The sequence below is a fragment of the Boudabousia liubingyangii genome, from assembly GCF_001907245.1.
Classification (GTDB): domain Bacteria; phylum Actinomycetota; class Actinomycetes; order Actinomycetales; family Actinomycetaceae; genus Boudabousia; species Boudabousia liubingyangii.
The window spans coordinates 1-57671 of the sequence record NZ_MQSU01000003.1 but is presented as its reverse complement, the minus strand read 5'-3'; the positions used below and the strand labels follow the sequence as shown (position 1 = coordinate 57671).

Sequence of the window (57671 nt, the reverse complement as noted above, 5' to 3'; positions counted from 1 at the left end):
CCGCAGCATTTTTTGTCCCTGACATTTGTCATGCCTAAGTCGTGACACCTAAGACTTCTGGACTCTGTGCCAGGCCGGAATACTAGAAGTATGAACACGAAAGCTGAAACTTTAGCCCTGGAAATGCGGGATGTTACTAAGGTCTTCCCCACCAAGAATGGCCCGCTGACGGCGGTCAATCACCTAAACCTTGAGGTGCCTGCCGGCCAGAAGGTAGCCCTGTTGGGTTCCAATGGTGCGGGCAAGTCTACCTCGTTCGAAATGATCCTAGACCTGCTGCCCATGACCAGCGGTCAGATCCGAATCTTTGGCCAGTCCCCTAAGCAAGCCCAAGCACAGCGGCTGATTGGCTCCCTGCTACAGTCCGGCGGCCTGCTGCCCAACTGGACGGTCAAGGAAACCCTGACTGCTCTGGCCGCACTGACCGGTAATGAGTCACGAGTCCCGGACGTGACTAAAGCGGCCGGGATTGAACAGTTCCTGAGCCAGCGGATCCGCAGCTGCTCCGGCGGCCAGATCCAGCGTCTACGCCTAGCTTTGGCCCTGATAAACCAGGGCAAACTGCTAATCCTGGACGAGCCGACCGCCGGCATGGACCCGCACGCCCGCCGCGATTTCTGGCAGCAGATCAACAATGCCAACCAGGATGGCCGGACCGTCATCTACGCAACCCACTTCCTTGACGAGGCCGCCCACTACGCAGACCGCATCCTGGTCATGCACCGGGGCTTGCTACTAGCAGACGGAACCCACCAAGAGTTACTGTCCCAGACCGGTACCAAAACCCTAGAAGAGGCCTTCTTTGCCCTAACCGACCGGGCTGAAGAGCACCTGAAAAACCAGGCGGAAAAGCAGTTAACAGAGGTAGAAGGCAAACCAGCCGAAACCCAAACTTCAGCCGCCAGCCTGCCCGCGGAAGGAACCCAAAATGCTTAAATACTTCCTCACTGAACTAAAACACCAACTACTCAACCCGGCCGCCATTTTCTTCGTCGTGATCATGCCCATCTCCATGTTCTTGATCTTTGGCGGTCAGGCAGAACTATCCGAAAAACTACCCTCTGGGGTTAATATTTCTGGGCTAATCGCCATCCAAATGGGCTTCTACGGGGCGATCCTAGCTTCCAGCCAAGCCGGGGCCGATATTGGCCAGATGCGCGAATCCGGCTGGCTACGCACCCTGCACCTAAACGGCATGAACGATAGTCGCTACACTCTGATACGCCTAGCCCTAAGCTACGCGGTAGTCGTCCCCCAGCTAGTGCTGCTCTACACCGTTGCTGCCTTCACCTTCGCTGATATGCCCCTTAAAATCTGGGCGTACAGTGCCGTCATGACCATCCTGCTTGGTGGCCTATACGCGGGCGTTGGTCAGATCTTCGGCGCTTTCCTACCCGCCAATGCCGCCAACGGCCTAGCCAGCGGCTTCGTGGTCCTAGGATCCTTCCTTTCAGACATGTTCATGCCCCTGACGGGCACCATGTACAAAGTCGGCCAGTTCATGCCCTTCTTTGGCACTAAAACCCTAGTGGCGTGGCAAGCCACCCAAGGCAAGGGCACCCTGGGCAATGAGCTAAACCTGACCTACCTGACCCTCAATGTGGTCATTTGGCTAGGGATTATCACCTTCCTGTCCTGGTGGACGCTCCGCTTCACCCGGACTCGCAGCTAAGCCCACCGTAAGATAGGCCTAGAGAAAGGAAGCGTGATGGATCGGAAGAGTACCCTAGCTGGCGCCGCGCCCTGGCACGCCCAAGAAACGGCACCGACCCACCCCCTGCAGGTCGAAGAGCAACTCGAACCCGCATCCATCCGCCAGGTCCGCCGACGTAACCGCTACATTGGGTATTTCTTCTCCAGCGTTTGGCTAGTTTTCATTATTTTTCCGCTCTATTTTGCGATCAATAGTTCCCAGACTGGCTGGCGCTACCCAACGCTGATCATCCTGGTCTTAGCCATCGCCCCAGTGTTCCTTTACGTGTCCTTCCGGCTCAATATTTTCAACCCCAACCGCCCGGAAAACTCCACGCAGCAAGCCTGGGTTGCGGCACTAATAATGCTAGTTATTTTGCTGCTGCAGGTTTGGGTTAGTGGCCAGTGGGACTTTTTCGCTAGCGCCTCATTCATTATGGGGGCAATGCTCTATTCGCTCCCCGTTAAACAGGCGATCTTAGTTAACACTTCGATCATTGCCTTCACGGCCGCAATCGGCTACTACTTCCAGAACTTAGCCCTGTTATTTAACGGCCTAGGTGCCATCATCTGGGTAACGTTCGCGTTGATTGGGCGGATTGACCAAGAGAATCGTGAGAAGGCGGTCCGCTATGAAAGGCAGCGGCTACTGGCCCAGCAGCGGGAGCATATTGCCCAAGACGTGCATGACCTGCTGGGGCACTCACTGACTGCCATCGCGTTAAAAGCCCAGGTCTTGCAGCACCTGACGGATAACCCGCAGGCTCAGGCCGAGGCCGCTGAGATCGCCACCCTAGCACGCGAGGGTTTACAGCAGGTCAGGTTGACCGTTTCTGGCTTAAAGGACCCCAACTTGGCGGGGGAACTTACCCGCGTTAAGGCCCTACTGGGGAAGGCCGGCATTGACGTGCAGGTGACCGGGGATCCGGATACTATCCCGCAGGCGCTTCAGACTCCCCTAGCTTGGGTATTGCGGGAAGCCAGTACGAATGCGATTCGTTATTCGCAGGCGTCAAAGGTGCGGATCGAACTGGGTCCAGAGCGGCTAGTGTTTGCTGATGATGGCATCGGTTTAGAGGGCTCTAGCCGTCTGGCTGCCAGGAGGGAAACTGGGGCGGCGGAAACTGGGGCGGCAGAAAACGGAGTAGCGGGCGACTCAAACCTAGCCTCCGTTAGCGAACCCTCGCAGCTGGGCCAGCAGGGGCACGGCTTGGCGGGCATGCGTCAACGTTTAGCTGATGTGGATGGTGACTTGCAGGTATCCTCAGAACTGAACCAGGGTGTTACCCTGACCGCTACTTGGCCGGGTGCCAAAGCGCCCTCGGCAGATAAGCGACAGACCAAAACCAACCGGTGACCGGTCCGGCCCCTGAAGAAGGAAGTAATCGTGAGCATTCGAGTGCTACTGGCAGATGACCAAGCGATGGTCCTTGATGCCCTGGCGGTCCTGCTTGGCCTGGAGGCTGATATTGAGGTGGTCGCGAAGGTCCCTAGGGGGGATCAGGTAGCCCAGGCGGTGGAAGAATCCCAGCCAGATGTGTGCCTACTTGATATTGAAATGCCCGGCAAGACGGGGATCGAGGTAGTTGCAGACCTAGCTGCCAGCCATCCGGAAATCCCCTGCGCACTGGTGACCACTTTTGGTCGGCCCGGGTATTTGCAGCGGGCGCTAGCGGCCGGGGCGAAGGGGTTTTTGGTGAAGGATACTCCGGCTGCTGAACTGGCGGCTGCGGTCCGCAAGATCCATCAGGGCCAGAAGGTGATCGACCCGGATCTGGCGGTTGAATCCATGTCCACTGGCCCCAGCCCGCTGACGGAACGGGAGGCGGAAGTATTGCGAGCGGCCCTGTCGGGCGCGTCGATCGAGGACCTGGCCGGGCAGCTATTCCTGTCCCCCGGTACGGTTAGGAACCATATTTCTTCGGCCATTGCGAAGACACACACGAATACTAGGATGGAGGCCGCGCTGGCGGCCCAGCAGGCCGGCTGGCTCTAGAACGAGAATCACGGGCAAAAATCTAGCGGAAGATCTAGAGGAACTAGGGTCTAAAGGAGCTAGGATCTAGGGGAAAAATCTAAAGGTCGAAAGCGGTAATGGCGGTGTCTCCGCTATCTAGCACGGGGCATTCAGGCGCCAGTTTCTGGCCCCCACCGCCGGTAGCAAAAGTGACCTGCTCACCGTTCTTGGCGGTCTTTCCATACATCACTAGGTTGCCGTCCACAATGTGCGGGTCGCCATCAGAGTTCAAAGACACCTGCCGGTACCCACCTTTCCGATCAAAGCCAGGGTCGGGTTCTTGGTACAGGTAAACGCAGCGCCCACGGATCTCTAGGCGGCCATCAATTGCCGCCATTAGGTGCTCCGGACCGCCGGGGAAGACACCATAGGGAACGACCTTCTCTACCCCTGTTTTGTTAGTGTCCGCGGGGGTCTTAGCTGGGTCAGATGAACCAGCGCTAGGGGTAGGGTCCCCCGGGGCTTTCGGGGTTTCCTTAAAATCACAGGCACCCAAACTTAGGGTTAACCCAGCTGCCGCAACTAAAGCCGCCAAGGCCCGGAAATGACGCCTCGACTGGTCGGTACTTGAATCTACCCGTCTCATTTCTGCTTCCTTTCAGATCAGCAAGCAATCTACCATTCCAGTAGGCATTCGCGGTTCCAACTCTGGAACCAGGTTGCCCTGGGCGAGGACGCTTTACTTCACTTTAGCAGTTTTGCGGTAGCCCCATTCGACTAAGAAACAAAAAGCAATAATCCCGGCAGAGACCATCACGCCCACAAAGTTCTGCTGCCACTGCTGGCCCACCAAAATCACGGTTGCGACCGCGCAAAGGACCGCCCCGGCTAGGGTGATCACCCGGTTAGCGTCCACGTCCTTCGCTTTCCGGAAGGCCGCTAGGTTCACGATCCCGAAGATCAGTAGGAAGCCCACCGAACCGGCCGTAGAGATGCTCTCCAGCTGCAGGACGTTAACCACCAGCAGGGTCAGCAGGGCGGTCAAACCCACGCCCACGGGCTGGTGCAGCCACTTATCCGTAAAGTAGGCGGGAAGTTCTTGGTCCTCGGCGACCTCGTAATTGACCTGCCCACCCCCGTAAATGGAGGCGTTAATGGCACTGAAAGTAGAAATCAGGGCCGCAATGGTGATGATCGTAAAGCCCGCCTGCCCCAGCATGGGTCGCGCAGCCTCGGCCAAAACGTAGTCCTGCGCGGACTTGATCTTTTCAAAGGGTAGGGAGCCCACGGTCACCACGGCGATCGTAATGTACAGGGCAATCACGAAAATGACCGACCCGTAGTAGGCGCGCGGGACGTTCCGCTGTGGGTCCTTGATGTCCGGGCTGGCGTTCGCGATCAGTTCGAAACCCTCGTAGGCCACGAAGATGACCATGCCGCCGGCGAAGAGTTTCACCGGGGATTCCCAGTGTTCCATGGACAGTTGGCTCAGGTTGGGGTTGCCGAATAGGCCGTAAACGCCCAGCACAATAAAGCCCAGTAGGATCACCAGTTTGATCGCGACCGCCCAGGATTCAATCCGGCCGACCACCGCGATCGAATAGTAGTTAATGACGGTCGCAATCACGATGATCAGTGAGGCGTAAATGTGGAAGTCCGCGGTGCGGTTCCCGGTAATGCTGAACAGGTTCGGGGCGTAAGAGCCGAAGGCGGAAGCGTACAGGGACAGCATGATGATGTAGCACAGCCACAGCATATTGTTCATGGCCCCAGAGAAGATCCCCCGACCAAAACCTTGGTTAATGAACTTAACTGTGCCGCCCCGGTCCGGGTACTTCAGGGACATCTTCGTATAGCTATAGGCAGTCAGTAGGGTGACTAGGCCCGCGAAGGCGAAAGCTACCGGGGTGCCACCCTTCGCTAGGGAAACAGCTAGGCCTAGGACTGCGAAAATTCCGCCGCCCACCATGCCGCCAATGCCAATGGACATGGCTTCTAGCAGGCTGATCTGGTCTCTCTTTTCTCCACTCTTCATGCTTCGAGTCTAGTCCTATTCCATAGCTGGCACGCGCGGGACGAGGAGGGTATATACGCGTTAAGCGACGAGGAGCGGCTCCACTGTGGTTTCAAGGACAGTCCTAAGCGGGCGGCCTACCACCTAGACGACAAAAGGGTGCCACCCGCCCGAAGGCAGGTGGCACCCCAGTGCTATTGACTAGCTACTTAGAGCAGTTTCCTTTCGGTCCGGCTCAGGGTAGGTAGTAGGTGGCGTTAGGTAGCTTCACGGCGGTCTCAGCGAAACCACCCTTCAGGTCAGAGAACTGATCGCCGAAGTTACCCACGATGGTATAGCCCAGATCGTTTTCGACGTGTGCTCGGGTACCAGACTTGAAAGAGATGGTGGAGCACTTGCCCTTCTTCGCAATATCAGCTGCGCAGAAGCTATCTAGGTACTTGGGGAAGGTGTGCGGCTTGGTGAAGTACAGGTCCGCGGTGAAGAGCGGCTTACCGTCAGCATCCACGTAGCCGGCAGCAGCTAGGTTAGCTACCGAATAAGCAGCCTGGTCTTCATGGCGACCGGTTAGGCCTACCACCTGGCAGCCAGCTTCCTTCACGGACTTCACGTATTCGACCATGGCGGGCGAGGCGGGCAGGTAGTTAACCTTCTTGCCGTCCAGTTGAGCCTGTGAACCGTACTGGTAGGGTGCCGGGAACTTCAGTTCGCCCTCGAAGGGGGCCTTAGCGAAGAAGAAGGCATCCTGTAGGGCCGGGGTGAAAGCGAAGCTCATCCCGTAGTCTTCCATGTCGTAGGTGAACAGGGTGGTGTCATCAGAATCGAAGACCACGGCGGGCTTGAGGCCCTTAGCCTTTGCCGCACGGCAAGAGTTCAGGACTTCCTGGCCCTTAGTGGCGGTAATCTGCTTCATCTGCTGGATGTAGTTGGAGCTTTCCTTATCGGCAATGCCGGTGGGGACCTTCAGGTCACGGTTACCGCCACCGTTGTAGTAGTTGCGGATATTGGCCTTAACGACGTCCATGTTCGGTAGCTGGTCGCCCTGTACGCCCGGGGCGCGGCCGGAAGAACCATCCGGAGCAACGCTGGGGTAGGTCACCTGGGCGGGAGCCATACCTTCGGCACGGTTCTTAGCTTCCCAACCGGCTAGCGGGTGATCACCAGTGTAGGTGGGTTCAGCCTTCGCCTGGAAGACGCGGTCCGGTAGGTAGTAGGCGGGGTTCGGCAGCTTGTAGGTGTGGTCGGCGCGACCACCCTGCAGGTCGGACCACTGGTCACCGAAGGAGCCCACAATGCGGTAGCCCTGATCCATTAGGTGCTGGCGGGTACCGGCCTTGTATTCCACGGTCTGGCACTTGGTGCCGCGGGTGGTGCAGAAGCCCAGTCCATCCTTGCCGAGGTCGTACTGGGGCTGGCCGGCTTCCTCACCGTAGCCCTGGATTAGCTTGCCGGAGTTGGTGAAGTAGTTGGCCTTGGTGAATAGCGGCTGGCCGGCAGCGTCCACGTAACCGGCACGCTTGAGGTTCTCAACCGAGTAGTCAGCCTGGTTAGCGGAGCGACCGGTCAGACCGAAGATGGTGCAGCCGTTTTCCTTGGCGGCCTTAACGACCTTGATCATGCCCGGGGTGGCCGGCATGTAGTTGGGGCCGCCTTCCGGGTTGGTGAAGTCGTAGGTGCGACCGGAGGCGTCAGTGGCGGTCTTGCCATCGAAGTAGGCCTGCTGCTTGGCGGGGGTGAAAGCGTAGTTGATAGCTTCCTCGAAGTTAATGCCGTACAGGGTGGTGTCGTCGGAGTCGAAGACGGCGGCGGGCTTTTCACCCTTGGCGACGGCGGCCTTACAGTTGGCGGCTACCTCGGCAGCCCACTTATCAGATAGTTTGGCCATCTGCTGGGCGTAGGGGGAGTTTTCTAGGTCGCTGGTGTGGGTCTTCTTGTCGTAGCCGTAGTAGGCGCGGACGGTGGCCTTGGCGATATCCCAGTTCACGATCTTGGTGCCATCCTTGGCGTCCAAGCCGCGGTCAGAGACGGTGAACTTGACGTTCGGACCTAGGTCGGCGCCGGCCTGACGTTCTACCTGCGGGTTACGCTGAACTTGGGTAGTTGCGCTGGCAGTGCGGTCATCCACATGGGCTAGGACCTGGTAGGTGCCCGGTAGCATGTCGGCAGCTAGGTCTAGGTGCGCCACCAAAGCGCCATTCTGCTGAGCCTTGACGGTGACGGCAACCGAGGGGTCAACGGCTAGGTAAACCATAACCTGGTCGCCAGCCTTGACGCCGTTGATGGTGACCGGTAGCTGCTGGCCACGTAGCACGGTGGCGGGGGTGGCCACGGTGAGGGCCGGGCCCTCAGGGGCGGTAGCTTCCGGGGTCTTGGTTTCCGGGGTTGAGGCTTCGGGGGTTGAGGCTTCGGGGGTTGAGGCTTCGGGGGTCTTGCCTGCTGCCGGAGGGGCAGCTACCTCGCCCGGCTTCGGTGCCGGCTTGGCGTGATCGCGAGAAGCATCGTAGTGGTAGCCTGCCGGGCAGGATTTCTGGGCCACATTGTCGTTTGCTTCTGCGGAAGGCAGGTTGGTCATGCCTAGGGGCAGTAGCAGTAGGGCAGCCGCGGCGGCGCGGCCGGCACGACGGTGTCCAGAGACAAAAAATGCGCCCACCAGCAATAGTGTGAACGCTAAGGTAAATAGGAAAATCCCGCTGGCACCAGTGTGGGCCAGGTCCGGGACGCAATATTCTGGGATCATTTGTACTCCAGTTCAGGATTTAGCTGTAGAAAACTACCCAAACACTATAACTCAAGCAGAGCAAAAATAGTCAGCTAGAGCACAAATCTAACCAGCTAAATTGTCACTAAGTTAGCTCCCGAACATTTACTTGAGAATAGCTTCCACTAACGGCGGTGCTTTGCGCCTTCCTTACCTGAACGCTTGCGAGGTGGGAATAGTACCAACCAGATGAACCAAATAGAGAGGATAATCGGGATAATCATCCAGTTTTGCCAAACCGAATACTGCACTTCCTGCAGTTCCTTAGTTTCCTGCTGGCTGATGGGCTGACGATCCGCATGCACCAATAGGCGGTGCGTATTGATCCCATAGGGCGTACAGGTAATCAGGGTGACCATGTCACGTCCGTTTTGGACGTTCAAGCTCTTAGTGTCGGTAGGGATAACAACTTCGGTCGAGGTCACCTGATACTTCAGGGTTTCACCCGCGACGTTGATAAAAATATCGTCGCCCTTCTGAAGCTTTGGCAAGTTATCAAACATCGTGGCCGTACCTAGGCCAGAGTGCGCGGTGATTACCGAATGGGTATTAATCCCACCGACCGGCAGGGAGGAACCGAACAGGTGCCCCGCCCCCTTTGAGAGCGTCTCATCGTCCGTCCCGTGATAGATAGGAAGATTTACTTCAATCTTGGGGATCACCACCGAGGCCATAATCCCGTCGAAGTTCAGGTAGGTCAGGTAGTCCTGGTAGAGCTTCGTATTGGGTGCAACCTTCTCAAGGAAGGGGTCCAGAATGGGTCCGGAAACCAGCTGGTCATTGTAGCTCTTTGCGCGCTCGATAAACTCTTTACGCTGCTCAGGAGAATAGACGCTCTTATTGAGTTCCTGGACTTTTTGGGCAGCGACCAGCTGTGACTGGTTCATAATCAGGGTTGCCACCACGGGGTACGCCATGACAACTACACCTAGAATCACACAAAGGATCGCAGCCACGTTAATCCAAAATCCGGATTTTTTCTTTGCCGAGGACGCGTCGCTTTCCGCTATCTGTTCCGTCCCCTTTTCGGGTACAGGTTTTTCAGCAAGGTCTAGGGAGGCCTCAGAGACCGGTCGAAATTGTGGTTTCAAGGAAATCAGTTACTCGTGATATCACCCGAAGGCGATTACGTCAGTCTCAGAAATCCCAGTCATCATCGGTGGTGTCTTCGACATCGCCCATGACGTAGCTGGAGCCGGAACCAGAGAAGAAGTCGTGGTTCTCATCCGCGTTCGGGGACAGGGAAGCCAAGATCGCCGGGGACACGTCAGTGGCATCTGCCGGGAACATGGCCTCGTAACCTAGGTTCATCAGGGCCTTGTTGGCGTTGTAGCGCAGGAACTTCTTAACGTCCTCGGTTAGGCCTAGCGGGTCGTAGAGGTCTTCAGTGTACTGTTCTTCGTTTTCGTACAGTTCGAACATCAGGTCGAAGGTGTAATCCTTGAGTTCCTGCTGACGTTCGGGGGTCTGCTCAGCCAAGCCCAGCTGGTACTTGTAGCCAATGTAGTAGCCGTGTACGGCCTCGTCACGAATAATCAGACGGATCAAGTCCGCGGTGTTGGTGAGCTTCGCGTGGGAAGACCAGTACATGGGGGCGTAGAAGCCGGAGTAGAACAGGAAGGATTCCAGCATGGTGGACGCGACCTTGCGCTTTAGCGGGTCATCACCGTCGTAGTAGGACTTGATGATGTGGGCCTTGTTCTGCAGGGCCTCGTTTTCTTCTGACCAGCGGAAGGAATCGTTGATTTCCTGGGTGGATAGCAGGGTGGAGAAGATGGAAGAGTAGGACTTGGCGTGCACGGATTCCATGAACGCAATATTGGTGAGGACGGCTTCCTCGTGCGGGGTGCGAGCGTCGGGGATCAGGCTGATCGCGCCGACGGTACCCTGCAGGGTGTCCAGTAGGGTCAGGCCGGTGAAGACGCGGTTGGTCATCTGCTTTTCGGCCTCGTTTAGGGTCTTCCAGGAGGGGATGTCGTTCGACAACGGCACCTTTTCGGGCAGCCAGAAGTTACCGGTTAGACGGTCCCAAACTTCTAGGTCTTTATCGTCGAGGATGCGGTTCCAGTTGATTGCCTGCACCGGGCCGTGTTCGAAGTTCATGCTGCTGTCCTTGAGGTCATTTCCCGATTCTGCCCGTTTTTGGGGGTCAGGTGCCGGGTTGATTACGACTTACCGTGCCCATTGTATCGCAGCTGGGCCGCGAGTTGGTCCGTTCCGATGCCCGCTGCTCGTGCAGATGCTAACAGTGCCTGAATTTGCATCTGTAGGTGGTCGGGCAAGTCCTGAGGAACCTCGGTTTCCGTCTTTTCGCTTGGGGTGGCAACGGTTTGCTGGTTTTCCGAGGGGGCCTCGATCGTCCCCGCGGTAGCTGCGGCTTCCCATTCGGCTAGGGGCAGGTGCGGGGTGACTTCGCAGGTGAAGCTGCCGCGGCGGCCTCGGGTTTCGATGAGCCCGGCGGCTTCTAGGTCGCGGTAGGCCCGGGCTACCGTCCCGGCCGCTAGTTCCAGCTGGGTGGCTAGGGAGCGGACGGTCGGCAGTTTGGTTCCCGGTTTGAGTTGCCCACTGCGAATCTGGCGGGCCAGTTGGACCCGGATTTGACTGTAGGGTGGCTCGGGACTACCGATTAGTAGCTCAATCATCGCGACGATCCCATTCGTCTAGTTCATCTTCGGGGGCACGCCCATAGTCGACGCTGGCTACCGGGCCGGCGGCTTCACCGCGGGCTAGGAGCGAGAAGACGGAGCGTTCTGATTCGGCGGCGCGACGGGTTTGTTCATCGTCGATTTCGGCTAGGTCAGCGCTGGTGGGCCAGATGGTGCCGCCACGGACGGAGCGGAAGAGCATCCAGGTTAGGAAGGCAACTACCGGGGCGCCGAAGCCTAGGATCTGGACGGCCAGCTTGAGGCGGGAGGCTTCCCCTAGTCCCTGGATGATAGCGGTTTGGAAGACCAGGGCCGCGCTCCCCCACAGGAAGGCGATGGTCCAGAAGGTGATGCGGGTGGAGCTGGACCAGCGGGCGGCCTCGTCACCCTTTTCGTTGAGGGAAAGTAGGGCCGGGCGTAGGGAGATATTGCGTTGCGCAAAAACGTAGGTGCCTAGTGAGATCAGGAGGGCAACAGCGGCGGTGATGACCGAAATGGTGACCACGTGTGCCGCCTTGGTGCCACGGGAGACGTCCCAAGCCCAGTAGAGGCTACCTAGTACAACTAGTACCGATAGGCCTAGTAGGACTCGGACGGGGGCGGGTACGAAGCGGCCCCACTTGGGGGTTTCTAGGTTGGCGCCCCGCTTAAGGCCGGCGGTGTGGTTGCGGTACAGCGTTTCGAACAGCAGCAGGTCAGCGATTAGGTAGCAGGCGATTCCCATGGGCAGAACGGTGATTGCCATCCACCAGGAGTTGGGATCCATATCGCCGGTTTCTAGGTCCATCCCGACCATGGTCTGACCCATCAGCATTAAGGCGGCGCCAATGACTACGGCGTAGGGGGCAATGAGGGCGGCGGTGGCGCTGCGGACCTGGTAGCTGATGGGCATGGCACCGCGGATGACTCGGTGGATTCCCAACCAGGCTAGGAAGATAACGATCGGGAAGGCTAGGCCTAGGGAGCCGATGGTGTCGAAGATGGCTCCAAGGGTACTTTCACTCATTTTGGTCTCCAGTTTGGGCCGGGTGGCCACGGTTTAAGGTTGAGGTTATGGGCCCTCAACTGTTTGTATCAAAAGTTTAGTACAAAGTTTGTTTTGTGCGCAAGTGATATTGATACAAACTTTGTGTTTGCGGACACATATTTCCGCGAATGGCCGAAATCCTTCACATCTATTTGGCACTCCGCCAACTCCTCTTTACCCTTATAGGGTGACTGAAGTCGAAATCACCACTCCGCGCGGAGTGGCCCTCTCTGGAACACTCACGGAACCCGTCGATGCGAAAGGCTCCGTGGTGGTTTTTGCGCACTCATTTTTGGGTGACCGGCACTCCAGTGGCCGCTTCGACCGCCTAGCTGGCGCCTACCGGGCCGCCGGTTACGCCACCATGCGTTTCGACTTCTCTGGTTGCGGGCTTTCCGGCGACGACGCCATCACCACCGCCCACCAAGTCGAAGACCTACGCTCAGTCTGCGCATGGCTCGCAGACCGCGGCTACGCCAACCAGATCATCCACGCCCACTCTTTCGGTGCCGTCACCGCCCTCAAGGCCCGGCCCTCCCAGGCTAAGACCATGATCCTCACCTCCCCGGTGACCGGCCCCATGCTCTTTGACTGGTCCCAGATTTTCTCTCCCGAACAGTTAGACGAACTGGAAGCTCACGGCGCCACCCGCATCCCCGATGATGGTCCGGGCCCCCGTGAATGGTTCGTCATCACCCGGGAAACCCTACTGGACCTGTCCCTGAACAAGTCCGATGAACTACTCACCGACCTGCCCTACCCCCTACTGATCGTCTTTGACGCTGACGACCTAGAGGTCGATATTGTGGAGCAGGCCCAAGAGAACTTCACCATCCTCCCGGCTGGTTCACGCATCCACATTGCTCACGAAGCCCAATTCTCTGACCCTGATCAGACCGAAGTTTTGGTTGATATTTCGGTCCGCTGGGCCACCGCCCGCGTTAACCCCCGCATGGCTTCCCGCGTGGCTAAACCGGAGTCCAGCGTTGCCTGAAGGTAAGTCTGCGGATCAGCCCCTGCAGATTACTTACCCACCACAACTTCCGGTTACTCAACGTAAGGATGAGATCGCCCAGCTGATCCGCGACCACCAAGTAGTGGTCCTAAGTGGCGAAACCGGCTCCGGTAAAACCACCCAGCTGCCCAAAATCTGCCTCGACCTAGGTAGGGGCACCAAGGGCATGATCGGGCATACGCAGCCTCGTCGAATTGCCGCGCGCGCCGTCGCCGACCGCATTGCCCACGAACTGCACTGCCAACTGGGCGAACTAGTGGGCTACCAGGTGCGCTTCACCGACCAGGTCAGCGAACAAACCCGCGTCAAACTCATGACCGACGGTATTATGCTGGCCGAAATCCAGGGCGATCCCCTGCTCAAGCGCTACGACACGATCATCATTGACGAGGCCCACGAACGCTCCCTCAACATTGACTTCCTACTGGGCTACCTAGCGCGCCTACTGCCCATGCGCCCGGACCTGAAACTGATCATCACGTCCGCGACCATTGACTCTGAGCGCTTCGCCGAACACTTTAAAGACCAAGACGGTAATCCGGCCCCGATCATTGAGGTTTCCGGCCGCACCTACCCGGTGGAAATCCGCTACCGTCCCCTGGTTCCCGACTTTGATACCCCTGATCAGGGTACCGGCCACGCTCACGGCACTGGCAACCCTCCAAACGCAGGCCGCCACGATAGCCAGGGCACGTCCTCGTCCGGGAAAAAGCCAGGCCGCAAACGTGGCGGGGTCACGGTAGAAGCCGAAGCGGACCTGATGCAGGGAATTATTGACGCCTGCGAGGAACTCTTCGTGGACGGACCCGGTGACATCTTGGTCTTCCTGGCCGGCGAGCGCGATATTCGCGACGCGGATCAGGCCCTCAAGGACCACCTGGGTAACCGCTACCTGAACCCGAATCAGCCCCTACCAAAGGGCGTGCGCCCCGACGCGGTAGAGGTGCTGCCCCTGTACGCTCGCCTATCCGCGGCTGAGCAGTCCAGGGTCTTCGCCCCGCACCAGTTCCGCCGGATCGTCCTGGCGACGAACGTGGCTGAAACCTCCCTGACCGTGCCGGGAATCCGCTACGTGGTAGACCCCGGTTTGGCCCGTATTTCCAGGTATTCCCCACGCACTAAGGTTCAGCGTCTGCCCATTGAACCGGTCAGTCAGGCCAGCGCGAATCAGCGCTCAGGCCGCTGTGGTCGCGTGGCTGACGGTATTGCGATCCGCCTTTACAGTGAGGATGATTTCGACTCTCGGCCCGAGTTCACCGAACCCGAAATCCTGCGCACCTCTCTAGCTTCGGTAATCCTGCAGATGTCCGCCCTGGGTTTGGGCGATGTTGCCGACTTCCCCTTCGTGGACCCACCAGATGGGCGCGCGGTCCGCTCCGGCGTGCAGCAGTTGCTGGAAATTGGGGCACTAACTGAGGACGCGAAGAAGTCCCTGCGCCTGACGAAGGTGGGCCGGTCGCTGGCTCGCCTACCCATTGATCCGCGTCTAGGCCGCGTCCTATTGGAGGCCCAGAAGCTGGGTTGTGCCTCTGAAGTGGGCGTGATTGTGGCGGCCCTGTCCATTCAGGATATTCGTGAGCGCCCCGCTGAACATCAGGGGGCCGCAGATGAGGCTCATGCGCGTTTTACCGACCCGAAGTCGGACTTTATTACCTACTTGAACCTGTGGCGTTATGTGCGCACGCTGGCCCGCGACCTGTCCGGTTCGGCCTTCCGGCGCACGGTCCGGGCCGAGTTCCTGCACTACCTGCGGATTCGCGAGTGGCAGGACGTGTACGCACAGCTGCGTCAGTTGGCTAAGCCGCTGGGGATTCACTTGCAGCGTTTGGAGATTCCCACGACGAAGCAGGTCGCGGAAGAGGCCGCTGCCGGCGGGATTCCTAACGCCACTGCCCGCGCCTGCGTGAACCTGACGCGCGCGGCTACCACCACCGATTCGGACCTGATTCACCGGGCCCTGCTGGTGGGCTTCCTGTCTAACTTGGGTAACTGGTCGGAAAAGACTAAGGATTACGAGGGCGCTCGCGGCGTTCACTTCAATATTTGGCCCGGTTCGGGGCTGGCTAAGGGACGCACCGACTGGGTGATGGCCGCTGAGCTGGTTGAGACTTCGCGCCTGTTTGCCCGGACGATAGCGCGCATTGATGTGGACTGGGTGGAGCCGGTGGCTTCGCACCTGGTTAAGCGCGTCTATTCTGAGCCGTTCTGGTCGCGTCGCCATGGGGCGGCCATGGTCAAAGAGAAGGTCATGCTCTATGGGATGACCCTGTTGGCGGACCGGATTGTGCCGCTGGCTCGACTGGGTAAGTCGGTGACGCTGGGCGATGTGAATGCGGCCCAGTTGGCCCGGGAAATGTTTATTCGTCATGCCCTGGTGGAGGGTGATTGGCGGACTTTCCATAAGTTCTTTAAGCGGAATGAAGAGGCGGTTGCGGCCGCCCAGGCGCAGGCAGAGAAACTGCGTGATCCGGGCGCTTTGGCCACGGATGAGGAACGTTTTGAGTTCTTTAATGGGGTGCTGCCGGCCAATATTACGGGCAGCGTGAACTTTGACCGCTGGTGGCGGGATCAGAAGTCTAAGACCCCGCGCCTGTTGGATTACCCGGAGGATTTCCTGCTGGTTGCCCAGGGGGCAGATGAGGCCTTCCCGGATACGTGGCAGCAGGGTGATCTGACCTTGCCTTTGAGCTATGAGTTCTTGCCCGGCCGCTCGGCCGATGGCGTGACGGTTCGTGTCCCGCTGGAGGTTTTGGGTCGCCTTGAGGATCGTGGTTTTGAGTGGCTGGTTCCGGGCTTGTTCCCGGAACTTTTGGAGCAGACGATTCGGGCCTTGCCGAAGCCGGTTCGTCGCCTGCTGGTGCCGGCCCCGCAGGGTGCGCAGCGTTTGCTGCCACTGGTGGCTCCTGCCGGCCCGTTCCCGGTGGAGCTGATTCCGGGTTGGGCAGAGCTGACCGCTTCCCCGGCCCAGAGCACGAATACTGCAAATATTTCCGAGGGTGCAGCTTCAGGTACCCCCGAGGGTGCAGCTTCCGCGGACTCACCTTCCCCGGACTCACCTTCCGCGGACCGTTCTTCCGCTGGCACGAATGAACCTAAGGCTTCCTCAGGCAACGCCAAGGCTGCGACCGAACTGGATCCCATGGCTGCTTCCCTGGCCCGTCTTGCTTCCGCAGACCACGTGCGTATCAAGGACCCGCAGGCGCTAAAGAAGCTTCAGACCCAGAACGCTCAGCGTACCAGTGCAGCAGCACAGCAGGACCAGGTTGAGCACCCGCAAAGTGGTCCGCTCCCCTACCGGAAGGCCTTTACCCAGGCGGTAAAGCGCCTTGTGGATGCCGAGGTCACCAAGGATGACTGGAAGTTGGTGGAGCGCAAACTACCACCGCACCTGCGTCCTCGTTTCCAGGTTTATGCCTCTGATGGGCGCGTTTTGGGGACCGGCCCAGACCTGAAGAAGCTCCAAAAGGACTTGGCGAAGGAAGGCTCGCGGGCGGTCCGTTCGGCGGTGAAGGGTGCGGTTGCGCAGGCCCTTGAGCAGGCGCAGCGTGGCCAGGGTGCCAGCAAGTCTGGTGACGCAAAGGGCTCCGCTAAGGGATCCGCAACGGGCTCCGTGCCAGCCTCAGGCAATACTGGGGCGGCTACCTCGCCGGACTCACCACAACCCCCGAAGCAGATTCAGACCCGCGGTAAGGGTGGTTTCTCAGTGACCGGCTACCCGGGCCTGACCCTGAAGGTTGAGCCAGCCACGGATCCTAAGCGTCTTTATCCGACGGTGGAGGTGCAGGTGCACGCGAATGCGGCTGTACGTGATCACCATCAGGCGCGGGCGGTAGTGGCTCAGGTTTTGGAGCAGGTGAAGTTGGCTGATGGGCGGATTTCTTCTCGTTGGGGTGCCGCGCAGGCGCTCGCTTTGGGGTCGGCTAAGTATGCGTCCTCGTCGGCGATGATCGCTGACCTGCAGTGGGCGGCGGCCGAGGGCCTTGCCATGCGGTTCGCGGATTTGGCTTCTGGCCGTCCGGGTGGCCTGGCGCAGGTGACGGATTCGGCGGCTTTGGGCAAGCTGGTGGAGCTGGTGCGTCCTAAGTTCGAGGATGAGGTTTACGCCCTTGCGCAGGCGGCTGCGGCAGCGTTGCGCGAGTATGCGACGCTGGATAAGACGATTCGTTCCGTGCGGGCCATGTCTTTGGCGCAGGTGGCCACGGAGGTTCGCGCACACGCAACCGCTCTATTGGCGGGGAACTTTATTTCCCGGACGGGTGCGGCTCACTTACCGCATTTGGCTAGGTATTTGCAGGCGGACCGGATGCGGCTCGAGGGCGCAGAGTCAGATCTTCCGCGCGATCAACGTTTGGCATGGGAGTACCAGCAGGCGGCGGACTTAGTGGCTGAGGCGCAAGAACAGGCGGATCAGTTGCCGGCCGGGGCGGAAGGTTTTGCGGCGCAAGCGCACGCTAAGCAGGGCTTTTGGCTTTTGCAGGAGTTCCGGGTTTCCCTGTTTGCGCAGTCTTTGGGGACCGCGCAGAAGGTGTCTTTGAAGCGGATTCGTTCGACCCTCTCCAACTAAGGTGGCCCAGAGAAGTCGCCCAGTAAGCTGACCAGAGGGATTGGCTTGCGTATTTGACTCTCAGGCCGGCATGGAGTCGTAGACCGGCTTCTTGGCGGTGGGCAGGATGAAAGTCAGAGCCGTTAGGGAGGCCCCTAGGTATCCCAGCAGGACCACCAAGCCTAGGCCTAGGTTAGCTCCTTGACCACTTTCGAACTGGCCTCCTACGAGGTCGAATACTAGGCCACCTACGCAGAGCAGCGTAAAGATTGCCAAGATTCCTAAACGTAGTTTTAGATTGCGGTCTTGCATCCACGCTAGGACCCCGAAAATCAGCATGCTCGCAGCCAGTGCCATGACTACCACTTTGCCGATAAGGAAGTAAAAGGAATCTCGCTCTTCACTTAGCGTGATCCAGTCGTAGGCGAAGAAGCCAATCCCGATTAGACCTAGGACGGCCATCGAGAGTTTGTAGGTAAATGATTTTGAGCTGTAGTCCGGCATGGTGTCTCCTTTGAGATTGGAAATATTTTGGGAAGTCTAAAGTTGAATTTAGAGCGGATCCGCCTGGTTCTTTGCTTTCATTGGCGCAAACCAGAAGAAGATAAAGAAAATCGCTTGGATTATTAGCCCCCAGCCGGTGTAATACAACATGGGTAGGGCCGCATACCCAGAGGGGCTCTTTGATTGGAGTAATCCCATTGCCACAACCAGCGTCACGAATAGTAGCCCGTTAAAGCCCAGCACTAGATAGGGACGGATATCGTTGGGGTCGACCTTACGAGCAGCGAAAAATCCCCAGACCATTAAGGCGCCAAAGACAAATATGTTCAGTGCTATAACTCCCATCAACGCTCCGCTCATCAGCATCGACCAAGAAAACAACAGCTGCAGGATCCCAACCGACCCTAATAAGACGCGGCTAAATCCACTTTGACAAAGTATTGAATTCCCATTGAGAAGAATTTCCTCATCATCGTCATCGACAGGTTCAATCAGGGGATCATTCAGGGGTTCATTCAGGGGTTCATCGTGACCGGAAAAATCATGGTCATCATTTTCGTAGTTCTGGGGGTCCATTCAGGCCTCCTTTGGTAACTCTCTTTAAAAAAGCATACCAAAATAGTTACCCAGGACACAGTACCCTAAAAATACCCCCAGGTCCGACCACCCTATTTCAGTGCTCGTCCTTGGTAACGGTGATCAGGAACGGCAGGGCTACGAACAGGGCCCCACCAATGCAGTTGCCCAGTAGCACGAAGGTCAGATTATAGAGCGCACCCCAAACGGTCACGCCCGGAACCCCGTGGAAAAGACCCAGGGAAAGGGTGGTCATATTGGCCACTACGTGCTCAAAACCAGAGGTGACGAACAGGGCCATACACCAGGCCATGAGGATCATCTTGGCAACCTCGTTCTGGGCGCGAGACTGAGCCCAAACGGCAGTACAAACTAGGACGTTGCAGAGGATGCCGCGGCAGATCAGGGCAATCCAAGTCTTGTGGGTCTTCGCGGCGGCCACGGTGGCCACCATCTGGTAGACCGCCCCGTGCGCCATGGCTCCCGAGCCCAAAACCACTACGCCCAGCAGCATGGAACCCAGCAGGTTACCCAGCACCATCAACACGAAGGCACGCAGGGCAGACCCGGCAGTGATTTCTTTCTTCGCCAAGCCGATTGGCAGGATCATCATGGCACTAGTGACCAGTTCTGAACCGGCAAAGATCACCAGGATTAGACCGATCCCGAAGACTGCCCCACCCACGAAGGGACCCCAGGGGTTATGCACGGCATTTAACGGTCCGGCGGCGGTGAACATGAAGACGTCAGCCACGCCAATATAGAGGCCCGCTAGCATGGCGGCAGCCAGGTAACGGACCGGGTGGGAAGAGCTATCTGCTTTATGGTGTGCGCCCTCGATCTGGGCAGCCATATTGTCAGTTAAAGAAATCACGGCTCAAAGCGTAGTCCTATTCCCGTCCCTACGCTAGTCCAGATAGGCAATTAGTTCATTAACTGACTAACACTATGGGCAATCTGTCTCCCAGCGGGACAAAGTCGGAAAGTCAGGGGTGGTTCCCGAGTGATAGAATCGGCACCGTTAGGCTGAATTCTTCCCAACCTAGGTGGTAACCCGCATGACCCAGTCTGTTTCCCAGCCCGCATTCACTGATCTAGCTGCCGTAGAGCCGCCCCTCCCCCTAGGCCCCATGGATGGCCGCTACCGGGCACAGGCTGCTCCCCTCATCAACTACCTGTCCGAGGCCGCCCTGAACCGCGCCCGCCTCCAGGTCGAGGTCGAATGGTTGATCTTCCTGCTAAACAACCAGGTCCTACCCGGCGCCCCCACCCTTTCAGATGACGAGGTCGCCTACCTGCGTTCCGCCGTTACCGACTTTGGGGCCCGGCAGATTTCCCGCCTAGCTGAGATTGAAGCAGAGACCCGCCACGACGTGAAGGCCGTCGAATATCTGCTCAAGGAGCACTTGAAGGCCGCCCCGCAGACTCTAGGTGAGGGTACTAAACTGCCTGAACTTAACGAGGTCGTGCACATCTTCTGCACTTCTGAAGACATTAACAACCTGGCTTATGCCCTGAATGTGCAGGGTGCTGTCCAGCAGGTTTGGCTACCCACTGCCCGTGCCCTACAGCAGCAGCTGGCACAGTTGGCGCAGGATAATGCGGATGTGCCCATGTTGGCCCGGACTCACGGTCAGGCCGCCACTCCGGTGACCTTGGGTAAGGAACTGGCCGTTCTGGCTCACCGTATTGGCCGCCAGCTCAAGCGCATTGAGGCCACCGAATACCTGGGCAAGATTAATGGGGCCACCGGTACTTTTGCCGCCCACTACGTCTCTGTCCCCCAGGCTGACTGGCCCACCCTAGCCCGCGAGTTCGTGGAGCACTTGGGCCTGACCTGGAACCCGCTGACCACCCAGATTGAATCCCACGACTGGCAGGCCGAACTGTATTCGGACGTGGCCCGCACGAACCGGATCCTGCACAACTTGGCCACCGACGTGTGGACCTACATTTCGCTGGGTTACTTCAAGCAGAACCTAGCCGCGCAGGGTTCCACCGGTTCTTCCACCATGCCGCACAAGGTCAACCCGATCCGTTTTGAGAACGCGGAAGCTAACCTTGAGGTTTCTTGCGCGCTACTGGACGTGCTGGCCAGTACCCTGGTGACTTCGCGTCTGCAGCGCGACCTGACCGATTCTTCTATGCAGCGTAATATTTCGGTTGCTTTTGCCCACTCCATGTTGGCTTTGGATAACCTGTCCCGCGGCTTGGCCGGTTTGGATGTGGACGCGGACCGTATGGCCGTGGACCTAGACCACAACTGGGAGGTCCTGGGTGAGGCTATTCAGCAGGCAATGCGTACCGCCGCGATCGCGGGCGTGCAGGGCCTAGAAAACCCGTACGAACGCTTGAAGGAACTGACCCGAGGCCGCCGCGTGGACGCCCAAGGTATGCGCGACTTTATTGGCACCCTCGGCTTGCCCGAGGAAGTCGAAGCTCGCCTTCTGGTCCTAACCCCCGCCACCTACACCGGTTTGGCGAAGGAACTCCTCTCCTTCTTGAAAGCGTAATCTTTTCCACTAAATCAGTGATGCGCTCTGGACATCATATCGGATTGTCCTATACTTAAATTAATAGTTCGGCCCGGCTCAGTTTTACTGAGTACGGGCTGGATTTCTATTTAGGGAGAACCGGACTTGGGTAACTTAAAACGCGCAACCACGTTCGCAGAACAGCTAGCCATCTTACGAGAACGCGGCATGGAAGTCGATGAGCAGCTGGCTGAACAATGGCTTAAAAATGTGAGTTACTATCGGCTTTCCGGATACTGGTACGGGAACCGTATGCTCGAGCCCAACTACAGCCCCAAGAACCCGAAGCGTTTAGACACTTTTAAGCCCGGTACCACATTCGAAGAAATCGTAAAACTATACGAGTTTGACAGAAAACTTCGAACCCTCATCCATGACGGAATGGAAAGAATCGAAGTTACTTTACGGGCGCGAATAGGTGAACTTCTCATCCACAAGGGTCCGCTTTCGTATCAAGATCCGAACCTCTTCCGTGAATCCTTTGATCATGAATCATGGCTAAAAACTACCCGGGGTCGAGTTGAACGAGCTAAACAACGCAGCGCTGCAATAAAACACTACGATGAACATTACGATGATTATCCTTTTTGGGTTCTAGCCGATGTTTTAGACTTCTCTGACCTATCGCAGCTCTACGATGGCCTTCTACTGGAGGATCAACGATTCATCTCTGAAGGTTTAGGCCTAAAAGTGAATCCTGAAAAACTTATGTCTTCCACAAAAAAGAGTTATTACCGTCAAGATCCACTGGCTCGCTGGTGCGAGCAATTTACCGTCGTTCGTAATACTTGTGCCCACCATTCACGCTTATGGAATCGACACTTTACTCCGGCATCCACTAATGCATTTCGAACTATCCCAAGCCTCGACTCGCTTCCTAGAAGCCAGAGTGAACGACTATACGGAACACTCCTTATGATGGCATTCATTCTAAAATCAGTATCGCCTGGAAGTAGCTGGATAAAGAAAGTTATTTCTTTAGTCGAAAATGAATTCTCGGTTTCACCCAGACGAAATACAGTCGAGATGGGTTTCCCGGAAATTTGAAACAGAGCTTTCTTAATCTTGCTTAAAACAGCAAGCTACTATCCGCTCGAAGCACGATTTAATAACAGTTCCTCTAGTCCAACATATCGGGAGTGACCTTGCATTCCTTCCCGATCAACATGGGGGCAATCAGGCGCGGTTCGCCGCGTTCTTCCGCCTCATTAGAGGCCTGGCGTAGCTCCTGCAGGGAGTTAACGACGCGCTCACGGATCATCCACGGGTCTAGGGTGTTTAGGTAGATGCGAGTACCGCCCTCGAAGCCCGCTAGGGTCGAAATACGCCACTTCAGCAGGATGCGCCAGCGCATGCCCACCTTGTTGGCTTTACCGGGCGGGCAGTGGTACCACTCTTCGTTACAGGGCACCTCCGCGCCGGTCGCGGCGTGCATGGCGTGTAGTAGGTCGGAAACGGAGCGCACTTCCTCGTCCGTGTATTCCCAGGGTTCCTTCGCGGGACCCAGGGGCCAAACCGCGACGGTGGGGAAACGGTGACCGAAACCGGCCAGGGCGACCGCGTGCTCGTTCTGTGCCAACACTAGTCCGCGCGAGGCCGCATACCGCAGGATTTGCTTGTAAATATGCGGGTTTTTGCGTAGTCGGGCCAGTTCGGCATCGATCTGGACGGAACGCTCATCGATTGCTACCAGCTGCTTGTGTAGGTGGTCAAAAGAGGCGCCGGCGGGCTTGAGCCAGTTCTGGAAGGTGGCCACGTACTTCACGTGCTTATCCAGCTGGTACAGGTCCTTCATCGCGTCAATGGTGAAGCGAATGTACTGGTGGTGCTCTTCCGGGGTAAGCGTCCCAGAGGATGCCAACTGCGTATCGTTAGTGGCGTTATCGACGTAGTGGCGACGCGCAATAATCACATCGTGACCACCACAGAAGTAAGAGTAAGCCTGTGACAGGATCTCTGGTTCAGAAAGGGATTCGATCTTTTCTTCGCTCACGCCCGAGGCACGCATGCGGGTGGTGACAATCTGGACGACGTGGTCAAAACCCGCGGGGGACGAAATGTATTCGGCCATGCGGCGGCGTTGGGCTTCTGAGGGTTCGTGGCCATAGCCCTGTGCCCAGTAGGCGTAAGAGACGATCTCGAACAGGTTGGGGACGCGGCGGAATTCGGCGCGCGTCCGGTTGACCTCGTCGGGGCGGACCTCGTCGATTTGGCGCCAAGCGACCTCGCCCAGAGCGCTAACGTCACGGACTAGACGGGACTTTTCCGGGGGCGTATCTAGGTAGCGGGCATCGCAGAAGGCGCAGGTGTGAGAGTTTGCGCCGGGCCCTAGGGGTTGCGGGTTGGTGGCCGGGACTGACAGGGGGCGGTGACCCCGCCCGGGGACGGTCCAAACCTGGGTACCAGATAGGGGGTTACGCTGTTTTAGCGTGCCATCTGGCATGCGCACAATGACATCATCGTCAAAGGGCGGGATAGTTTCTTCATTATTCACGGGTCTACCCCAGTCGGTGACTAGCTAACGCGCGGAGCTGACTGGAAGCTCTTTGCGATGGTCCCTCCTTGGGAAAGTCGAACCATAAGCGGAATGCTCTGGCCCAACAAACGGTCGAGGTCCTTGGTTAGCATATCAATCCTACGATATGCAGCAGCGGGTGAAGCGCCGGTGTTTAGGCGAACGCGCAGTAGCAAACCATTCTTGCGCTTCACCATCCAAGAAGAAACATTCACGCTATTGATGGTGGGCTCAGACTGGAGCTTGTCCTGCACGTACTGTTCAATGAACTTAGTGGTTAGGGTGGTTGAACCACTGGTGCCGCCCGAACCGTCCAGGGCCGGGCTGGAGAAGCTTAGCGTGTGCTTGGTTTTACCGCCGGACTGGCCGAAGATGGTAGCCAGGGAAACGATAATGGCAATGATCAACAGGGCAAAGACGCCCACGTGGATCCATGAGAGTTCAGAGCCGGGGATCCTAGAGTGATCCAGGCCTTCCTTGAGCAGGTCTAGGCCCTGAGTTCCGTATTTTTCCCACTGAGTGTTGAATGCAGGCCAAAGCTGGGTGAGGGATAGGCCCACCCCGATGACTAGCATTAGCAGTCCGGTAAAGAAAGCGAGGATGCGGTTCCAGGCGCGTGGATAGTGACGCATCAGGACTCCTTCTCAGGGGTAATCAGGTTGAGCTTGGTTTTCACCTTGGGCAGGAGTTCCATCTGCGCAACCGTTTCTTTAAGAGTTTGTTGCAGTAGTTCCCGATCCAGTTCACGGCCCGCGTGCGGGGTGACCGTGGCGATCACGTGGGTGCGATCCACACTGGTGGAAACCTGTCCCTGGCCTAGGCCGGCAGCATTGCGTAGGGCGGCGGAAACAGCCGAGGCAATGACCTGGTCATCGACAATCACGGCGGCACGCTTCGCGTCCATGCGGTGACGTCCTAGGGAGCCGGGAGCTAGAGCTTTAATGAGGAAGATGATGCCTAAGATCGCACCGGCGATCCCACCTACCGCCAGCCAAGGGTAGATGACCCGGCGGCCAATGACGGGAATGTCGTTGAGCATTTTTTCGGGCGTTGCCAAGAGCGGCTGGTAGCCCAGGGTAGCTAGCGTTAATTCAATCAGTAGGTAAACGCTGCCGGCCAGTAGTAGCAGGCTAATAACTACCGCAGTAAATGCTCGCGAAGAGTGCGTCGCGCGACGGGAAATGTAACCAACGTGGGGTCCTTCCGTGGCGTTACGGGACTCTTGGGGATTGTCGACCTTAGGATTTTGGGTCATTATTCGACACGATTCCTCTGCGTGGGAGTGACTTCTTTTTCATGCGGGTGGTAGATAGAAGCCACTGTCAGATCTAGTGTTCCAACTTCAGCACCTAGCAGGTGGGTTAGGCGCGGCTGCAGGGCAGCACGCTTCGTGGTTAGTACGGTCACCAGATCGGTACCCGAAGCTAGGGCTTTATCTGGCAGGGCCGTAGTTACCCGCACATGTAGGGGTGCTTCATCTTGTTGCATTGAGACGCTGACCGCGGCGGTGGGCACTTCAAAGGCCTCTGCGGTGGCAGCACGCACGGTGTTGTTCATGGCGCGTGCTGCCACTGAGGTGTGTCCAGGTAAACGGTTAGCGTCAGTTTTGGCGCTAGTGTCCATCTTTATCAGAATGACGTGGTCTGTACGTTACCGGTTAGTGCGCGCCAGGCAGCCTTGAAATCAAGGGTGCCTTCTAGGTGGCGTCCAGCTAGGTAACCGATCGCAGCAAACAAACCAATCAGCAGTGACCACCAGTGGAAGACCACAATGACCACGCCGATGATGGCGCCTAAAATCGCTAGTTCCGTAGACTTTCTCACTTGACTCGAGGCTCCTCAGTCTTCTTTTCTTCAGGCTTGGGGGCCGGTGCGGGAGCTTCGGCAGCCTTCTTTTCTTCTTCCTTGTCAACGCCGGGGACGTGAACGTCGGTGACGTCAATGTTGACCTCAACGACCTCTAGGCCCACCATGTTTTCCACGTTGGTGAGGACGGAACGGCGAACAGCTTCGGCAACCTCGTGAATCGGGTAGGGGTATTCGACGATTAGGGTTAGGTCGATAGCGGCCTGCTTCTGGCCGACCTCAACGGAAACACCCTGGGTAACGTTGCGGGAAGCACCGAAGGCTTCACGGGCAGCGCCCAGTGCGCGAGAGAAACCGCCACCAACAGCGTAAACGCCGTCAACTTCAGCCATTGCTAGGCCAGCAACCTTAGCAACTACCTGATCAGCGATGGTGGTGGTGCCACGGTTGTTTGCATCCGCGGGAGCGTCCTTGACCGCAACAGCCTTTACGGGTTCGGGTCGGTTCTTGGGTTCTGCCATGTTGTTCTCCTTAACGAGTTCCGCCGGGGTGGGGGCGGGGGTGGTTTTTACTGGGTTAGCAGCAGTTTTCTTGGTGGTTGCCATTAGTGTGGCCTCCTTCGCTTTTGTTATACAGTTTTTGCGGACGGGACTAAAGGTCTATTAGGGGTGATTTCGCTAGCGGCCAAGGAAATTCGCTTCGTCAGGATGCGAACCGGTCCGGCCCTCTTCGCCCTTGTCCAAGCTATTCAAAGCGTCAACCGCAGCCTGATCCAATTCGAAGTCGAAAATCTGCAGGTTTTCCTGCATCCGCTGCGGGCTGGTGGTCTTCGGGAAGATGACATCACCACGCTCTAGCGCCCACCGCAAGACGACCTGTGCGGGCGTACGTTCTAGTCGTTCAGCCTGCGCCACGACCAGTTCATCACTGACAATATCGCCCCGGGAAAGTGGCGCCCAGGCTTCCACCACAATTCCCAGCTTTCGGCAGTACTCACGCAGGGCATCCTCACGGAAATACGGGTGTACCTGAATCTGGTTCACGTGCGGGACAAAATCGGTGGCGTCAATAATGCGTTCAAGATGGTGAGCCTCAAAGTTAGAAACGCCAATCGCTTTCGCGCGGCCGCTCTTGAAAATCTCCACCATGGCCTGCCAAGTCCGGTCATAGCGACCGTCATACAACTTAGGAACCGGCCAGTGAATCAAGAACAGATCCACGTAATCCAAGCCCATGTCGTCTAGGGACTTATCGAAGGCGCGGTGCGCGTCCTCGGGCTCATGGAAGTCGTTATTGAGCTTGGTGGTGACGAATAGGTCCGCCCGTTTTACGCCCGCATCCATGGCTTCATGTAGGGCGGCAGCTACCTGTGCCTCATTGTGGTACATCTGGGCAGTGTCAATATGACGGTAGCCAAGCTGCAGGGCAGAACGAACCAGGTCGGTGGCCTGCTCTGGCGGGACCTTGTAGGTGCCATAACCAAACTGGGGGATTTTGGCGCCCGTAGCAAGTGTTAGCTCCGGGATTTTGGCAGCGGCAGGGTCGTTCTCAAAGAAACTTTTTGCGGTCTCACTCACAGTCATAACAAAACCATAACACAGAAAAGTAGGTCCTACGAACTAAGGCCAGCTCATCTTCACAGTAGCCGCAAGCCTAAGCTTTCAAGCCAAAAACCTGCGCCTACTTACCCTTTACCACGGCAATCACCGCAGACTCACCCTGATCGTTTCGGGCCCACATGCGCACCCGGTCCCCCGGACGCAAAGCCACCCCAGTAAGACTAATTTCTTCCTCCAACTCGGTACCCATCATGCGACCGTCCCATGCGCCATGGAACAGCGGATAGAAAGCACTGGTTCCCGCCCGGGAAAGCTCCAAACCAAAATCAGTACCGGCCGTCCCCGTCAGCTTAAACGGTAACTGTTGATGCTCAGCCTCTGACATTTCCGCAATCACCTCGGGCAGTTCTAACTTCGGGGCCTGGAAAGTTTCTAGGCGCGAGAACGTCTTTACCGGATACTGCCAGCTGTGCCCATCCTTGGTGGTCACGCGAACTCGGAATACCTTTACCGTATCCACGGGCAGCTTAGTAAAGCCGGGGTGGTCAAGCGGCAAGGGTTTAAAGGTGATTGTCGGGTAGCCAAAACGATTGGCAGCCAGCGGGTTAACCGGGGTTTCAGACTGCAGTGGAAGCTTATGCGCCTCACCGTTGAAGGTGTTTTCTTCCCAGACCTCCACCTTCGCGTCCACAAACAGGCTGGGATTTTGATCGCGTACGGACAGGGACCAGCGGCCCGGATCAGTCCGCTCAAATCCCGGGACGTCTAAAGCTCCCGGCATCAGTTTGGCGGGCACATACCCCGCAGCCGGCCAGGCGATCTGCGGCGGAGCGGACCTGAGGTTCTCAAACTGGTGCGTTTCCCCCGGGTAGGCCGCGCGGGCCGCCTCAGAGAGTTGTTGATCATCGGTTTCGCGGACCTGCGTCAGCGCATTCACGCTAGAAGAAATCACGAACCCATAGCCCAGGTTGTCTTTGGGGAACTGGTAGCCGCTAATCTTGGAAACCTGCTCAACCTCGCCCGTATTTAGCAGTGCCAGCACCGAAACAGCAGTCTTATCTAGGGTCGGGTCCAGCATGTCGATCCGGTGTCCGACATTCTCATTATTCTTCCCGTCATCATCAAGGAAGTTGATTAGTTCGTAGCTGACGCGGGGCAGGTTCTCGCGGCTCTTTTGGTTCACCAGGGGCATGACATTGCTACTGCCCGCTAGTAGCCGGTAGTTGATATCAGCCCGGTAGGTGGCTTTGGCACCACCCACAGTCCGACACTTGAAATCCTTGGCGGGCACTAGGCCGTGGCTGATCTTCAAAGAGCGCGCTAGGGAAATTCCGCCTTCACTCAGGTCTTTCCACGCGGGGTGATTTGCCGCTAGGGCGGTGATGGGCTTAAGCCCCACCAGCCGGCGTGAGTCATTCCAGGTGTTAATAAAGGAGTCAAGGTCTTGCGGTTGCGTAACCGGAGCTTCGGGGCATTCTCCCGCATTCGTAAGCAGCGTCTGGATGGGCGTGGCGTACTGTTCGATACGCTGGGCGATCTCTTGGGCTTGCCGGGCGTCAACATGGGCGGGTACTAGGATTTCTCCATCCGAGGTCGCTCCCGGGGTTCCCATGGTTCGGCCGCCCACATTCTTGGAGCTGCTGGGCATTGGGGGTAGTTGTCCCGCCCCAACCAGGCTACTTAGGTCAGGCCACAGGTTTTGGTTCCCTAGGATTAGCGCGGCCACTAAAGCCACCCCTAGGGCTGCGCGGCGTAGGTTTCGATGGTGTCGACGTCGACGCAGATAGACCTCGATGGGATTTTCGTAGGACCCGCGGTAAAACTTGGGGTCCGCCGGTGGCGGCATGCTCATGGGCGCCAGTCAGGGTCACAGGCCGGGGCCCCTAGACGGTCAAAGACCTCATGGGGGTAGGCGATCTCGGCTTCAAAATCTAGGTCTTTACTGGTCACCAGCGGGGCTTGCGGATCATTGGAACGGACCTGCAGGTCAATGGCGGCCGGGCCGGTTTGGGCCTGATCCCAGACGGTTTTCAGGACCTGCTCGGCCAGTGCTTTCAAGTTAGGATCCTGCGGGTCTAGGTCAGTTTGGACCTGGGCTTGGATCCGGTAGGTGGTCATGGTGCGGCGGGTTAGGACGGCTACGTCCACGACCCCGGGTAGGCCCATGATTTTTTGTTCCAGCTTATTTTTGGCGTCACTTTGGGTGCGTGAGTTTAGGCGGAAGACCGCCGCCGAGGCCGCGGCCCCCAAGGCTGCGGCACCCCAGACTAGAGGGTTTTTCCATCCCGGCCCGTCACTGGGTTTTCCGTGAAAGCGTGAGTTATAGGGTTTCATTTTCTTAGACCTTTTTTCGGGGAGATGGCGGGTAGGTTCTTTTTGGGGAGGACGTGCTGGGCAACCTCGTAAAGGATGGTTGTAACGGGCTCTTCCGGTTCGGGCAGCATGGTCATGAGTTCTAGGACCGCGCGACCGGTCCGGTCTAGGGGCTGTCCCCCGCGCGCCGCGTCGGTGATTTTTTGGCGCGTGCGAGCCTCAAGGATTTTCACGGTTTCTAGGTAGGTACCGGTGGAGTGCGCATAGTAGAGCGGATTCGACTGGGGTTTTTCCAATTCACGGATGACGCGAATGCGGTCGTCAATGAACTCGGTGGGGACCCCGTCCATCCAGGGGATCATGTCTTGGGTGTGCTCAAGGCTGACGTTCCAAACATCCTCGGGGAGCTTTATGGAGCGCGAGGGCGAACCGATGGTTAAGACGTGGGTGACGTTGATGGCACAGCTCGGGTCGGCGGCCATGGCGTGCGCGGTGACGCCACCTTGGGAGTGGCCAATCATTAGGACGCGTTCAGCTTGGCGTTCTTCGGGGCGGATGCCGGCCTCGTTGAAGGCTTTGATCATGGCGTGTTCGACGCCGGCGCGGGCGGCTGAACGCAGGCCCAACATTTCCCGGACGTTAGATTCGGTATCGGCCGGGTTAGCCATGGTGATAGGAGCCATGTGGTCAGTGCCGGGCACGATCACGATCCAGCGGCGGCGGGCCCCCTCGCCAACTTTGACAACCTTAACAACCATACCGGCGCCGGAAGACCAGTAGAGGTCGTCAATATCGGCGATCCCGTCTGCCAGGGTTTGGGGCGGGTCTAGGCGGCGCATTTCAAAGTTCACCGGCATGGGGGAAGGGACCCGGCCTTCAAGGAGGATCGGGTTCTTAGGCTCCCCCATTTTCCCTAGGGGATGCTCAGGATTGTTGGTGTCTGCCCACAGTCCGTCCTTGCGGGGGTCATCGAAGGTATTAGTACGCACGAACGGGGGAACGAACTTTACGGGCAGGAACTCCCCGTCTACGCAGATTTTGCGGACTTCTACTTTGCCCCCTCGGAAATAACCAAGGGCGGTGGCGACCAGCAGGTAGGCCTTCATGAAACTGCGGTACCCGGTGCTGGGGACGGCTTCTTTGATCTCTTGGAGGCGCTGGCGTTTTTGCCGGTTGGTGATGTTACCTTCCAGCAGGTTAATGATTTCTTTGACGGTCCAGGCCCCTAGGCCGGCGGCGCGGGAAATACTGTGGACCACGGTTTCGTAGAGCCAGGGTCGGTCAAAGAAGAACTCTTGCATGTCTTCGATGCCTTCGGCCCAGCGTTCGTCAGCGCGGGTGCCAATGGCTTCGGACCAGCTCTTGGGCAGGATGGGGATCACGGAGACGGTGGATTCGGCGACGGAGGCACCTAGTCGCGCCCCGATCCCTAGGATGGGTGGCAAGCTCTTGGCTTTTTCTTGGTATTCCGGTAGTCGCGCTAGGCGGCTGGTGACGGAGCGGAAGGTGCGTTCAGAGAGGCTCTGTTTGGGCCAGGGGGTCCAGCCAATGTCGCGGGTTTCTTTGATTTCTCTGGCCACTTGTCACCTCCTGCCGGGTTATCATGCTCGTTTTCGTGGGCCGCGTGGGATTCGTCGTTGAATCCTAGGATTTACTGGTTTGGGTTTAGTTTTGATTTAGCTTTAGGTTTTTATTCTAACGCGGGTAGTCATTTTTCTTTAGGTGTTGGTTAGATTACATTCCAGCTTTCCCCTAGGGTGAAACCCCTATTTTCTGTTCCATGCGCGCGTTAATCTAAAAAACGAGTTGTTTTATCCGGCTCTCAAATGGGAGCGGGAACTGATTTTTGGGGAGTATTAAAATGGCCGATTTCGATCGCACCGTGGAACTAGATGTTACTGGCATGACCTGCTCTCACTGCGTGGCTCACGTACGTGAAGAACTGGCTGAAATTCCGGGCGTTGCCAATGTTGATGTCATTCTTCGTAAGGAAACCCCTTCACTTGTGACTGTCGTGGTCACGGAGCCCGTTTCCGATGACCTGTTGAAGGCTGCGGTTGATGAAGCTGGTTACGAGGTAGCCGCGATTCGTCGCGACGCCTGAGCTTCAGTTCGCGTTTACCCCGTTTCTGGGAAGAGTTTAAGTTTCCCGGGATAGTTACGTAGTCCGGGGTTAGTTATTCTTTTTGCCCGACTTTGCTTGGGAAGGCCAGTGCTGACCTGAGTGAGTCGGGCGTATTTTTTGAGTTTTTTGGTGGTTGCTAATGCATGAACAGTCTTTAAAGCCGCGTTTGATCGTCTCCCTAGTATTGGGCATTCCGGTCATGTTGCTGTCAATGATCCCCGCTTGGCAGTTCTGGGGCTGGCAGTGGGTGGTGGCCGCACTGGCCCTACCGGTGGTGACATGGTGTGCTTGGCCTTTCCATAAGCCGGCTTTTAAGAACCTGCGCCATGGGGCATTCACCATGGATACGCTGGTTTCTTTGGGTGTTTTAGCGGCCACGCTTTGGTCTTTCTGGGCCCTGTTCTTTGGCGGTGCGGGCCAGCTGGGCATGCGTATGTCCATGTCCTTCTTCCCGCGTCATAATACGGATGCTCACGCCCATATTTATTTCGAGGGCGCCACGATGGTGGTCGCTTTCTTGCTGGCTGGTCGCTATGCGGAGGGTCGGGCTCGTCGCCAGGCGGCGGGCGCTTTGCGGGCCCTGCTGGATTTGGGGGCGAAGACCGCGACCCTGCTGGAGGTGGATGCTTCCGGGCGTGAGTCTGAGCGCGTGATTCCGGCTTCTGAACTGCAGGTGGGTGACGTTTTTGTGGTCCGCCCGGGTGAGAAGGTCGCCACCGATGGCGTGATTGTGCGTGGTACTTCTGCGATTGACGCTTCCCTGCTTACTGGCGAGTCCGTCCCGGTCGAGGTCGCTCAGGGCGATCAGGTTACCGGCGCGACTTTGAATACTTCTGGCGTTTTGCGGGTGGAGGCTACCCGGGTTGGTTCTGAGACTACTTTGGCTCAGATTGGCCGCATGGTTGAGCAGGCTCAGGCTGGTAAGGCTCCGGTGCAGCGTCTGGCCGATAAGGTGGCGGGCGTTTTTGTGCCGGTCGTTATGGGGTTGTCCCTGTTGACGCTGATCCTGTGGCTGGTCTTTGGTTCTAGCGTTCAGGGCGCTTTCACTGCGGCGGTTTCGGTGCTGGTGATTGCTTGCCCGTGTGCGCTGGGTTTGGCTACCCCGATGGCCCTGTTGGTGGGTTCTGGTCGTGCCGCCCAGTTGGGTATTTTGTTGCGCGGCCCGGAGGTGCTGGAGGCTGCCCATAATCTGGATACGATCGTTTTGGATAAGACGGGCACGGTGACTTCCGGTGAGATGTCGGTCCGTCAGGCTTACCCTTTGGCTCAGGTTTCTGAGGCTGAGTTGTTGGCAGCGGCGGCTTTTGCTGAGGGCCCGTCTGAGCACCCGATTGCGAAGGCGATTTCGCAGTCTTCGTCTGTGCCCGCTGATTTTGGCCAGGTTGCTGATTTTGTGAACCTGCCGGGTCGGGGCGTGTTTACGGTTTCGGATTCGGGTCGCGCTTTCTTTGCGGGTCGCCCGGAGTGGATTGCCACTTTGACGGGCGTGCCGGCTTCTCAGTTGACTCCGGCCGAGGCCGTGGATGCCACTTTGGTGGCGGTAGCTTCCGCTAACTTAGCGGACCTTGGCTTGACTGCGGGTACTGCCGCTTCGGTTAACACTGAGGCGGACGATGCCACCGATAAAGCTGGTGACGAGGTTGACGCTGTGGACTTTAAGCCCGCTACCCAGTTGGTAAAACTGGACGTGCAGGGTATGACTTGCGCTTCCTGTGTGGGTCGCGTGGAAAAGAAACTGGGTAAGCTGCCGGGCGTCAGCGCGGTAGTCAACCTAGCAACTAACTCTGCTGAGGTTCATGCTCCGGCAGACCTAGATCCGCAGGTTTTGCAGGATACGGTCATTAAGGCCGGCTATGAGGCAAAGGTATTGTCTTCCGCTCTGGAGGGTGGCGCTCAGGCGGCCACTCAGGGCAACCAGGCAAACGCAACGTCAAGCGTTCAAGCCCAGTCAGCCGGTAATGCCAATTCTGCCGGTACTTCCCAGCCGGGTGCCACTACCCCGCTTTCTCAGGTTGACGTAGAACAGATCTTAAACCTCGAAAATAAAGCCCAGGCGCTGGGTACTATCGCGGTCGCGGATACGGTTAAGGCGTCCTCGGCCCAGGCTATTAAACAGTTCAAGGAACTGGGTATGGAACCGATCCTGCTGACCGGTGACAACCAGTCCGTGGCCGACGCGGTAGCAAAGCAGGTGGGCATTGAGCGGGTTATCGCGCAGGTCCTACCGGCTGATAAGCAGCAGCAGGTGAAGGCTCTGCAGGATCAGGGCCGCGTGGTGGCCATGGTTGGTGACGGTGTTAATGACGCGGGCGCGCTGGCTCAGGCTGGTAACCGTGGTCTTGGGATGGCCATGGGTTCGGGTACTGACGTGGCCATGGAAGCTGCCGACGTAACCCTGGTGCGTTCGGACCTGACCTCTGTGGGCGCTGCAGTGCGTATTTCCCGTGCCACGCTGCGGAATATTAAGCAGAACCTGGGTTGGGCATTTGGCTATAACCTGATTGCCATTCCGCTAGCGATGCTGGGTTGGATGAACCCGATGATTGCGGGCGCCTGCATGGCGTTCTCTTCCGTCGCCGTAGTTTTGAACTCCCTGCGTCTGCGTTCGCTGGAGCGGGACGCTAAGTAGTCTTTGCCGCGTTTTTCGCCAGCCCCTTGGGCAAAACCTTCTAGCCCAAACTTTTCAGCCCAAACTTTTTAGCCCAAATCTTGGGCGGGTCCCTTTGGTGGGCGACGCAGGATGCGGCCCAACTGACTGGGGCGGGAGAGCATCACCATGTGGGTAGAGCGCGGTAGCCCGTGCACTACCACCAGGGAATCGGGGCCCGGCTGATCAACGCTTTGCTGCCGCAGGGCCTTAGCGCGATCCCGCCACCAGGCACTCCACCAGCGCTGCACCAGCCCGATGGGGATGCTGCTGCCAATGGCAATGATGGGTTCTACCCGCGCGGGTAGGGGTCGTTCTTGCAGCTGGGATAAACGTACGGCCCAGATGGTGTCAGAGAAAAACTCTTCAGCGGCCTGCATGGCCACTTCCGGGTGGGACAGTGCGGCCGCTAGTTCTTTGGCTTCCTGCCCGTGATGACCGCGAGTGAGCGTCGCGATGCGCAGCACCTGCGCGAACAGGGGACGTAGGGGCTTGCTGGTGGCCACCTTGGCTGCCAGAACCAGAACCTTTGAAGTGCCCTTGGCTAGGGCTTCACTGACGGGCAGTTGCGTGTAGGCGCCCCGGCGGACACCCAGCGGGATAGTCCCGTCAATCATGACTAGGCGGCCTACCAGTTCGGGGTAGAGGCGGGCGGCACCCTCGGCCAAGAGTGAGCCGGTAGAGTGACCGACTAGGGTCACGGGGCCACCTTTTTCTACTTCGGCCGCCATGACGCGACGGATCGCTTCGATTTCTTGTTCCCAATCGGCACGCTGTTTCGGTACCTGGGGTATTTCGGTACCGTTAGCTGCTTCTTGGTCCCGGTCCGCAGGCGCCGGGTTCGGGATCCCCGTCAAAACGGAACGGGGCACAATCACGGTGCGGCGCTTACCGGATAGGCGGTCCAGCAGGGGTTTCCATTCGCGCGGTAGGACCGAAAGGCCGCCTACTAGGACAATTGTGGGCGCAGCCTCGGGGGTAGCCTCGGGGGTAGCCTTGGGCGCAACCTCGGGGGTTATTTCTAGGGCACCTTCGGGATTATCTTCGGCGGCCCTGACGGATGCGGCCTTAGCCATTTTGGGCCTCTCCTTGCGGGCGCTGACTTTCAAGGTCTCCCACTAAGCCTTGGCTTCCAGCCTCCCCTTGCGGGCGCCTGTGATGAGCCCGCGCTTTGGTTAGCAGCGGGTAAGGGTAAACGACCAGCAGTAGGCTCCACATTAGGGCCCCGACGATCTGGGAATACCCCATAGGAACCTGCGGGAAAACTGAGGTAATACTGGCCCAGATGATCCCCAACAGGGTCAAAACTGTAACCACCTGCTGGAAGCGGCCCAGTTCCTTAAAGCCCCAAAGTAGCCCCGCCAGGGCCACAAACATGCCGATCTGCGCGATCGCAGAGGTCCCCGCGTGCATGAAGTCCGTAAACGGTAGGGAGAGGTCTAGGTCGGCTCGACGGCAACCCTGATCTAGGGCGACCGTGCACGATAGGGGCCAGAATGCGGCTCCGATGGTGCCCACCCCGAAGGCGATCAGTCCACCGGCTGCCAGCTTGGCACCCTTCAGGTAGGCGCCTAGCTCAACGTCTTGACAGTGTTTTTGTGCCTGAGGTTGCGCCAGCCAGTTTTCGTAGGCGGCCTGCGCCTGGTCACCATCCACAGCCGCCATTGATTTTAGATAGTTCCCTGCGGTCTGGGAGGTGCGGATAATGGTGATCAACAGAATCCCGGCCAATAGCACCGACACCCCCACCATCGCGTCAGCTAGGCGGAATAGGTAACCGGTGGGCCTAGTGTTCGCGGCCAGGTCAGAGAGGAAAGTCCGGTCGTGGTGCAGGACTTGTGGGTCCAGCCAAATGGCTAGAATCCAGGTGCAGTTCAGCAGGGCCGCTAGCACCAAAAGCAGACGGATCTGTCGGTTGGCCGGTGCTGCTGCGCGTCTCATTTCATTCCCCTGCTTTTACCCGGTTCTTAGTGCCTCAATAGTGCCCAGCTGGTTCTAGCTTTTCGCTTACTCGGGGTTAGCGGAGGATTCCGGCGCCCCAATGGCGGTCTTTTGCTGTTTGCTCTTCCGCCAGCTCTGGTAGCCCTTGATGATGATCGGGAGGACGGAAACGAAGATGATCAGCATGGCCAGCAACTCAATATTGTTGCGAATGAAGGCCACGCCACCTAGCTGCGAACCTAGGAAGGTCAGGCCCATACCCCAAGCGGCCGCCCCGATCACGTTCCAGCGGATGAAGTGAGAGTAGCCGTACTTGGCGATGCCGGCGGCTAGTGGCACGTAGGTGCGTACGATCGGCACGAAGCGGGCCAGCACTAGGGCGGGGCCACCGTGCTTATCGAAGAAGGCCTCGGCCGAATGCAAGTATTCGGTCTTTAGGACGCGCGCGTCGTCTTTGAAGAAGCGTCGCCCAAATTTATACCCCAGGAAGTAGCCCATTTGGTCGCCTAGGAAGGCGGCCACGAACACGGCTAGCATCAGCCACCACAGGTTCAGGCCCAGCTGAATGTGCAGTAGGCCGGCGGTGAAGATTAGCGAGTCACCGGGTAGGAAGGGGAATAGGACGCCGGATTCAATGAAGACCATCAGGCAGGTGATGGCCAGCATCCAGGGGCCTAGCGCTAACAGTAGTTCGTCTACGTTGCGGAAGTAGTGCATGATGTCGCCAATCCAGCTGGTGGGCTGGGCGGCAAGCAGTGCAATCTGGGTGAAAAGTGAATCTAGCATCGCCTGCAACTATATCAGTGCTAAAGCCCGCTATGCTGGAAGGGTGAACAAGGTTATAAAGGACGGTCTGCTGGTGGGTGCCGGTGGCTTCTTGGGGACGATTCTGCGCGAGGGCGCGCACACCCTAGTCCACCAGCTGACGGCCCCCGCGCTTTCCGCGACGCCCCTTTACCTGTTGACCGTAAATACGCTAGGCGCCCTAGTTTTGGGGTTCCTGGTGGGTTCTGCGACTCGTTTTTCGGCCCGCACGCGCACGATTTTTGGCACCGGCATGTGTGGTTCTTTTACGACCTATGGTTCTTTAGCGACCATGATGCTATTGCCCGCCAAGTCCGGGGGCACTCACGGACTGTGGGTTTTTTACCTGCTGTGGGCGGCAGTGATCCTGGTGGTCGGTTTCGCGGCAGCCTTTGCGGGCTGGCGTCTGGGAGCGGCCCGGCAAGAACGCCTGGGGGCCATGACTGAGGCGCAGGAAGTGGAAGAGCTTGAAGAGTTTGTGGAAGACCCCTACACGGAAGGGGATCAGCAGTGAATCCCTTCGTTTACATTATTCTGCTGGGTCTGGCCGGCTCGGTGGGTGCGATGCTGCGTTTCAGCTTGGATCTTTCGGTTCGTACCCTGATTTCCCGCTCTCCCCGACTAGGTGAGGTGCCCGGGTCGATGACCATGGGTATTTATACGGTTAACGTGTTGGGTTCCTTTATTTCGGGAATGGTGTTCGCGTCCTCGGCCGGGTGGGGTTGGATTTGGGCGCCTCTGGTGGGTGCGGCACTTTCTGGGTTTACGACTTTTTCGACCGCGATGGTTGATGCCCTGTCTTTGGCGCTTGATCGTCGACGAGGGCGCGCCCTGGCACTTTGGGCCTCGCAGTTTGTGTTGGCGGTGGCCGCGGCCTTCTTGGGGTACTGGGTGGTCTAGCTTGGGTTGCTGGGTGGCCTAGCTTGGGTTGCTGGGTGGCCTAGCTTGAGGCGCTGGGTGGCCTGATAGGTCCCAATTTTGTGGCTCACCTTTATGACGGGGGTCATATTCCCATTTTTCTTGTGTATTCCCCTATCCGCTTGAGGTGAAATACACGGGAAAACCCCTTACTGGGCCCATAGTCCCTAGGATAAACTGGCGCAATGACTATTTCGAAATCTAATGTTCCTCGACCGGAAGCACCGCGCTGGCTGATGCCCACCCTTGTTGGTGTCCTGTTGATCCTAGTTGCCGCGATCTCCTTCTTTGTTGGTCGCGCTACGGCCCCCACAACGGCCGCACCTGCCCCCGCCCCGGCCACTACTGCGCCGGCCGGCCAGGCAACTGCTGAAGAACAGCCTCCGGCAGAAGAAGAAAACACGCCTCCGCAGAAGGCCGCACCGATTGAAGATGCTAAGACTCGCGAACTAGCCATGTCTCTACCTCGTCGCCAAGAGGGCGATCCCTTGGCCCTAGGCCCCGTGGATGCCCCCGTGGTGTTCAGCATGTGGGAAGACTTCGCCTGCCCCATGTGTACTCGTTTCGAGCTGGACTCCTTCGACCAGATCCGCAAGTACGCGGAAGAAGGCAAGATCCGCATCGAATGGAACGACCTGTCCATCTTCGCTTCCAACTACCACTCTGACCTTGGTGCCCGCGGTGCTCGCGCGGCCGCCCGTCAGGGTAAGTTCTGGGAGTTTGTCCGTGCCGCCTACCATTCAGCCGGTGAGGGCAACCACCCCACTTACGATGACGGCATCGTCATGAACATTGCGAAGGAAGCTGGCGTTCCGGACCTTGAAAAGTTCAAGACTGACTACAACGACCCGAAGATTGCCGAGGCCGTAAAGGCCGACTCCGATAAGGCCATGCAGATGGGCATTACCGGTACTCCGGCATTCATCGTGAACGACGCCTTTATTTCTGGCGCCTACCCCACCCCGTACTTCATTAACACCATTGAGGATCGCCTCAAGGCCGCTAAGAAGTAAGCAACTTTTCGCCGGTAGGGCGGCAGTTTAACCTGGGCCCTACCGGTTTAGTTTGTCCAATCGTACTTTTCCTCTACACAGATAAGGCTTTAGGTTTTGACTCCTAATCTGACTATTGCGTTCGTGGGCGGGCTGTTGACGCTCTTCGCCCCCTGCGCTGCCCTCATGCTTCCCGGCTTCCTGGCGTATGCCGCGGCCGGCCCCCGCGGGCTACTGGTTCGCTCCGGGATTTTTACCCTCGGTTTGATCGTGGCCCTGGCCCCGCTGGGCTTCCTCATGGGTTCGCTAGGTATTTTCCTGCGTGAACACCAGGGCACCCTAACCCGGGTGGTGGCCGTGCTGGTCATCATCATGGGCCTGTGGCAGGCTTTCGCCCTGCCCATCCCCCACTTTGGGCGTAAAAAGACCGCCCGCGCTTCAGCAGCCCCCACGGGCTCCCTAGGTTCCGCCAAAAACAGTGGTAAGGCCGCTAAGAACGGCCAGGTAGGCCTAGTTTCTGGCGTTTCCCTAGGTGCTACTGCGATCCCGCGGGCCAGCGCTAAGAAGGACGCGGCTGCCCTAGGCGGTACCAGCACTCGTGCTACCGCGGCGGGCCGCGCAAAAACGGAAGTTGGTGTGGGTACGCAGACCGCGTCCTCGGCGGCTAATACGGCCTCGGCTTCCCGCGTGAACCCCTTGGCGATCTTCAGCCTGGGTGTGGGTTATGGCCTGGCGGGCGTGGGTTGTTCTACCCCGATCCTGGGTGCCATGTTGGGCATGTCCGGTTTGGGCGGCTCCCCCATGGCGGGCGGTTTCATGATGATCGCTTACGGCCTGGGTATGGCTACCCCGATCGTGATCCTGTCGCTACTTTGGGAATCCTTGGACCTGGGTTCGAAGGGCTTCTTGAAGCCTAAGCCCATGAAGGTGCTGGGCCGCTGGACCACTAAGGGTGCGTTCTTCTCTGGCATCCTGTTCGTGATCCTGGGTGTGGTTTTGTTCTTCACCTACGGTCATAACTTCCTGCCTCAGATCATGTCTGAGGGGACTCAGCTGGAGATTGAAACTAAGGTGATGGCTGCTTTGGCGGGCGTTCCTAGTTTCCTCTTTGTGTTGCTGGCTGTGGTGATGTTTGCCCTGCTTTGGGCTTGGCAGCGTTACTACCGCAAGTGAGTTTCTGGGAGGATGACCAGTTCGCCGTCCGGTAGTTCTAGGACGCGAATGGGCCATTCATAAACTTCAGATAGACGATCGCTCTGGAGGACCTCTTTGGGGGTCCCCAGGGCGATTATTTTGCCTTCTGACAGTAGGCACAGTTGGTCGCAGTAGGCGGCCGCTAGTTGTAGGTCGTGCATGACGGCCACAACCGCGGCCCCTTGGGCGGCTAGGTTCCGGCAGCTTTGCATGGTGCGCTGCTGGTGGGAAATGTCTAAGGCGGCGGTGGGCTCGTCCAGGAAGACGATGGGGGTGTCTTGGGCTAGGACGCGCGCTAGGGTGACGCGGGCTTGTTCACCGCCGGATAGGTGGGTGATGTCCCGTTCGGCTAGGTGGGTGACCTCAGTTTCGGCCATGGCCCGGTCGATTAGGGTTTCGTTGAGGGCGGCTTTTTCGGTGTTTTCCCAGCAGTTTCGGCCCATGGCGACAATGTCGCGGGCCAGGTAGGCGAAGGGGAATTCGGATTTTTGGGGCATGACGGCCCGCTGCCGAGCCAGTTCTTTTTGCGGGTAGCTAGCTAGCGGTTTTTGGTTCAGCAGAACCTGGCCAGAGGTGGCGTTGAGGTCCCGGCACAGGACCCCTAGGAGGGTGGATTTTCCGGCCCCGTTGGGTCCCAGTAGGCCCAGGACTTGCCCGGCTTTGATTTCTAGGTCTAGGCCGGCCAGAATTTCTTTGTCCCCGTAGGCGAAGCGTAGGTTTTGGGCGCTGAGGCTGGGTTTCGGCTGCGGACTTGTTTCCGAGGCGGTCAGGCCCAGTTCCGAGGCTGCTTTACTTTCCTTCATTTTGCCTTTCCTTATTTCTGGTGGGCCAGGCCGCGTCGCAGCAGGATGAAGAAGGTGGGGCCACCGACCAGCGCGGTGAAGATCCCGATGGGTAGGTCCGCGAAGGGGATCAGGTTGCGGGAGACCAGGTCCGCCAGGGTGATCAGCAGGGCCCCACCCAGTAGGGCGGCGGGAATCAGGTAGCGGTTGGCGGGGCCAATGATTAGACGCATTAGGTGCGGAACGATTAGGCCCACGAAGCCAATCACGCCCGCATAGGCGACTGCGGCGGCTGCCAGTAGGGCGGAAAGGGTAATCGCGCAGATGCGGATTAGCCCCACGTTGATGCCTAGGTGTCCGGCGGCCCGGTCCCCTAGGGCTAGTAGGTCTAGTTGGCGGCTAATCAGCTGTGCCCAGATCAGTCCCAGTAGGACGATCACGCCTACGGCCATGACGTGGGTCCAGGAGGCCCCGGCCAGGGAGCCGAGCTGCCAGAAGACAATCTGGTCCCGCGCGGTTGAGGGGGCCATGTAGGTGGCTACGGCAGTCAGCGCACTGGCTACCGCGGTGACCGCAATACCGGTTAGCACCAGGGTGACCACTTGGGCTTGCCCGCCGGAGCGGGATAGCACGTACACCAGCAGGGCCGCCCCAAGGCCGGTCGCGAAGGCACTGAGGGGGACAGCAAAACCGGCTAGGGCCATGGGGTAGGTGACGATCGCGAAGGATGCCCCTAGGGCCGCACCGGAGGAAACACCCACGATGCCCGGTTCAGCCAGTGGGTTTGAAAAGACGGCCTGCATGACCGCGCCCGAGGTCGCCAAAGCGGCCCCCACCAGCAGCCCTAGGGCGATCCGGGGGAAGCGAATATTCCACAGGATATTGCTGGCCATGGGGTCACCCGGGCCGGCCCCTAAACCTAGGGGTTTGCCCAGGGCGGCCAGCACGTCCGGGATGGAAACGTAGTACTGGCCTAGCGCAGCAGAGGCAATCACGGCCAGCACCAGCAGGATGATCAGCAGGGTGAAGGTGACCCGGCGGGCCCGGTGTCGACGGGCCAGACCGTTATTCGCAGCGGTGGCTTTTTGGGTGCGCACGGCCTTGCCTTCGCGGGGGCTTTTAGTTTCGGCACCCACGGCCTTGCCTTCGCCAGCGTTTTTGGTATCGACGCGCATCACTTCACGCCGTAGAGGGCCCGGGCCACCAACTCCAGCACCTGGCCACTTTGCGGCCCAAAGGATAGGGAGATCCCATCCGGGATGGAGATCAGGCGAGTCTTCTGCCCGGCAATCGTCTGCTTAACTCCGGGTCGGGACATGAATCCATCTAGGTCCCCGGTGGAGTGCAGGCCATCTTTCATTACGAAGATGACTTCCGGGTTTAGTTTCACTAGGGCTTCAGGGTTGGCGGGTGAGACGGTTTTAATGCCGTTTTCCCCGGCCACGTCTTTCGCGCTGACACCCTGTAGTAGTTCGGTGGCGCCATCCTCGGAACCCAGAATAAAGAAGATTCCGGCCTTGCCGCGCACGTATAGGAAGGCCCCGCGCATGGGTTCTTTGGGTGCCCAGTTGGCGATTTTGGCCTTCGCGGCGGCGACTTCTTGGTCGGTGCGTTGCGCTAGGGCCTCACCGGCGGCGGGCACGCCCAACACTTGGGCGACGGTTTTGATCAGTTGCCCGTTGGTTTCTAGGTGCCGGACGGGGTCGACCATGTAGACGGGGATGCCCGCGGCGGCCAGCTGCTGTATGGCTTCGGGCGGGCCAATGGTGCGGTCGGCAATGATCAGGGTGGGTTTGAGGTTCAGGACGGCTTCAACGTTGAGGTTGTGTCCGTTTTGGGTGACGATGGGCAGGTCGGCGAGTTGTTTTTCGACCGATGAGATGGTCCGTCCGACTAGGTTTTTCCCATATCCTAGGCTGATTACGGTCCGGCTGAGCGTCCCGTAAATGTCCAGCGCTAGGATGCGGCTGGTGTCTTTGATGGTGATGTCATTGCCGTTGAAGTCTTTGAGGGTGACGGGCAGTTTTTGCGGGTAGTTCCCGGCGATGGGCGTGGGGTCTGGTAGTTCGGGTACTTCACTGACGCCGGTTAGGGCGCGCGGGTCGGGTGCGGGCGTGCCGTCATTTTGGGCCGAGGCCGCTTCCCCACTTTTCCCACCTGCTTCAGCTGTTCCGTTTGCTGGGGTTTGGGCACTGCCGACGCTAGTACTTTGGCTGCTGGTGGGCGCGGCTTCACCTTGGCTATTTTTGGCCCCTACCCCGCAGGCGCTTAGGGACAGACTGCCGGCTAGGGCGAGGGCGAGCAGGGTGCGGCGGTAGCGTTTGCCTTGGGTACTGGAGGGAGTGTTGAAGTGTTTGGTTCTCATGGCGGTTTTCTGTCAGTGAGTACTGGTTTTAGTCAGTGGATCCGAGGCGGTCTGGAGGCTTTGTTGGGTTGTAGTTGGTGCTGTGGGTTTTTGGGTTCAGAAGGTTTGGTGCGGGGGTGACCTGGGGTGAGGTCTGGGGTCACCCCCGCGGGGTCACTCGGGGCTCGCAGTAATGGAAGGGGAACTTTGAGCCCCGAGTGTGCTTTTGGTGCCGGCCATTATCAGGGCCGGACCTTTGTGGTGCCGTCCGTTAGCAGGTGCGGCGTTTGCGGCTGACCGCGGCTAGCATCAGGCCGGCTAGGCCTAGCAGCATGGAGCTGCCTAGTAGGCCCCCGTCGGGTCCGGTCTTGGCTAGGCCATCTTGTGCACCGCCACCGTTGCTGGTGACTACCTGTCCGCCGGCGGTGTATTCCTTGAGGTTTCCGTCCTTGTCGCAGATGGACCCGGCAGCTAGGGTGGCGTTGCCACTGAGGTTGTCGAGTTTTTCACCTGGCTGGTAGAAACCGGCGAAGGCCTTGGCGCCTTCTGCGGTCAGGTTGACGGAGGCGGAGCTCAGGTTGAGCTTGCCGCCCTTGGCGTTGACACTGCTCAGGCTGACATTGGCCAGTAGGACGCGACCGTAGTCGGTGCCTTTACCCTGCATGTCGTTAGAGAAGACGGTGGCGTAGAGCTGTCCGCTTCGTCCGTTGATGACCAGGGTGGGGTTGGCGATCTTCAGGTTGAGGATGCCGCCGTGTCCGTTGAAGTGGACGGTGCCGGAGTAGCGGATCTGTCCCTTCCCGGTTTGGGAGTTGTAGATGCCGCTAGCGACGGGGAAGTTGAAGGCACTGCCGGTCCAGGTGGCGCCGCCACCCAGGTCCCATCCACCCTTGGCTAGGCCACGAATGTAGGTGGTGAAGGATTGGCGGACGCCCCAGTTTAGGCTGCCGCTGGTGATGCGGTACTGGTTGGGGTCGGCCTGACAGACCTTCTTTTCCGCGGCCTTTTCGGGCGCCTTGACTAGCTGGTCGCTTAGGTTCCCATTTCCGGCCGAGGGCGCTGCGGGGCTTCCCGGAAGCACACCCGGGACATTCGGCAGACCCGGTACGTTCGGCTGGGCCGGTACGTTGGGCTGCTGGGGGACCTTGGGCTTGGTCGGTGCGGGCGGGACGTCGAAGTCTAGATCGTCACCGGTTCCAGCGCCGGGCTGGACGCCAGGTTCAGTACCGGGCTGGGTGCCTTCTACGGTGCCCTCAGTGGTGCCGGGCTTTGGAACCGCGGGGGCTTCCGGGGTGCCGGGCTGCTGGGGTTCTTCAACGACGACGTCGTGGCAGACCTGCTTGGGGGCCGCCTGGGTGGTGGCGGTTAGCGGGTCTAGTCCTTCTCCGGTCTGGTAGAAGCCAGCGAAGGCTTTGGCGCCGTCTTCGGTCAGGGTGACGGTGGCCCCGGTTAGGGTCAGGCCGTTCTTACCGTTTTCGGGTTTCGCTAGTTTCACGGCGGCCAGGTCGACGCGGCCGTAGTTGGTGTTTTTACCCTCGAGGCTGTTGGAGGCTACCTCGGCGCTGAGCATCGCGTCGGTGCCTTTAAAGCGTAGGGTGGGGTTGGCTAGGCGGACGTCTAGGATGCCGCCGTGGCCGGTGAAGTGGACGGAGCCGCGGTAGGTGATCTGACCGGCGTGCTTTTCCACATTGTAGGTGCCACCGGTGGTGGGGAAGACGAAGTCTTTCCCGTTGTAGGTGGCGCCGTCGGCTAGTTCCCACTTGCCTTTAGCTAGGCCGGTTAGGTACTTGCGGAAGGAGGCGCGTAGGCCCCAGTTAAGGTTGCCGCCCTTGAGGTCAAACTGCGTTGACGAGGGCGCGCAGACTCGCTTCGTTACCTTCTTAGTTTCCGGGGCAACCGGGGCCGGCTTTACCGGCTTCGGGTTGGCAGGTGCAACCGGTTGTGGATCTGCCGGCTTGGTCGGCTGCGGGCCCGCAGGCGCCACCGGCTTGGTGGGCGCGGGGACCTTAGGGGCTTCCGGAGTCTTCACTACCGGAACCTTGGGGGCCTCCACCGTCTTTTCCGGGGTCTTCACGGTTTCAGCCACGGGGGCCTTCACGGCGAAGGACACGTTAGCCATTCGTAGGCCGGTCCGGTAAGCGAAGATGAAGATGTCGCGCATCTGGGAGGTCAGGTAGCTGGCCGAGTTATCGACCGCTAGGTCCTCACCGCGCTCCCCTAGCGGCTTGGTAATGGTCACTGCGGGGAAGTAGGTGCCTTCGGTTTCGGGCTGGCCTTCACCGTTGTAGAACCACTGCTTGAACCACAGGACAGCCTTGCCGTCCTTGTCGATGCGGACCTGCGGGTCAGAGAAGGTCATGTAGAGGATCTTGTTGTAGGCCTCGAAGTGGATGCGGCCCTGGTACTGGATGACCTTGGAGCCGTCCTTCTTATCTTCCACGATGCGGCCATTGTGGAAGGTGTAGCCGTTACGGTCTAGGGTGACGCCTTCGCTGAGCTTGCCGCCCCCAATGTAGGAGCGCCAGGAGGCCTTGATACCCCAGTAGAGGTCGCCGGCGGGGGCGGCGGCAATGTCACCGTCGTTCCACTTGGCGTTTTCTTCCTCGACACTGATCTGCTTGGGCGGCGGGACCTCGTCCACGACCGGCTTCGGGGCGGCCGGGGTGCGCACGGCGTAGTGGGTCATCCACGGTAGCTGGCCACAGTTCTTAGCCAGGTTCCAAACTTCCTTGTAGTACTCAACCGGCTGCTTGCCACCAGCTTTCAGGTAGCGGCCGTCGCGGTCGTACAGGTCGTAACGGAAGGATAGCTTCGGTAGTTCGGTATCGGGTGAGATCCCGGGAACCTGCAGAGCGGCCTCGGGCTTCATGGTGACGGTGCCGTTTTCCAGGCGTAGGGCCTCGATGAAGCCGGAAGCGTCTACGTAAACGGGGCCGGTGACGGTACCGAAGAGTACAGTTTGTGCGCTCTTGCCGTCAGCGGCGAAGGTCAGGTAGAGGTCCGCGTGGGTCTGGTCTTTGATGACTAGGCGCGGGTTCTTGATTTCGTAGCGAACCTGGTTGCCTTCTTTGAACTGCACGCCACCTTCCCAGGTTAGGGAGAGGTTGTTGCCCTGAACTTCGGGGATCAGGTTGCGGTTTAGGTTCACGGAGTTACCAGCCGGGTAGCCGCCCTGGACGTACATCTTGTAGCCCTTTTCTTTTGCGTACTTGGCGAATAGCTGGTTGATGGCCCAATCGAAGGAGGTTTCGGCTAGGCCGGGTTCGTCTACGCGGACGTCTTGTTTGGCCGGGCAGACATGTTCGGCGGGCTGAGCGGGCTTGGCCGGGTTGCTTGCGTCGCCGGGTTTGCTGTTTTCATTTCCGGGAGCTGGCTGCGGGTCGGCTTGGCCGGGTTGGTCGCCTTCCCCTTCGTCATTGCCGGCTTCGCCGCCTGCGGTGCCGCCGTTGTCGCCGCCGTTTTCAGTTCCGGGGGTGGTGCCGGTTTCGGGGGCGGTGGGCTTTTCCTTGGTGGGTTCGGCTTTGGGGGCGGGCTGGTAGTTGATCCGAGTGCGCGTATCGGCGCTGCGGTCGGACTTACCTTGGCCGTGTGCCTTGGTGGTGAGGACGTTGTAGTTTACGCCTTCCTTGTACTTGGGGACGAACATTTTGACTTCGAAGCTGCCGTCCTTACCCATGGCGACGCCCTGGGCAAAGCTTTGGCCTACTGCGGCCATCTTTGAGGGGTAGACCCAGATGGTGGAACGGGATTGCGTGAAGTCTTCTTCCCCGTCAGCGCCCACGAACTCGTTGGAGTGTCCGTAGAACTCGGGGATTTTGTCGTTGGCGATGGCAACGTAGATGCCGGTTCCGGAGTCAGAGAAGCCGGAGCCTTTGATGGTGACGTTGCCGCCTTCGCGGGGGGCGGGGGTGACAGTGATGGTCGGGGTGGTAGCTGCTGAGGCGCTTGCGACCGGTCCGCTTACCAGCATGGTAAGGGTCAGGGCGAAGCTCAACAGAAGCGCGCTAAAAGACCGTTTAGCCAGTCTCAAAGTGTCACTTCCTTTCGGGTGTAGTGTCATAATAAAAACAGCACGAGTTAGGGTAACCTTAATCACCACAATTATGCAAGCCCTAAAAATAGCGACAAACCGTCACTTAAAGACGTATCACCACTCTTTGTTATTAAAAATAGTTAGGATAACCTACCCTAATAAAGCCTCTAATTTGGCGATCTTTCTGACACTTTCCGCGATTTTCTTGGATAGTTATTTGTCCCACACTGGGCTAAAATGGTTTGCATAACCTATCTGCCCACACCCATCAAAAAGGACGCCTAAATGCGCGCATTACGTAAAACTCATGACGGCCCGGGACTCGAACTTTGCGAAATCCCCGAACCTACCCCCGGCTTTGCCGAAGTTAAGATCCGCGTCCTACGCACGGGCCTGTGCGGCACGGACCTACACCTCCTAGGTTGGGATGATTGGGCACGCACCCAATTCACTCCCCCCATGACTACCGGCCACGAGTTCTACGGTGAGATTGTGGAACTGGGTCCGGGCGTCCCAGAGGGTGAAGGCCGCGACGAACTAAAGGTCGGCCAGCGCGTCTCCGTTGAGGGCCACATCGTTTGTGGTCGCTGCCGTAACTGCCGTAGTGGCCGCCGCCAAATGTGTATCCGTTCCCGCGGCATTGGCGTGAACCGTGACGGCGCTTTCGCCGACTACGTGGTAGTCCCCCACACCAACGTGTGGAAGCAAAATGATGCGATTGACCCTGACCTTGGCGCCCTCTTTGACCCCTTCGGCAATGCGGTCCACACCTGCCAGCAGGTGGACATGTCGGGCGTGGACGTGCTGATTACCGGCGCCGGCCCGATTGGGGTAATGGCTACGGCGATCGCCCGCCACTCTGGTGCCCGCTACGTGGTCGTCACTGACTTGAATGATGACCGCTTGGCCATGGCTAAGAATGTGGGTGCGGACCGGGTCGTGAACGTGGGTAAGGAAACCCTGCGCGACACCATGAATGAGCTGGATATTTATGAAGGCTTTGAGGTGGGCATTGAAATGTCTGGTGCCCCCGCAGCCCTGAACATGATGGTGGATCACTGTAACTTCGGTGGCACGATCGCCATGTTGGGTCTGCCGAAGAATGAGTTCGCCATTGACTTCTCTAAGGTCATCACCCACATGTTGACCATTAAGGGCGTTTATGGGCGCGAAATGTTTGAGACTTGGTACCGGGCAGCTTTCATGCTGCAGTCGTCTGAGGCCATGCGTGATGCGGTGCGTTCTGTGATTACGCACCATTACAAGGCTGAGGATTGGCAGGAAGCTTTTGATACGGCCGCTTCCGGTCAGGCCGGCAAGGTTTTGATTAGCTGGGAGGATTAATTTTCATGTTTGACGCTACTTCTTACGAGGCCGAACTTCAGGCCATCCAGGATGCGGGCCTGTACAAGCGCGAGCGCGTCCTGACCACTTCACAGTCGGCCCATATTGCCACTGAGGCGGGCGGTAAGTCTTTGAACTTCTGCGCCAATAACTACCTGGGTTTGGCAGATGACCCGCAGATCGTCCAGGCCGCCCATGAGGCGCTGGATCGTTGGGGTTTCGGCATGTCTTCGGTGCGTTTCATTTGTGGCACCCAGACGCCGCACCGCCAGTTGGAGCAGGCCCTAGCCGACTACGTGGGGCAGGAGGACGCGATTTTGTTCTCTAGCTGCTATGACGCTAATGGTGGCATTTTTGAGGTGCTGTTGAACGCGGATGATGCGGTCATTTCGGACGAGCTAAACCACGCTTCTCTGATTGACGGCATTCGCCTGTGCAAGGCCGCGCGTTTCCGTTACAAGAATGCGGACATGTCGGACCTGCGTACCCAGTTGCAGGCCGCTAAGGATGGTGGCGCTAAGCGCATGCTGGTGGTCACCGATGGCGTGTTCTCTATGGATGGTTCTTTTGCTCCGCTGGATCAGATTTGTGATCTGGCGGAGGAATTCGGCGCCATGGTGATGGTTGATGATTCGCACGCGACTGGTTTTGTGGGCCCGCAGGGTCGTGGTACGCCCGCTAAGTTTGGCGTGCAGGATCGCGTGGATGTCATTTCTTCGACCCTGGGTAAGGCCTTGGGTGGTGCTTCTGGTGGTTTTGTGGCTGCCCGTAAGCAGGTGGTTGATTTGGCTCGCCAGCGTGCCCGCACTTACCTGTTCTCGAATGCGGTTGCACCCACCGTGGTGGCCGGTTCCGCAAAGGCCCTAGAGTTGGCTTTGGGTGCCGAGGATGCGCGTGAACGTTTGGTCCAGAACGCTAAGCTTTTCCGTGAGCTCATGGAGGAGGCTGGTTTTGACCTGCTTCCGGGCGAGCACCCGATTACCGCGGTGATGTTCCCCGGTGATGATGGTGCCGTCTTGGCTACGAAGATTGCGGATGCCATGTTGGAGCGGGGCGTTTATGTGATTGCCTTCAGTTTCCCGGTAGTCCCGCGCGGTAAGGCCCGCATTCGTGTGCAGTTGTCTGCCGGTCATTCTTTGGATGATGTGCGTGCTTGCGTGCAGGCTTTCATTGAGGCCCGCGATCAGGTGCGTGCCGAACTAGAGTCCTGATAGCAATGGCTAATAACCATCGGGATAATGTGCCGCCGCAGGGTTTTAATGGGCGGATGAACGATCTGTCGCATGCGAATCAGCGGATGGCATCCCAGAGTTCTTTTAAAGCTGGTGGCAGTTGGAAGGCTGCCCTTCAGTCTCTAGCTGGGATCTTGGCGATCGTCGCCATCATCTTGGTGCTGATCTACACCTAACCTAGCTGGGCTTAGCCCTGCCCGGTGAAGGTCAGGTAGATCAGCAGTAGGTTTAGGACGCAGATGATGGTGGCCGAAACTATCGACGCTACCCGCAGGGGCATACTGTCCCGGTATTCACCCATGAGTTCCTTATCCGCCGTGTAGTGCACTAGCGGGATTAGCGCGGCAGGAATCCCGAAGGAGAGCACCACCTGTGAGACGACTAGCGACCAGGTGGGGTCCCAACCAGCCCCTAGGATAATCAGCGCGGGAATCAGGGTGACTAGCCGGCGTACCAGCAGTGGGATGCGAATGTGCAGTAGGCCCTTCATGATTTCGGAGCCCGCATACGCACCGACCGAGGTGGATGCCAGACCAGAGGCCAGTAGCCCGATCCCGAAGATCACACCCACGGTGGGCCCTAGGTGCGCGGTGATGGCCGCGTGAGCACCCTCGATACTGTCGGTTCCGTCTACCCCGCGTAGTGAGGTGGCGGCCAGCAGTAGCAGTGCAATATTGACCGCGCCGGCCAGTAGCAGCGCCCAGGTGACGTCCCAGCGGCTGGCTTGCAGTAGTCGCCCGGTACTCTGGTCGGATTTCCCGTGCCGGTCATTTACCAGGGTGGAGTGCAGGTAGATCGCGTGGGGCATGACGGTCGCACCCAGCATGGATGCGGCCACCAGCACACTGTCGCGTCCGGCGAAGCGTGGAATGAGCCCACCTAGGGTTTCTTTAGCATTGGGTGGGTCTACGAATAGCCCGGCCAGGAACCCGATGGTGATGATGAATAGTAGCGCAATGACGGCCAGTTCGAACCGGTGCTGAGTGTGCTGGTTTTGTAGCATCAGCAGGCCCATGGAGATGATGCCGACTATGACCCCACCCCAGACTAGGGGTAGTCCGAAGAGTAGGTTTAGCGCGATGGCCCCGCCGATTACTTCGGCTAGGTCGGTGGCAGCGGCGACTAGTTCGGCTTGGGCCCAGAAGGCGATCCGTTTGGGTTTGCTTAGGCGGTTGCCCAGGATTCTGGGTAGGGATTGTCCAGTGACTAGGCCCAGTTTGGCGGATTGGTATTGGACTAGGACGGCCATGAGGTTGGCGGCTACTAGGACCCACACTAGGGTGTAGCCGTAGCGGGCGCCGGCGGTGATATTGGCGGCGACGTTGCCGGGGTCGACGTAGGCGACGGCGGCCACGAAGGCGGGGCCTAGCAGGCTGATTAGTTTCGGGTCGCGTACTGCTCGCCGAGGTCGCTTACTCGCCTGCTCGGGTCCACTACCCTGTTCGGGGCCGTTTGCCTCTGTGGCACTGGCCTTTTCGGGGCTGCTCGGGGTTTTGGGGCTGCTCATGGTTTTCTGGGATTTGGGGTTCTTATTTGGGGTTTACGCGTTTTAAGGTTTCTGAGATTTATGATTCTCAGGATTCGGCTTTTGTTGCCTTAGTTCTACCATAATAGTTCGTATTCCCGAACTTTGGGTTCCAGTTGTGGGTAATTTTTGTTTAAGGGCGTATTTATTGCGTCTGGTTCCTATTAGAGAAGCAGCTTTTGGGTTCCTTTTAAAGGATTAGCTTTAGCCTTATTTGATGGCTTCGTAGCGGGCTAGGGCGTCTTCGCGTTCTTCTTTGTGGTTGATGATGGGCGCTGGGTAGCCGGCTGGTTGTGGGTTGGCTTGGTGTAGTCCTTTGAGGGCTTTTTTGGTGGGTTTGGGCCCTAGTTTGTCTTTGGCTTCGGCTAGGGCGGGTACCCACTTGGCTAGGTATTTGCCGGTTTCGTCGTAGCGTTCGGATTGGGTGTAGGGGTTGAAGATTCTGAAGTAGGGGCTGGCGTCGGTGCCGGTGCCGGCGCACCATTGCCAGCCGTGTTGGTTGCTGGCGTAGTCTTCGTCTACTAGGTTGGCTAGGAAGTATTGGGCTCCCCATTGCCAGGGTAGGTGTAGGTCTTTGGTGAGGAAGCTGGCGACGATCATGCGCGCCCGGTTGTGCATCCATCCGGTTTCGTTGAGTTGGTGCATGGCGGCGTCGACTACGGGGTATCCGGTTTGTCCGGTTTTCCAGGCTTCGTAGGTTTCTTCGTTGTAGTCCCATTCGAAGTTCTCGAATTTGGGGTTGACGTTTTCCCAGCCGGTTTCGGGCCGGGCGTCTAGGTAGTCGGCGTAGAATTCCCGCCAGGCTAGTTCTTTGGCGTAGGTCCACCGGTCTTTATCGGGAACGTTTTGGTTTTCGGGGTGGGTTTCGATGGTCCGGATGATGGTCCGGGGGTGGATGGTCCCGTAGGTGAGTTGGATGGATAATCGGCTGGTGCCGTCTTCAGCTAGATGGTCGCGAGCGGTGGCGTAGTCGGCTAGCCCTTGATTGATGAAGTCTTCTAGCCGAGCTTTGGCGTATTCCTGTCCTACTTGGGTGGTCCAGAGGGTTTTGCCGTCCCGGGTGATCGTGGTTTCTTCGATGGGGGCTAGCTGGTATTGGTAGTTGTCACCCTTGGTTTTTAGGGCTTCAGCCCGGTTTTTACGGGGTACCCCATTGCGGGTTTCTGCAGTCTTGGCTTGACTACCTAGAACATCGCTTAAAATCTGTTTTTCTTGGTCGGTGAGTTGGTGTAGGGGTGCACTGATTTCGCCACCTTTGGGTGGTAGCCCTAGGTTGGGGACTTGGGCGGTGATGGTCCTGCCGACGGTGGCGTGTACCCGGTGGTTTTCTATTTTGGTGTCCATGGGGGCGGGCCAGGGGTGTTCGAACCATCGGTTTGAGTAGGGTGTGTAGACCTTGTAGTTGCCGCCGCTGTCGGTGCGGATGGATCCGGGGGCGACTAGGTAGTTACTGCCGGTGAGGATTAGTTTGGCCCCTAGTTTTGGTAGTTCTTCGGCTAGTTCAGCCTGTTCGTGTTTCCCGATGGGCGTGTAGTCTTCGGTGGCGTGCACGGTCAGCCAAGGTTCCCCGTCTGCTACACCTGCTGTGGTTGCTCCAGCCGAGTTTTCTAGCAGTTCCTTTAAAGCTTTGACGTAGTCTAGGACGACGGTGGCCGGTTCTCCGTCTAGGGTTTGTAGGGTTCCCTCCCCTAGTGCTTGGTGTAGTTGGGCTAGGGCGTTGTGGTGTGCGGCTTGTTGTAGTTTAGAGATGTCTGGGAATGATCCGGGGGTATGTAGTGCCCAGACTTCACTGTTTTGGGCGGCGGCGTGTGCGGCGGCGTTGGCTAGGGCGGGGTGGTCTTCGGTGCGCAGGTCGCGTCGGTACCAGATGAGGGCGGGCATTGTTTTACTCCCCTAGTTTGAGGGTTTTCAGCATGGCTTTGACCAGTTCCGGATCCGTACTACTTTCCGCTTCAGCACTGTTCCTTTGGCCAGCGCTATTTCCCGGATCAACATCGTTTACCAAGTCGGCGCTGCTCCCCATTTCACTACTGTTACCTTTTGCTTCGGTAGTTTTGGGTGCCCGCAGGTGCACTTGGGTGATTCCCCCTTCGGCTAGCCCTTCATGGTAGGTTTCGGGGCGCATTCCCCCACTGGCCAGGATCGTGATCCCTAGGGGGTTGGCGGCGGCCTGTAGTTTTTGTAGACCTTCGGTACTGTAACCGCGGCCTTCATCTACCTGTCCAGCGGTTTTTCCGGTGGTCAGGATAGTGTCAATACCGCATTCAGCTAGGTCTTTTAGGGCTTGTTCCCAGTTGGGGATTTCATCAAAGGCCCGGTGGAAGGTTAGGGGTTTTTCGGTTTGTGCCGCCCAGCTTTTCACCGCCTCGTGATCAACAGTGTTTTCCCCATCATCCCCGGTTTTCAGTGCCCCGATGACGTACCCGTAGTCTAGCTTTAGGTCCTTTAAGTGTGTTTCTAGGTCCTTGATGGTTTGGGCCATGTCTTGGATTTCTTCACTGGTGTAGGTGAAGTTTCCGGGGCGGTTGCGGATCATGATCCGCAGGGCTTTCCCTGGTTTTTCAGCCTCTATCCATTTGGCTAGGTGGATGATGTTTTGGGGGTTGGGGGTGGTGCCGGCGTTGGCTAGGTCGTCGCAGTATTCGACGCGGTTGGCGCCTACCTGGAGTGAGTTTTTGGCTCCTTTCAGGTCTTCTACGCAGACTTCACAGAGTGTGATGGCCATGGCCAGCACTCCCCCTTCCCCATTTTGGTGTTTATTCGGTGATCCCTAGCTGGTCTAGCACGAAGGACATGTCGTAGGCGACTTCCTTCCACTTGGCGGCACGACCAGTGGTGCCCGCGTGTCCGGCGACCATTTCGCAGTGCAACAGGATGGGGCGTTCTACGGGGTCGTTGGTGGTTTCTTCACGTAGTAGCTGTACCCACTTGGCGGGTTCCACGTAGTAGACGCGAGTGTCGTTGAGGCTGGTGGTCGCTAGGATGGCCGGGTATTGGGTGCCGGGGCGAATGTTTTCGCAGGGCGTGTAGCTGCGCATGTATTCATAGATGGCCGGGTCAGTGATGGGGTTACCCCATTCTTCCCATTCTCCGGCAGTGAGCGGCAGCTCAGGCATGAGGATGGTGGTTAGGGCATCTACGAAGGGTACTTGCGCCAGGATCACCCGGTAGGTTTCGGGTGCTAGGTTAGCGATGGCACCCATTAGTAGACCACCGGCAGAGCCACCTTGGGCGGCTAGCCGATCGGGGGCACTGTAACCCTTAGCGATTAGGTCTTTGGAGCAGGCCACGAAGTCACTGAAGGTGTTCTTCTTGGTGTTGGTGCGGCCGTTTTCGTACCAGCGGCGTCCCATTTCGCCGCCGCCGCGGGGGCTGGCTAGGGCCCAGACCATGCCGCGATCTAGTAGGGATTGACGCATGGGGCTCCACATGGGGTCGACACTGACTTCGTAGGATCCGTACCCGTAGATGAGGGCGGGGGCAGTTCCGTCTACGGGAGTGTCCTTGTGTCGGATGGTGGTGTAGGGAATTTGGGTACCATCGTCGGCAGTAGCCCAGTGGCGTTCTTCAATGTAGTTTTCGGCCTTATAGCCGGGGGTATTAGCTACTTTGAGGACGGTGTTTTCCCCGGTGATGGGGTCAGTGTCTAGGGTAGTTGGCGGGGTCGCCAGGGATTCTACGGTCCAGCGGATGTTGGACTCGAAGAACCAGTCACTGTTGGTGACACTGACAGTTTCTACGGGGTTGCCTTGGGTTAGTTCGCCTTCTTTAACCCACTTGTGGTTAGGGTCGGTCAGGTAGTAGTGGGCACTGGCCATACCTTTGGAGCGTAGTTCTAGAACGGCGTGGGTGGCGTAGACGTTGATCCCTAGGTAGCGTTCGCCTTCTTGGGGGGTGGCTAGAGTTTGGAAGTTGTTAGGACTGCCGGTGACCCCGGGGGTGGGTAGGGGCGCCCACGCTAGTTCACTATCGACACAGTCGAGGTTGTGGATGACTAGTAGGTGGTCTGCGGCGGGTTCTACCTGGTATTCGAGTCCTTCGTGTCGTCCGGCCACACTGGTGGGTTTCGCTGCTGCGCTACCCGGTAGCGCGTGGGAGTCGATTAGTTGGATTTCGCTGGTGTTGGTGGCGCCGGTATGGATGATAATCCAGTTGCCGTCGCGGCTGGCGCCGATGCTCATCCAGTAGGTTTCGTCTTTTTCTTCGTAGACTAGCTGGTCGGTGTCTGCGGGTTTTCCGATTTCGTGGACCCAGACTTGGTAGGGTCGCCAAGTTTCGTCGGCGCGCACGTAGTACAGGTGGCTACTGTCGGCGGTGAAGGCGGTGCCGTAGACAACGTCGGGGATTTCGTCGATGGTTTGTCCGCTGGCTAGGTTGATGATTTTTTGGGTGAAGCGTTCGTCGCCGGCGTTGTCTACCCCGTAGGTTAGGTATTGGTCGTTGGGGCTGATTTCGAGGTTGGCGATTTGGTAGAACTGATGTCCTTCAGCGTCGCGGTTTTGGTCGATTAATAGGTGTGCTTGATTGCCGGCCTGGTCTTGGCGGGGGTTTTGGGGGTCAATGTGTGGTGGTTGTTCTTGGGGGTTTTGGGGGTCGGCTGGTAGTCGGTAGTAATTGCGGTAGTTTTGGCCGTTTTGGATGGCACTGTAGTACCAGTAGTTGCGTAGTCGGATGGGTACGGACACGTCGTCTAGGGCGGTGTGTGCTTCGTATTCTTTGACTAGGGTATTTTGTAGGTTTTTGGTGTGTTCTAGTCTGGTGTCAGTCCAGGCGTTTTCTGCTTCTAGGTGTTTGATGACTTCGGGGTTGGTTTTTTCGCGTAGCCATTCGTAGTTGTCGGTGTGGGTGTGTCCGTGGTGGGTACGCTCGGTGGGGTGTTTGGGGGCAATTGGGGCGTTGTTCATGTCTGCTTTGACTTTCTTTCTACGCTTCTAGTTTGGTTCAGTACTTGTTTTCTACTTTACCGGTTTTCAGAGTCTTTAATCCGCTTCTACCCTACTAGGAAGGATTTTGGGTTTGTTGTTTTAATGGTATCGCCCGGCACGTGGGTTTTGTGCCGGGCGATTGCTTTGGTTTGTGGATTTTCCTTTTGGGGGAAAATACTGTTCAGCAGGTTTTTACTGTCAGTGCTTTTTACTGTTCAGTGTTTTCTGCTGTTTCTTCAGCAGCTGCAGCTGGATTCTGATTATCGTCTTCTTCTTCGTCTTTTTTACGACCACCGAAGAAGATCATGTAGATGAGCAATAGGACTAGTAGCCCGGCAACGGAGGCGCCGGCTACTAGGCCGATCATCCACCATTCCCATGGATTTTCGATTGGTTGTGGTGTCAACACTTTGGCTTCGTCAGTTTTTTCCATGGGTACACGTTCACCGGTGACTAGTAGTCGGTGACTGTTGATGCCGTATGGGGTACAGGTGATGAGGGTGACAAGGTCCCTACCAGGTTGGCGCACTAAGGATGAGGTTTCTTCGGGTTTCACGACACGGATGTCGTTAACTTTGTATTTTAGATTACGTCCAGCGACACTTAGATAGATGTCGTCACCTTTTTTAACTTTGTCTAGGTGGTCGAAGAGGGTGGCATTAGGTAGGCCTGTGTGTCCAGTTAGTACTGAGTGTGTATCTACACCACCTACCGGCAGTGATGATCCGAAAAGGTGTCCAACACCCTTTTGTAGGACGTCATCGAAGGTACCGTGGTAGATGGGTAGATTGATGTTTACTGCTGGTACGCGAACGGTTCCCATGACTTCGTCAGCGTTTAGTTTTTGTAGGTATTGCTTGTATTCAGGGCTGTTTGGTGCTACATCTTCGATGAAGGGGTCAAGGATTAGACCGGATGCTAGCTCCCGGTTGTATTCATCAGCTTCTTCGAGGAGGGTGTTCTTTTGGGTGGGTGTTAGGTCTTTGACGACGTTTAGCGATTCGTTTGCGATGCGTTGTTGTTCTGCGTTGTGTTGTCTGGTGGAGATGACGGGGTAAAGCAGCATGGCGATGCCTAGTAGTGCACCGATCAATGGTGCAAGCAATTGTAGGTTGCGCTTTGGTTTATTTCTATTGCGCTTTGGGGCATCGGATTTGATTGCTGTTTGGGTCATGTTTCCTATTGTGTCATTTGTGGTTGTTATAGTCGTAATGTGGTGGTGGGTTTTTGCTCACCTGTGTTTGGTTCTACTCATCCCATATTCCAGTCTTTCGCTCTAAGGCACCTCGAATCCTCTAGGGCAGATTCTCCTCACAATCAGCAAGGCGGAGGTAGAGAATTGTTTTGAGGGGGTTCCAACACGTTTACGTGTTGGAACCCCCTCATTCACGGGTTATGCGTTTAGCGG

Annotated in this window: 49 protein-coding genes; 17 read left to right on the top strand and 32 right to left on the bottom strand. The window is 58.0% G+C overall.

Annotation, left to right across the window (positions count from 1 at the left end):
• The first annotated feature begins 90 nt into the window (after positions 1-90).
• The 4 genes from BSR28_RS04915 to BSR28_RS04900 are packed head-to-tail and all read left to right on the top strand — an operon-like array spanning position 91 to position 3688.
• The gene (locus tag BSR28_RS04915) at positions 91-936 is read left to right on the top strand and encodes an ABC transporter ATP-binding protein (RefSeq protein WP_073713517.1); all 846 of its coding nucleotides are present in this window, start codon (positions 91-93) and stop codon (positions 934-936) included.
• Complete coding sequence (locus BSR28_RS04910; RefSeq protein ID WP_073713516.1) at positions 929-1672, top strand: hypothetical protein; 744 nt, start codon at positions 929-931, stop codon at positions 1670-1672. The genes BSR28_RS04915 and BSR28_RS04910 overlap by 8 nt, the downstream gene beginning before the upstream one ends.
• A gap of 36 nt (positions 1673-1708) precedes the next feature.
• Positions 1709-3049 carry a histidine kinase gene (locus tag BSR28_RS04905; RefSeq protein WP_073713515.1) on the top strand — a complete coding sequence of 447 codons (1341 nt, stop codon included), beginning with the start codon at positions 1709-1711 and terminating at the stop codon, positions 3047-3049.
• Positions 3050-3079: 30 nt separating this feature from the next.
• Entirely contained in the window at positions 3080-3688 is a 609-nt protein-coding gene (locus BSR28_RS04900; RefSeq protein ID WP_073709655.1) for a response regulator transcription factor, read from the top strand.
• Positions 3689-3767: 79 nt separating this feature from the next.
• Here BSR28_RS04900 and BSR28_RS04895 read toward each other — a convergent pair whose 3' ends face one another.
• The 7 genes from BSR28_RS04895 to BSR28_RS04865 all read right to left on the bottom strand — a co-directional run bounded on the left by BSR28_RS04895 (position 3768) and on the right by BSR28_RS04865 (position 12072).
• Positions 3768-4295, bottom strand: coding sequence for a hypothetical protein (locus BSR28_RS04895; RefSeq protein WP_073713514.1), 528 nt, complete (start codon positions 4293-4295; stop codon positions 3768-3770).
• Positions 4296-4388: 93 nt separating this feature from the next.
• A complete protein-coding gene (locus tag BSR28_RS04890) occupies positions 4389-5684 on the bottom strand; it encodes an APC family permease (protein ID WP_073713513.1) in 1296 nt (431 codons plus the stop codon).
• A 214-nt stretch (positions 5685-5898) separates the two neighbouring features.
• Positions 5899-8400, bottom strand: coding sequence for an HAD family acid phosphatase (locus BSR28_RS08925; RefSeq protein ID WP_073713512.1), 2502 nt, complete (start codon positions 8398-8400; stop codon positions 5899-5901).
• A 146-nt stretch (positions 8401-8546) separates the two neighbouring features.
• The gene (locus BSR28_RS04880) at positions 8547-9512 is read right to left on the bottom strand and encodes a class C sortase (RefSeq protein ID WP_125899215.1); all 966 of its coding nucleotides are present in this window, start codon (positions 9510-9512) and stop codon (positions 8547-8549) included.
• A gap of 46 nt (positions 9513-9558) precedes the next feature.
• Positions 9559-10524 carry a class 1b ribonucleoside-diphosphate reductase subunit beta gene (gene nrdF, locus BSR28_RS04875; RefSeq protein WP_073709659.1) on the bottom strand — a complete coding sequence of 322 codons (966 nt, stop codon included), beginning with the start codon at positions 10522-10524 and terminating at the stop codon, positions 9559-9561.
• A 62-nt stretch (positions 10525-10586) separates the two neighbouring features.
• Positions 10587-11063 carry a GntR family transcriptional regulator gene (locus tag BSR28_RS04870; protein ID WP_073709660.1) on the bottom strand — a complete coding sequence of 159 codons (477 nt, stop codon included), beginning with the start codon at positions 11061-11063 and terminating at the stop codon, positions 10587-10589.
• The gene (locus BSR28_RS04865; protein WP_073713511.1) at positions 11056-12072 is read right to left on the bottom strand and encodes a hypothetical protein; all 1017 of its coding nucleotides are present in this window, start codon (positions 12070-12072) and stop codon (positions 11056-11058) included. The genes BSR28_RS04870 and BSR28_RS04865 overlap by 8 nt, the downstream gene beginning before the upstream one ends.
• A gap of 208 nt (positions 12073-12280) precedes the next feature.
• Here BSR28_RS04865 and BSR28_RS04860 point away from each other — a divergent pair, with 208 nt between their 5' ends.
• Entirely contained in the window at positions 12281-13087 is an 807-nt protein-coding gene (locus BSR28_RS04860; protein WP_073713510.1) for an alpha/beta hydrolase, read from the top strand.
• Positions 13080-17672 carry a DUF3418 domain-containing protein gene (locus BSR28_RS04855; RefSeq protein ID WP_198928946.1) on the top strand — a complete coding sequence of 1531 codons (4593 nt, stop codon included), beginning with the start codon at positions 13080-13082 and terminating at the stop codon, positions 17670-17672. Before BSR28_RS04860 ends, BSR28_RS04855 begins: the two co-directional genes overlap by 8 nt.
• A gap of 60 nt (positions 17673-17732) precedes the next feature.
• On the opposite strand, the gene BSR28_RS04850 is transcribed toward BSR28_RS04855, so the two are convergent.
• From BSR28_RS04850 to BSR28_RS04840, 3 genes are all read right to left on the bottom strand, one after another.
• Positions 17733-18155 (bottom strand): hypothetical protein, encoded by a 423-nt coding sequence (locus BSR28_RS04850; RefSeq protein WP_073713509.1) that lies wholly within the window; start codon positions 18153-18155, stop codon positions 17733-17735.
• Between the two features lie 48 nt (positions 18156-18203).
• Positions 18204-18731 (bottom strand): hypothetical protein, encoded by a 528-nt coding sequence (locus BSR28_RS04845; RefSeq protein ID WP_073713508.1) that lies wholly within the window; start codon positions 18729-18731, stop codon positions 18204-18206.
• Positions 18732-18828: 97 nt separating this feature from the next.
• On the bottom strand, positions 18829-19605 hold the full coding sequence (locus tag BSR28_RS04840; protein WP_083563079.1) for a formate/nitrite transporter family protein: 777 nt from the start codon (positions 19603-19605) through the stop codon (positions 18829-18831).
• A 184-nt stretch (positions 19606-19789) separates the two neighbouring features.
• Between BSR28_RS04840 and purB the strand changes: the two genes are divergently transcribed.
• Both purB and BSR28_RS04830 read left to right on the top strand, forming a co-directional pair.
• On the top strand, positions 19790-21244 hold the full coding sequence (gene purB, locus BSR28_RS04835; protein ID WP_073713507.1) for an adenylosuccinate lyase: 1455 nt from the start codon (positions 19790-19792) through the stop codon (positions 21242-21244).
• A gap of 126 nt (positions 21245-21370) precedes the next feature.
• On the top strand, positions 21371-22312 hold the full coding sequence (locus tag BSR28_RS04830) for an Abi family protein (RefSeq protein WP_233120614.1): 942 nt from the start codon (positions 21371-21373) through the stop codon (positions 22310-22312).
• Positions 22313-22385: 73 nt separating this feature from the next.
• Here the strand turns inward: BSR28_RS04830 and BSR28_RS04825 are convergent, their stop codons facing one another.
• The 10 genes from BSR28_RS04825 to BSR28_RS04780 form a co-directional block, all read right to left on the bottom strand.
• Entirely contained in the window at positions 22386-23708 is a 1323-nt protein-coding gene (locus BSR28_RS04825; protein ID WP_073709707.1) for a DUF4921 family protein, read from the bottom strand.
• A 71-nt stretch (positions 23709-23779) separates the two neighbouring features.
• Positions 23780-24412, bottom strand: a complete 633-nt coding sequence (locus tag BSR28_RS04820) for a hypothetical protein (protein WP_073713506.1) — start codon at positions 24410-24412, stop codon at positions 23780-23782.
• Positions 24412-25035 (bottom strand): DUF6286 domain-containing protein, encoded by a 624-nt coding sequence (locus tag BSR28_RS04815; protein ID WP_073709667.1) that lies wholly within the window; start codon positions 25033-25035, stop codon positions 24412-24414. Before BSR28_RS04815 ends, BSR28_RS04820 begins: the two co-directional genes overlap by 1 nt.
• Positions 25035-25403 carry a hypothetical protein gene (locus BSR28_RS04810; RefSeq protein WP_073709668.1) on the bottom strand — a complete coding sequence of 123 codons (369 nt, stop codon included), beginning with the start codon at positions 25401-25403 and terminating at the stop codon, positions 25035-25037. The genes BSR28_RS04815 and BSR28_RS04810 overlap by 1 nt, the downstream gene beginning before the upstream one ends.
• Before the next feature lie 5 nt (positions 25404-25408).
• Positions 25409-25603: a hypothetical protein gene (locus BSR28_RS04805; RefSeq protein ID WP_073709669.1), complete on the bottom strand. Its 195-nt coding sequence runs from the start codon at positions 25601-25603 to the stop codon at positions 25409-25411.
• A complete protein-coding gene (locus BSR28_RS04800) occupies positions 25600-26190 on the bottom strand; it encodes an Asp23/Gls24 family envelope stress response protein (protein WP_083563077.1) in 591 nt (196 codons plus the stop codon). The genes BSR28_RS04805 and BSR28_RS04800 overlap by 4 nt, the downstream gene beginning before the upstream one ends.
• A 72-nt stretch (positions 26191-26262) precedes the next feature.
• Positions 26263-27168 (bottom strand): aldo/keto reductase, encoded by a 906-nt coding sequence (locus BSR28_RS04795; RefSeq protein WP_073709670.1) that lies wholly within the window; start codon positions 27166-27168, stop codon positions 26263-26265.
• 97 nt (positions 27169-27265) lie between these two features.
• Positions 27266-28996 carry a hypothetical protein gene (locus tag BSR28_RS04790; protein ID WP_143237587.1) on the bottom strand — a complete coding sequence of 577 codons (1731 nt, stop codon included), beginning with the start codon at positions 28994-28996 and terminating at the stop codon, positions 27266-27268.
• Positions 28993-29478 (bottom strand): hypothetical protein, encoded by a 486-nt coding sequence (locus BSR28_RS04785; protein WP_073709672.1) that lies wholly within the window; start codon positions 29476-29478, stop codon positions 28993-28995. The genes BSR28_RS04790 and BSR28_RS04785 overlap by 4 nt, the downstream gene beginning before the upstream one ends.
• The gene (locus BSR28_RS04780; protein ID WP_073713504.1) at positions 29475-31037 is read right to left on the bottom strand and encodes a PGAP1-like alpha/beta domain-containing protein; all 1563 of its coding nucleotides are present in this window, start codon (positions 31035-31037) and stop codon (positions 29475-29477) included. Before BSR28_RS04780 ends, BSR28_RS04785 begins: the two co-directional genes overlap by 4 nt.
• Positions 31038-31318: 281 nt before the next feature.
• Between BSR28_RS04780 and BSR28_RS04775 the strand changes: the two genes are divergently transcribed.
• Complete coding sequence (locus tag BSR28_RS04775) at positions 31319-31561, top strand: heavy-metal-associated domain-containing protein (RefSeq protein ID WP_073713503.1); 243 nt, start codon at positions 31319-31321, stop codon at positions 31559-31561.
• Positions 31562-31721: 160 nt separating this feature from the next.
• The gene (locus BSR28_RS04770; protein ID WP_073713502.1) at positions 31722-34211 is read left to right on the top strand and encodes a copper-translocating P-type ATPase; all 2490 of its coding nucleotides are present in this window, start codon (positions 31722-31724) and stop codon (positions 34209-34211) included.
• A 68-nt stretch (positions 34212-34279) separates the two neighbouring features.
• Here BSR28_RS04770 and BSR28_RS04765 read toward each other — a convergent pair whose 3' ends face one another.
• The 3 genes from BSR28_RS04765 to BSR28_RS04755 form a co-directional block, all read right to left on the bottom strand.
• Positions 34280-35305, bottom strand: a complete 1026-nt coding sequence (locus BSR28_RS04765; RefSeq protein WP_073713501.1) for an alpha/beta fold hydrolase — start codon at positions 35303-35305, stop codon at positions 34280-34282.
• A complete protein-coding gene (locus BSR28_RS04760) occupies positions 35298-36170 on the bottom strand; it encodes a DUF998 domain-containing protein (RefSeq protein ID WP_073713500.1) in 873 nt (290 codons plus the stop codon). The genes BSR28_RS04765 and BSR28_RS04760 overlap by 8 nt, the downstream gene beginning before the upstream one ends.
• A 66-nt stretch (positions 36171-36236) precedes the next feature.
• On the bottom strand, positions 36237-36956 hold the full coding sequence (locus BSR28_RS04755) for a DedA family protein (protein WP_083563074.1): 720 nt from the start codon (positions 36954-36956) through the stop codon (positions 36237-36239).
• 43 nt (positions 36957-36999) lie between these two features.
• Here BSR28_RS04755 and BSR28_RS04750 point away from each other — a divergent pair, with 43 nt between their 5' ends.
• From BSR28_RS04750 to BSR28_RS04735, 4 genes are all read left to right on the top strand, one after another.
• Positions 37000-37488: a fluoride efflux transporter FluC gene (locus BSR28_RS04750; protein ID WP_073713499.1), complete on the top strand. Its 489-nt coding sequence runs from the start codon at positions 37000-37002 to the stop codon at positions 37486-37488.
• Positions 37485-37874 (top strand): fluoride efflux transporter FluC, encoded by a 390-nt coding sequence (locus BSR28_RS04745; RefSeq protein WP_073709680.1) that lies wholly within the window; start codon positions 37485-37487, stop codon positions 37872-37874. The genes BSR28_RS04750 and BSR28_RS04745 overlap by 4 nt, the downstream gene beginning before the upstream one ends.
• Positions 37875-38077: 203 nt before the next feature.
• Positions 38078-38905 carry a DsbA family protein gene (locus tag BSR28_RS04740; protein WP_073709681.1) on the top strand — a complete coding sequence of 276 codons (828 nt, stop codon included), beginning with the start codon at positions 38078-38080 and terminating at the stop codon, positions 38903-38905.
• Between the two features lie 96 nt (positions 38906-39001).
• Positions 39002-40057, top strand: coding sequence for a cytochrome c biogenesis CcdA family protein (locus tag BSR28_RS04735; RefSeq protein ID WP_073709682.1), 1056 nt, complete (start codon positions 39002-39004; stop codon positions 40055-40057).
• Here the strand turns inward: BSR28_RS04735 and BSR28_RS04730 are convergent.
• The 4 genes from BSR28_RS04730 to BSR28_RS09255 form a co-directional block, all read right to left on the bottom strand.
• On the bottom strand, positions 40045-40881 hold the full coding sequence (locus tag BSR28_RS04730; protein WP_083563072.1) for a heme ABC transporter ATP-binding protein: 837 nt from the start codon (positions 40879-40881) through the stop codon (positions 40045-40047). The genes BSR28_RS04735 and BSR28_RS04730 overlap by 13 nt on opposite strands.
• An 11-nt stretch (positions 40882-40892) precedes the next feature.
• On the bottom strand, positions 40893-42035 hold the full coding sequence (locus BSR28_RS04725) for a FecCD family ABC transporter permease (protein ID WP_083563069.1): 1143 nt from the start codon (positions 42033-42035) through the stop codon (positions 40893-40895).
• Complete coding sequence (locus BSR28_RS04720; RefSeq protein ID WP_083563067.1) at positions 42035-43225, bottom strand: heme/hemin ABC transporter substrate-binding protein; 1191 nt, start codon at positions 43223-43225, stop codon at positions 42035-42037. Before BSR28_RS04720 ends, BSR28_RS04725 begins: the two co-directional genes overlap by 1 nt.
• A gap of 250 nt (positions 43226-43475) precedes the next feature.
• The gene (locus tag BSR28_RS09255) at positions 43476-47234 is read right to left on the bottom strand and encodes an HtaA domain-containing protein (protein ID WP_073713497.1); all 3759 of its coding nucleotides are present in this window, start codon (positions 47232-47234) and stop codon (positions 43476-43478) included.
• Between the two features lie 288 nt (positions 47235-47522).
• Here BSR28_RS09255 and tdh point away from each other — a divergent pair, with 288 nt between their 5' ends.
• From tdh to BSR28_RS04700, 3 genes are read left to right on the top strand one after another with little or no spacing between them, the layout of a single operon-like run.
• A complete protein-coding gene (gene tdh / locus BSR28_RS04710) occupies positions 47523-48581 on the top strand; it encodes an L-threonine 3-dehydrogenase (protein WP_073709685.1) in 1059 nt (352 codons plus the stop codon).
• A gap of 5 nt (positions 48582-48586) precedes the next feature.
• On the top strand, positions 48587-49792 hold the full coding sequence (locus BSR28_RS04705) for a glycine C-acetyltransferase (RefSeq protein WP_073713496.1): 1206 nt from the start codon (positions 48587-48589) through the stop codon (positions 49790-49792).
• Positions 49793-49797: 5 nt separating this feature from the next.
• The gene (locus tag BSR28_RS04700) at positions 49798-49989 is read left to right on the top strand and encodes a hypothetical protein (protein WP_073713495.1); all 192 of its coding nucleotides are present in this window, start codon (positions 49798-49800) and stop codon (positions 49987-49989) included.
• An 11-nt stretch (positions 49990-50000) separates the two neighbouring features.
• Here BSR28_RS04700 and BSR28_RS04695 read toward each other — a convergent pair whose 3' ends face one another.
• From BSR28_RS04695 to BSR28_RS04675, 5 genes are all read right to left on the bottom strand, one after another.
• Positions 50001-51320 carry an Nramp family divalent metal transporter gene (locus tag BSR28_RS04695; protein WP_083563065.1) on the bottom strand — a complete coding sequence of 440 codons (1320 nt, stop codon included), beginning with the start codon at positions 51318-51320 and terminating at the stop codon, positions 50001-50003.
• A 228-nt stretch (positions 51321-51548) separates the two neighbouring features.
• Positions 51549-53219, bottom strand: coding sequence for a cryptochrome/photolyase family protein (locus tag BSR28_RS04690; RefSeq protein WP_073713494.1), 1671 nt, complete (start codon positions 53217-53219; stop codon positions 51549-51551).
• Positions 53220-53223: 4 nt separating this feature from the next.
• A complete protein-coding gene (locus BSR28_RS04685) occupies positions 53224-54063 on the bottom strand; it encodes a copper homeostasis protein CutC (protein ID WP_143237584.1) in 840 nt (279 codons plus the stop codon).
• Between the two features lie 31 nt (positions 54064-54094).
• Positions 54095-56242 (bottom strand): S9 family peptidase, encoded by a 2148-nt coding sequence (locus tag BSR28_RS04680; protein WP_073713492.1) that lies wholly within the window; start codon positions 56240-56242, stop codon positions 54095-54097.
• Positions 56243-56471: 229 nt separating this feature from the next.
• On the bottom strand, positions 56472-57437 hold the full coding sequence (locus BSR28_RS04675) for a class C sortase (protein WP_073713491.1): 966 nt from the start codon (positions 57435-57437) through the stop codon (positions 56472-56474).
• Positions 57438-57671: the final 234 nt, after the last annotated feature.

What these genes read in the sequence shown, in the direction of transcription:
- BSR28_RS04915 (WP_073713517.1), top strand. Translation starts at nt 91, where the DNA reads ATGAACACGAAAGCTGAAACTTTAGCCCTGGAAATGCGGGATGTTACT.
- BSR28_RS04910 (WP_073713516.1), top strand. Translation starts at nt 929, where the DNA reads ATGCTTAAATACTTCCTCACTGAACTAAAACACCAACTACTCAACCCG.
- BSR28_RS04905 (WP_073713515.1), top strand. Translation starts at nt 1,709, where the DNA reads ATGGATCGGAAGAGTACCCTAGCTGGCGCCGCGCCCTGGCACGCCCAA.
- BSR28_RS04895 (WP_073713514.1), bottom strand. Translation starts at nt 4,295, where the DNA reads ATGAGACGGGTAGATTCAAGTACCGACCAGTCGAGGCGTCATTTCCGG.
- BSR28_RS04890 (WP_073713513.1), bottom strand. Translation starts at nt 5,684, where the DNA reads ATGAAGAGTGGAGAAAAGAGAGACCAGATCAGCCTGCTAGAAGCCATG.
- BSR28_RS08925 (WP_073713512.1), bottom strand. Translation starts at nt 8,400, where the DNA reads ATGATCCCAGAATATTGCGTCCCGGACCTGGCCCACACTGGTGCCAGC.
- nrdF (WP_073709659.1), bottom strand. Translation starts at nt 10,524, where the DNA reads ATGAACTTCGAACACGGCCCGGTGCAGGCAATCAACTGGAACCGCATC.
- BSR28_RS04870 (WP_073709660.1), bottom strand. Translation starts at nt 11,063, where the DNA reads ATGATTGAGCTACTAATCGGTAGTCCCGAGCCACCCTACAGTCAAATC.
- BSR28_RS04865 (WP_073713511.1), bottom strand. Translation starts at nt 12,072, where the DNA reads ATGAGTGAAAGTACCCTTGGAGCCATCTTCGACACCATCGGCTCCCTA.
- BSR28_RS04850 (WP_073713509.1), bottom strand. Translation starts at nt 18,155, where the DNA reads ATGCCGGACTACAGCTCAAAATCATTTACCTACAAACTCTCGATGGCC.
- BSR28_RS04845 (WP_073713508.1), bottom strand. Translation starts at nt 18,731, where the DNA reads ATGGACCCCCAGAACTACGAAAATGATGACCATGATTTTTCCGGTCAC.
- purB (WP_073713507.1), top strand. Translation starts at nt 19,790, where the DNA reads ATGACCCAGTCTGTTTCCCAGCCCGCATTCACTGATCTAGCTGCCGTA.
- BSR28_RS04825 (WP_073709707.1), bottom strand. Translation starts at nt 23,708, where the DNA reads ATGCCAGATGGCACGCTAAAACAGCGTAACCCCCTATCTGGTACCCAG.
- BSR28_RS04820 (WP_073713506.1), bottom strand. Translation starts at nt 24,412, where the DNA reads ATGCGTCACTATCCACGCGCCTGGAACCGCATCCTCGCTTTCTTTACC.
- BSR28_RS04815 (WP_073709667.1), bottom strand. Translation starts at nt 25,035, where the DNA reads ATGACCCAAAATCCTAAGGTCGACAATCCCCAAGAGTCCCGTAACGCC.
- BSR28_RS04810 (WP_073709668.1), bottom strand. Translation starts at nt 25,403, where the DNA reads ATGGACACTAGCGCCAAAACTGACGCTAACCGTTTACCTGGACACACC.
- BSR28_RS04800 (WP_083563077.1), bottom strand. Translation starts at nt 26,190, where the DNA reads ATGGCAACCACCAAGAAAACTGCTGCTAACCCAGTAAAAACCACCCCC.
- BSR28_RS04795 (WP_073709670.1), bottom strand. Translation starts at nt 27,168, where the DNA reads ATGACTGTGAGTGAGACCGCAAAAAGTTTCTTTGAGAACGACCCTGCC.
- BSR28_RS04790 (WP_143237587.1), bottom strand. Translation starts at nt 28,996, where the DNA reads ATGAGCATGCCGCCACCGGCGGACCCCAAGTTTTACCGCGGGTCCTAC.
- BSR28_RS04785 (WP_073709672.1), bottom strand. Translation starts at nt 29,478, where the DNA reads ATGAAACCCTATAACTCACGCTTTCACGGAAAACCCAGTGACGGGCCG.
- BSR28_RS04775 (WP_073713503.1), top strand. Translation starts at nt 31,319, where the DNA reads ATGGCCGATTTCGATCGCACCGTGGAACTAGATGTTACTGGCATGACC.
- BSR28_RS04770 (WP_073713502.1), top strand. Translation starts at nt 31,722, where the DNA reads ATGCATGAACAGTCTTTAAAGCCGCGTTTGATCGTCTCCCTAGTATTG.
- BSR28_RS04765 (WP_073713501.1), bottom strand. Translation starts at nt 35,305, where the DNA reads ATGGCTAAGGCCGCATCCGTCAGGGCCGCCGAAGATAATCCCGAAGGT.
- BSR28_RS04760 (WP_073713500.1), bottom strand. Translation starts at nt 36,170, where the DNA reads ATGAGACGCGCAGCAGCACCGGCCAACCGACAGATCCGTCTGCTTTTG.
- BSR28_RS04755 (WP_083563074.1), bottom strand. Translation starts at nt 36,956, where the DNA reads ATGCTAGATTCACTTTTCACCCAGATTGCACTGCTTGCCGCCCAGCCC.
- BSR28_RS04740 (WP_073709681.1), top strand. Translation starts at nt 38,078, where the DNA reads ATGACTATTTCGAAATCTAATGTTCCTCGACCGGAAGCACCGCGCTGG.
- BSR28_RS04730 (WP_083563072.1), bottom strand. Translation starts at nt 40,881, where the DNA reads ATGAAGGAAAGTAAAGCAGCCTCGGAACTGGGCCTGACCGCCTCGGAA.
- BSR28_RS04725 (WP_083563069.1), bottom strand. Translation starts at nt 42,035, where the DNA reads ATGCGCGTCGATACCAAAAACGCTGGCGAAGGCAAGGCCGTGGGTGCC.
- BSR28_RS04720 (WP_083563067.1), bottom strand. Translation starts at nt 43,225, where the DNA reads ATGAGAACCAAACACTTCAACACTCCCTCCAGTACCCAAGGCAAACGC.
- tdh (WP_073709685.1), top strand. Translation starts at nt 47,523, where the DNA reads ATGCGCGCATTACGTAAAACTCATGACGGCCCGGGACTCGAACTTTGC.
- BSR28_RS04705 (WP_073713496.1), top strand. Translation starts at nt 48,587, where the DNA reads ATGTTTGACGCTACTTCTTACGAGGCCGAACTTCAGGCCATCCAGGAT.
- BSR28_RS04700 (WP_073713495.1), top strand. Translation starts at nt 49,798, where the DNA reads ATGGCTAATAACCATCGGGATAATGTGCCGCCGCAGGGTTTTAATGGG.
- BSR28_RS04695 (WP_083563065.1), bottom strand. Translation starts at nt 51,320, where the DNA reads ATGAGCAGCCCCAAAACCCCGAGCAGCCCCGAAAAGGCCAGTGCCACA.
- BSR28_RS04690 (WP_073713494.1), bottom strand. Translation starts at nt 53,219, where the DNA reads ATGCCCGCCCTCATCTGGTACCGACGCGACCTGCGCACCGAAGACCAC.
- BSR28_RS04685 (WP_143237584.1), bottom strand. Translation starts at nt 54,063, where the DNA reads ATGGCCATCACACTCTGTGAAGTCTGCGTAGAAGACCTGAAAGGAGCC.
- BSR28_RS04680 (WP_073713492.1), bottom strand. Translation starts at nt 56,242, where the DNA reads ATGAACAACGCCCCAATTGCCCCCAAACACCCCACCGAGCGTACCCAC.
- BSR28_RS04675 (WP_073713491.1), bottom strand. Translation starts at nt 57,437, where the DNA reads ATGACCCAAACAGCAATCAAATCCGATGCCCCAAAGCGCAATAGAAAT.